The following is a 41,639-nucleotide window of genomic DNA, read 5'->3' on the forward strand; positions in this document are numbered from 1 at the left end:
TGAGACTTTAAGTCTCCTGAAGGAACGTTGAAGACGACGACGTTGATAGGCCGGGTGTGTAAGCGCAGCGATGCGTTGAGCTAACCGGTACTAATGAACCGTGAGGCTTAACCTTACAACGCCGAAGCTGTTTTGGCGATTTGAGAGAAGATTTTCAGCGTGATACAGATTAATCGATGCGTCCGCAGGACGTGTTGATAAAACAGAATTTGCCTGGCGGCGACAGCGCGGTGGTCCCACCTGACCCCATGCCGAACTCAGAAGTGAAACGCCGTAGCGCCGATGGTAGTGTGGGGTCTCCCCATGTGAGAGTAGGGAACTGCCAGGCATCAAATTTAGCGTGCTGATATGGCTCAGTTGGTAGAGCGCACCCTTGGTAAGGGTGAGGTCCCCAGTTCGACTCTGGGTATCAGCACCACTTTTTAGGTTAAAGTTCGGCACGTTGTAAAGAATTTGCCTGGCGACAATAGCGCGGCGGTCCCACCTGACCCCATGCCGAACTCAGAAGTGAAACGTCGTAGCGCCGATGGTAGTGTGGGGTCTCCCCATGTGAGAGTAGGGAATCGCCAGGCATCAAATAAAGCAAAAGGCCCAGTCGAGAGACTGGGCCTTTTGCTTTTGTTATATCTGTTGTTTGCCGATGAGCGCTCTCCGGAGTAGGGACAAATCCGCCGGGAGCGGATTTGAACGTTGCGCAGCAACGGCCCGGAGGGTAGCGGGCAGGACGCCCGCCATCATTCCCAGGCATCAAATAAAACGAAAGGCTCAGTCGGAAGACCGGGCTTTTTTGTTTTTTGCGGCCAGACGCGCCGCCAGCTCCCCCGGTGGCGCTGCGCTTACCGGGGCTACAGACCCCGTAGCCCGGAAAAGGTGCGTAGCACCGCCTCCGGGGAAAGCAGCGGTCATATCAACGTAAATGAAAGGCCCAGTCACACGACTGGGCCTTTTGTCTTTCTGGCGACTGAGCCGAAGGGAACGCCTCCAGGCTGAACATTTGTGGAGCGGAGTTGCTAACGAGTCAGCGCCACGATACCTAACGTGAGACCGGCAACCGCTGCTGCCCCACCAGCGATCGCGCCAGCCGTTTCCCAGTTATCCTGTGTTGTGCCTTTTACACAGGTATTGGTATGCACCAGTCGGCCCTGCGAGTCATAGACAGGCACGCACGGGGAATCATGGGCACAGCCAGCAAGCAACGTTGCTAACAATGTCACTAATATTAATTTATTCATGGTATTACCTCTAAATAACCGTTTGCTGTCAACGTTGTTGACACATAACGGAATAGCTTATTTTACCACCGCAATGACACAGGCCTGGAAGGGGAAATAATCTCAAATTATGAGCAGTGTAAATATCGTGAAGAGAAATGAGAAATAATGAAGAGAATATGCAGGAAGGGATTTTCCAATGCGTTAGTCGGGGATAAAAAATTAATATTTCTACTAACTTGTTGTTCTGATAGATATAAAAAAAGGCGCCGCGTGGCGCCTTGATAATTATAGTCGATTATTCAGCGTGCCGGGTAAAGCGTCGCCTAACGACCACGAAGAACACCGGAACAAAGAAGATCGCCAGCAGTGTCGCGGTAAGCATCCCGCCCATCACGCCGGTGCCCACTGCATTCTGAGCCCCGCTACCGGCACCATGGCTAATCACCAGCGGCATGACCCCGAGAATAAAGGCTAGTGAAGTCATTAATATAGGGCGTAGACGCATACGAGATGCTTCCAGGGTCGCCTCAATAATGCCTTTCCCTTCTTTATCCATAAGATCTTTAGCGAACTCGACAATAAGAATAGCGTTCTTCGCAGATAAACCAATAGTCGTTAACAGGCCAACCTGGAAATAAACGTCATTATTCAACCCTCTAAGCGAAGCTGCTAATAATGCGCCGATAACCCCTAATGGCACAACCAGCATAACTGAGAACGGAATCGACCAGCTCTCATACAGCGCCGCCAGGCACAGGAAGACGACGATCAGTGAGATGGCATAGAGCGCAGGCGCCTGGTTGCCGGAGAGGCGTTCCTGGTAAGACATTCCAGTCCAGTCGTAACCGATGCCGCTCGGCAGTTTACTGGCCAGTTGTTCCATCAGCGCCATGGCTTCCCCGGTACTTTTGCCTGGCGAGGCTTCACCGAGGATCTCCATGGATGGCAAACCGTTGTAACGCTCCAGGCGTGGCGAGCCATATATCCAGCGTGAAGTGACAAAGGCGGAAAACGGAACCATTTCGCCGTTGGCGCTACGAACATACATGTTGTTAATGTCGCTCGGCAGCATACGGAAATGGGCATCAGCCTGGACGTACACTTTTTTCACGCGGCCGCGGTCGATAAAGTCATTGACGTAGTACCCCCCCAGCGCCGCGGATATCGTTTCATTGATATCGGAGAGGGATACGCCCAGCGCCTGCGCTTTTTCCTGATCGACATCCAGTTTGAACTGCGGCGTATCTTCCAGCCCATTGGGCCGTACCCGGACCAGCTGATCCGGATGCTGTTTCACCATGCCGAGCAGTTGGTTTCGCGCCTGGGTCAGGGCGGTATGGCCAAGCCCACCCTGGTCGATCAGTTCAAAGTCGAAGCCGGTGGCGGTACCCAGCTCAATAATGGCCGGCATGTTGAACGGGAAAACCATGGCGTCTTTTATCTGGCTGAAGGCCACGGTGGCTCGTTTAATAATCGACTCAACGTTGTTTTCATCACCGCTACGCGCTTCCCAGGGTTTCAGGCTGACAAACGCCATGCCGGAGTTTTGCCCCTGGCCGCTGAAGCTGAAGCCGTTAACGGTAAAGACGCTTTCAACATTGGCCTTCTCGTTATGCAGATAGTAGTCGGTTACGGTATCCAGCACCTTCTGCGTGCGCTCCTGGGTAGCGCCGGAAGGCAGCTGGATCATGGTCAGGAAGACACCCTGATCCTCGTCGGGCAGAAAGGACGTGGGCAAACGCATGAACAACACGGCCATCCCCACGACTATCACCAGGTAGATCACCAGATAACGGCCTGTTCCACGCAGAATACCGCTAACGCTGTTGGTATAGTGATTGACGCTCTGGTCGAAGCGGGCGTTAAACCAGCCGAAAAATCCTTTTTTCTCATGGTGTTCGGCTGAGGCTGGCTTCAACAACGTGGCGCAGAGCGCCGGCGTCAGCACCAGCGCAACCAGCACGGAGAGCGCCATGGCGGAGACAATGGTGATCGAAAATTGACGATAAATTGCGCCAGTCGATCCGCCGAAAAAGGCCATCGGGACGAATACCGCAGAGAGCACCATGGCGATACCCACCAGCGCCCCCTGGATCTGCGACATCGACTTTTCTGTCGCTTCTTTTGGCGAGAGCTTCTCCTCAACCATTACACGTTCGACGTTTTCCACCACCACGATGGCGTCATCGACCAGCAGGCCTATCGCCAGCACCATGCCAAACATCGTCAGGGTGTTGATGGAGTAGCCAAACATCGACAGTACCGCAAAGGTACCCAATAGCACGACAGGAACGGCAATCGTCGGAATGAGCGTTGCGCGCATGTTCTGCAGGAACAGATACATGACAAGAAAGACGAGGATAATTGCCTCAAAAAGCGTTTTTACCACTTCATGGATGGAGATTTTGACGAAAGGGGTCGTATCGTATGGATAGACAACCTTCATACCCTGAGGGAAGTAGGGCTGCAGCTCGGCCAGCTTCGCTTTAATCGCGGTGGCAGTATCCAGCGCGTTGGCGCCGGTCGCGAGCTTAATACCCAGACCAGAGGCGGGTTTACCGTTAATTCTCGCGACGACGTTGTAGTTCTCTCCCCCCAGCTCAATGCGGGCGACGTCTTTCAGATGGACCACTGAGCCATCGGCATTGACCCGCAGTGTGACCTTGCCAAACTCCTGCGGATCTTTAAGCCGAGTCTGGGCAATGATCGACGCGTTCAGCTGCTGGCCTTTCAGCGCCGGCGTACCGCCCAGCTGACCGGCGGCGATCTGATCGTTCTGAACCTTTAGCGCATTGATGACGTCGACCGGCGTGAGGTTGTATTTATTTAGCAGATTGCCATCCAGCCAGACGCGCATGGCGTACTGTGCGCCGAACAGCTGCACATCGCCCACACCATTGAGGCGGCTGATAGGGTCTTTTACGTTGGAGGCAACATAGTCAGAAATATCGTCCTGATTGGTCGCCGGGTTATCAGAGATAAAGCCGGCAACCAGCAGGAAGCTGCTGCTGGATTTTTCGACGCTAATCCCTTGCTGCTGTACTTCCTGAGGCAGCAGCGGCGTAGCCAGCTGCAGTTTGTTTTGCACCTGCACCTGGGCGATATCCGGATCGGTGCCGGACTTAAAGGTGAGCGTAATGGTTACCGAGCCAGCGGAGTCGCTGGTCGACGACATATACATCAGGTTGTCGATACCGTTCATATTCTGTTCGATAACCTGAGTGACCGTATCCTGTACGGTTTGCGCGTCTGCACCAGGGTAGGTGGCGGAGATCGCCACCGCAGGGGGCGCAATCGTTGGATACTGCGCTATCGGTAGCTGCAGGATGGCCAGGCCGCCGGCAATCATCATAATGATGGCCAGCACCCAGGCGAAGACCGGTCGATGGATAAAAAACTTAGGCATGGCTGGGTATCCTTATTGTGCGGCCGGTGCCGCACGCTCCGCTTCCGCTTTGACGGTGACGCCAGGACGGACTTTCTGTAAGCCGCTGACAATCACTTTATCGCCCGGCTTCAGCCCGTTGGTGATGAGCCATTTATCGCCAACGGCCTGAGTCGCGACCACTTCCCGGGTTTCAACCTGGTTTTTGTCATTCACCAGCATCACGGAGGCATCGCCCCGCGGCGTGCGGGTCACTCCTTGCTGCGGCACCAGGATGGCCTGCGGATCGACACCTTCGTCTATGCGAGCGCGGACGAACATCCCCGGCAGCAGGGCATGCTGCGGGTTAGGGAAGATAGCGCGTAGCGTGATAGAGCCCGTGCTTTCATCGACAGTGACGTCAGAGAACTGCAGCGACCCTTTAAGCGGATAGGCCTGACCGTTCTCCATCACCAGCTCAACGCTTTTTGTATCACCGCCGCGCTGCAGGCTTTCCTGCTTAAGGCGCATAAAGTCATTGCTGGACTCCGTCACGTCAACATAGATGGGATCGAGCTGCTGGACGGTGGCCAGGGCATCCGATTGACCGTTGGTGACCAGCGCGCCCTCGGTGACGCTCGATTTGCCGATGCGCCCGCTTATGGGGGAGGTCACTTTGGTGTAGGCCAGGTTGATACGGGCGGTGTCTACGGCGGCTTTGGTGGCGATGACGTCGGCATCGGCCTGGCGGGCGGTGGCCACCGCCTGATCGTATTCCTGCTGGCTGATATATTTGGTCCCCAGCAGCGGAACATAGCGTTTCACCGTCAAATGGGCGATGGCGGCTGCGGCTTCGGCCTTGGCCTCATCGCCTTTCGCACTGTTCCAGGCAGCCTGATAGGTTGCCGGATCGATCTGATAGAGCGACTGACCTGCTTCGACATCACTTCCTTCAACAAAGTTACGCTTCAGGATGATACCGCTCACCTGGGGGCGGACTTCCGCCACGCGAAAAGCAGAGGTACGGCCTGGCAGTTCGGTGGTGACCGACAACGGTGCACTGTGCACGATATGGACCGTCACCTGCGGTGCCTGTGCATGGGGTTGCGGGTTGCCCGAATTATCGCAGCCGGTAAGCAATAAGGCCGAGATAATTAAACCGGATAAAAGTGTCACTCTGGCGTGAGTTGTCATTGCGGTTCCTTATAGATTACGTACCAAATTCGGCGGCGAATCTGTGAAAGAAAGAGGGAGTCAAAAAGCAGTTTGCCATCCTACAAATAAACGTCGCTGGATGTAAGGGATACTTATTTTTAAACGTTCAGCAAGGCACGCAAAAACAAAAAAATGGTCGTTCTGTTTTTGCTATTTATCTCAATTGTAAAACATAATAAACAGACATTATTTTAATGAATGAGTTGGCTATTAATATTCATTAAGATGATTCGTTAGTTTTCTACATCAGAATTAACTTGTCTGCATTTTTGCTAAATAATATTGTGCACCAAATGTTAGATTAAGGGATCTTCAGAAAAATCTATATTGCCTGTTAATCGGGAACTGAGATCTTATATGGCGAGAAAAACCAAAGAGGAGGCGCTGCGCACGCGGCAGCTCCTGATTGAATCCGCGATCCAGCAGTTCGCCCTGCGGGGGGTGGCCAACACGACCCTGACGGATATCGCTGATGCGGCGGGGGTGACTCGCGGCGCCGTGTACTGGCATTTTGCCAGTAAGACGGCGCTGTTTAATGAGATGTGGCAGCAACAGCCACCGCTCAGGGATTTGATTCAGCAAAGCCTGGCGACAATGAATGAGAAGGAGCCCTTAAATGATTTGCGGCAGCGATTTATTGCCGGGCTACGCTATATTGCTGAGAATCCTCGCCAGCGTGCCCTGATGCAAATTCTTTATCAACGCTGTGAGTTTGCCAGCGATATGTTATCGGAAAGCGAAATTCGCCAACGTATTGGATTTAACTATTCCGTTATTGGTGGGATTCTGCAGCACTGTGTACGTAACAATATATTGCCAGCCGAAACAAATGTCGACGTGATATTAATTGTTTTACATAGCGCCTTTTCCGGCTTGATTAAAAACTGGCTGCTCGATCCACAACGTTTCGATCTTTATCAGCAGGCACCTGCGCTGGTGGATAATATTATGGCGGTGGTCTGTGCTGCACGTTTATCGCAGGAGCCTGTACTGCGGGTGGTCAATCAGTAACGTGTCCTGCTGGCGCAGATAATAAAAAAGGCGCTTCCCCATGCCGAAGAGCGCCTTTTATATCAAGCAAGCAACTGACTAGTATCAGTTCATGCCGTATTTTTTCAGTTTTTTACGCAGTGTACCGCGGTTGATGCCCATCATCAGGGCTGCGCGGGTCTGGTTACCACGGGTGTATTGCATCACCATGTCCAACAGGGGCTGTTCAACTTCAGCCAGTACCAGCTCATACAGGTCATTCACATCCTGACCGTTCAGTTGAGCAAAATAGTTCTTCAGTGCCTGTTTAACCGAGTCACGCAGGGGTTTTTGAGTTACCTGATCCTGAGAGTTAACGGTAGAAACGGTCAGTACGTCAGAATTTACGCGTTGTTCGAACATAGTTCTGTCAGCTCTTTATTTCTATTACGCAAAATTTTCGAAGTATGCCTCCAACGCCTCCAGCTGTTCGCTGGCATCCTCAATGGCGTTGAATGTGCGCCGAAACTGGTCATCTGGAGCATGTTCCTGAAGATACCAGGAGACGTGTTTACGCGCGATTCGGTACCCTTTTGCCTGACCGTAAAAGTCATGCAATTCCCGAACGTGCGCACAAAGCAAGCGCTTAACCTCTGCCAGTGGCAGCGGGGGCAGCAGCTCTCCAGTGTCCAGATAATGCTGGATTTCCCGAAAGATCCAGGGTCTTCCCTGAGCTGCACGGCCTATCATCAGGGCATCAGCCCCTGTATAGTCGAGCACAGCTCTGGCTTTAAGCGGGTCAGTAATGTCACCATTCGCGATAATCGGAATGGAAACTTTCTGCTTAACTGCCCGAATACTGTCGTACTCAGCGTCTCCGTTAAACAAGCAGGCGCGGGTGCGTCCGTGAATAGTCAGAGCCTGAATGCCACACTCTTCGGCCAGTTGGGCAATCTCTACGCAGTTACGGTGTTCCGGTTCCCAACCGGTGCGAATCTTGAGTGTCACAGGAACGTCCACCGCGTTGACGACCGCCGTCAGGATTGACTTCACCTGCTCGGGGTACTGCAAGAGGGCTGAACCTGCAAGCTTGCGATTCACCTTTTTCGCCGGGCATCCCATATTGATATCTATAATCTGGGCACCACTTTCCACGTTAATCCGCGCGGCTGCAGCCATCTCTTCCGGTACGCTACCGGCGATTTGCACGGTACGAATACCGGGCTCATCGATATGCACCATCCGTAAACGGGACTTGTCACTCTCCCACACCTGTGGGTTAGAGGACATCATCTCAGAAACGGTTAAACCTGCTCCCATCTCGTAGCACAGCGTCCTGAATGGTCTGTCAGTAATGCCAGCCATGGGTGCTGCGATCAGGCGATTTCTGAGCTGGTGGTGTCCGATGCGCATGAGTTAAGAAATGACCATACTGTGACTGCAAGGCGGCGTATATTACGCATTTTTTGCACGAGATGAAAGGCCAAACTTTGAGCAATCCTCTGTTGCAGATCAATGAATCCGGGACTAGCGTAAAAGAGATGAATAAATACTTATATTAATCATTACTTTAATGGATGATGAGTAATTTGTGTCCATTTATAAAATCATAAAACTTCTCGATTTTTCTTAGATAAACTCGCTACCTGGCGGCATAAAACGCTGTTTTTGTAGTCAAAAAAGTACGCTGTAGTGCGATCTGCCTCTCATTTCCAGGCATTATTTGGTGGCTACTGGAAACAAAAATGCGGCCCGCGGGCCGCATGGTGCTTAGTTTTTCCGGCCGGTAATCCGGCACCACTCCTCTTTCTCCACCACCGGGTCGAGGGTGAAGAGCGGGGCGTAGGCATCGCAGACGCTTTCCGCCTGGCTTGCCAGAATGCCGGAAAGACCCAGCAGACCGCCTGTAACCGGCAGCACGCTGATTAACGGGGCCAGCTCACGTAACGGGCCGGCCAGGATGTTGGCGACCACCACATCGGCTTTCATGGCTTCTGGCTGATCCTGCGGCAGATAAAGTTCAAGGCGCTCTGAGACGCCATTACGCTGGGCGTTATCACGGCTGGCCTGGATGGCCTGAGGGTCGATATCAATTCCGATAGCTTTAGCGGCGCCCAGTTTCAGGGCGGCAATCGCCAGGATGCCGGAACCGCAGCCAAAATCGATAACGGTTTTGCCCTGCAGGTCAAGACCGTCGAGCCACTGCAGACACATGGCGGTAGTCGGATGGGTGCCGGTACCAAAGGCCAGTCCCGGATCAAGCATCACGTTGACCGCGTTCTCATCGGGGACATCGCGCCAGCTCGGACAAATCCACAGGCGCTCACCGAAACGCATCGGGTGGAAGTTATCCATCCACTCGCGCTCCCAGTCTTTATCTTCCAGTTGCTCGATCTTATGCGCAAAGCCGGCGCCGAGGAGCGGATGCTGTTCAAGGATGGCAACCGCTTCGTTCATGTCGCTTTCTGCATCGAACAGGCCGATAACATCGGTATCGCCCCATAAACGGGTTTCACCCGGCAGCGGCTCGAATACCGGCGTGTCGTGAGTGTCCTGGAAAGTGATGGAGACCGCTCCGGCCTCCATCAGCGCATCGCTCAGCGCTTCAGCGTTCGCGCCGGTGGTATTCAGTTTTAGTTGGATCCAAGGCATAGCAAAACTCTTTATTTATCAGTAGTCATAACAGGGGCTGGCGGGACGGGCTGGCCGAAACGGTTCCCGACGACAAAAGCCAACAAACTTAGCAGCAGCGAGGGCACGATAGGATGGAAGCCCAGGTACTGAATATGAAACGTCGCGAGCACGGCATACAGCACGCCGCCCACCAACATCGCGCTGAGCGCCCCGGCAGCGTTTGCCCGCTCCCAGTAGAGGCCCAGCACCAGCGGCCATAAGAACACCGCTTCCAGGCCGCCAAAGGCCAGCAGATTGAGCCAGATAATCATTTCCGGCGGCCGCCAGGCGGCCAGCATCATTAATATACCCAGCACTAAGGTGGCGATCGTTGAGATCCGCTTGAGCTTCTGCTCATTGCGTTTTTTTGTCGGCTGCGCGCTGAGCCACAGATCTTTAATGATCGTAGCCGATGCCTGCAGTAAATGGGCGTTCACGTTCGACATAATCGCCGCCATCGGCGCGGCTAAAAACAGTCCTGCAGCCCACGGCGGCAGCACCTGGACCATCAAGGTGGGGATCACCTGATCGGGAACGGTCAGATCCGGCAGAACGGCACGGCCAAGAGCGCCGGCGAGATGCATGCCGAACATCAGAATCGCCACGACGATCGTGCCAATCACAATCCCGCGGTGCACGGCTTTGCTGTCTTTATAGGAGATACAGCGCACGGCGGTATGCGGCAGGCCGATAACGCCGAAGCAAACCAGCACCCAGAATGAGGTCATAAAGGTGGGGGTCAGGATATCATCCGCGCCGTGCGGCGATACCAGCTGTGGGTCGATCCGCTGCAGCGTATCTACCGCCTGATGCAGGCCACCGGCGGCATGTACCACGCCGACCAGCAGGACGATCGTGCCGATCAACATCACCATCCCCTGCATCGTATCGTTAAGTACGCTGGCGCGGAAACCACCGAAAGCGGTATACAGTGCGATGGTGATCCCAAAGATCAGCAGCCCGGTTTCGTACTTGATCCCGGCGGCAGTCTCCAGCAGGCGCGCGCCGCCGATAAACTGTACGGCGATGGCGCCGACAAAAGCGACCAGCAGGCTGACGCTGGCAATCCACACCACCGCGCGGTTTTGGTAGCGAGCTTGCAGCATGTCGTTCAGGGTGATCGCATTATAGCGGCGTGCCAGGATCGCGAATTTTTTACCGAGGATCCCAAGAGAAAGCCAGATCGTCGGTACCTGGATCATCGCTAACAGTACCCAACCCAGCCCATATTTATAGGCGGCGCCGGGGCCGCCTATAAATGAGCTGGCGCTAATATAGGTGGCGGTGAGGGTCATGGCTAAGACAAACCCCCCCATCGATCGACTGCCGAGGAAATACTCGCTAAGGAAGTTCCCGGTACTGCGTTTACGCATCGCGTAAATCGACAGTCCGAAGACGACAAACAGGTAAGCGATCAGCACCACGATAATCTCAAGCTGCATCGTTATCCTCCAGAGAGATATCACGGAAGATAAAACGCACCATCGCCCAGCACAGCAGAATAAACAGCAGCGGCACCAGCAGGCAGGCCATTTCAAACCAATGCGGCAGGCCGGTAAAACCGATACCGACGCCCGGCAGATAGGCCGCCGCCAGCCAGGCGGCAAGATAGAGAAGGGTCAGCCACAGCGCCCAGCGCGCTTCTTTATGGGCCTGAACAAAACGTTTGTCCATTTTTTGTCCCTTGAGGATGAAGAAAGCGGGGATTGTACCGCATGGAAAAGTCGAGGGGAGAGAAAAAGAAAAAAGGCCGGATTAACCGGCCTTTTGCAGCGAATACAGGATTATTTTTCCTGCAGTCCGAGCTTTTTCTCCAGATAGTGGATGTTAGTACCACCATGCTGGAAGTTCTCGTCGCTCATAATGCGCATCTGCAGATCAACGTTGGTTTTGATGCCATCGATGATCAGCTCCTGCAGCGCATTCTTCATGCGGGCAATCGCCACGTCACGGCTTTCGCCGTAGCAGATCAGCTTACCGATCATGGAGTCATAGTACGGCGGTACGGTGTAACCGGCGTAGATATGAGACTCCCAGCGCACACCAAAACCGCCCGGCGCGTGGAAGCGGGTAATTTTACCCGGGCTCGGCAGGAAGGTGTTCGGGTCTTCGGCGTTGATACGGCATTCCACCGCATGGCCTCTGACGACCACTTCATCCTGCTTGATGGACAGCGGCTGGCCGGCTGCAATACGCAGCTGCTCTTTGATCAGGTCAACGCCAGTGATCATTTCGGTAACCGGGTGTTCTACCTGAATACGGGTGTTCATTTCAATGAAGTAGAACTCGCCGTTTTCGAACAGGAACTCGAACGTACCCGCCCCGCGGTAGCCGATATCCACACAGGCTTTCGAGCAACGCTCGCCGATGTAGCGACGCAGTTCCGGGGTGATGCCCGGCGCCGGCGCTTCTTCGACCACTTTCTGGTGACGACGCTGCATGGAGCAGTCACGCTCTGCCAGATAGATAGCGTTACCCTGACCGTCCGCCAGTACCTGGATCTCGATGTGGCGAGGATTTTCCAGGTATTTCTCCATGTAGACCATGTCGTTATTGAAAGCCGCTTTCGCTTCCGCTTTGGTCATGGAGATAGACTGCGCCAGTTCAGCGTCGCTACGCACAACGCGCATACCGCGACCACCGCCGCCGCCGGAGGCTTTGATGATCACCGGATAACCAATGCGTTTGGCATGGGCGCGGTTAGCGTCCATATCGTCGGTCAGCGGGCCGTCAGAACCAGGAACGGTCGGGACGCCGGCTTTCTTCATCGCAGTGATCGCGGACACCTTGTCGCCCATCAGGCGGATAGTGTCGGCTTTCGGACCGATGAAGATAAAGCCGGAGCGCTCAACCTGCTCGGCAAAGTTGGCGTTCTCGGAGAGGAAACCATAACCCGGGTGAATCGCTATCGCGCCGGTGATTTCCGCCGCGCTGATGATAGCCGGGATGTTGAGATAGCTTTTTACGGACGGAGCCGGGCCAATACAGACCGTCTCATCCGCTAACAATACGTGTTTTAGATCGCGATCCGCGGTGGAGTGCACAGCGACGGTCTTGATGCCCAGTTCTTTACAGGCACGCAGGATGCGCAATGCGATCTCGCCACGGTTAGCGATGACAATTTTATCCAGCATGTTCGCCTCGTTACTCGATAACTACCAGCGGCTCGTCGAATTCTACCGGTTGGCCGCTTTCGATCAGAATGGCTTTCACCACGCCGGCTTTGTCGGCTTCGATCTGGTTCATCATTTTCATCGCTTCGACGATGCACAGGGTGTCGCCCACGTTAACTTTCTGGCCAACTTCCACAAACGCTTTCGCGTCCGGGCTTGGCGTACGATAGAAAGTACCAACCATCGGGGAACGTACGATGTGACCACTGATTTCCGCTTTTGCCGGCGCTTCAACTGCGGCAGCAGGTGCAGCAGCGGCTGGCGCCTGAGGCTGCATCATCGGCGCAGCATAAGCCTGCTGCATAACCGGATAGCTTGCGACCGGTGCAGAGCGGCTGATGCGAACAGACTCTTCGCCTTCAGAAATTTCCAGTTCGGAGATACCTGATTCTTCAACCAGCTCGATCAGTTTTTTAATCTTACGAATATCCATGAGTGGGTTCCGTACTCTTTGTTTAGTGTGATTGTGACAGGCGTTTTACCGCCGTCTGTAAAGCGTATGAATAGCCGTCCGCCCCCAGTCCGCAAATGACGCCAGCGGCGACATCAGACAGATATGAGTGCTGGCGGAAGGGTTCGCGTGCATGCACGTTGCTCAGGTGAATCTCGATAAACGGGATGTTCACGGCAAGCAAAGCGTCACGGATTGCTACGCTGGTATGCGCGAACGCGGCCGGATTAATCAGGATATAGTCCACGTTGTCTTTAGCCTGATGAATTCGGTCGATTAACGCATATTCCGCGTTGGACTGCAGGTGATCCAGGCTCACATTCAGCGCCGCTGCCTCAGATGTCAAACGGTTAACAATTTCAGCCAGTGAAAGGATGCCATACTTCTCAGGCTCGCGGGTTCCGAGCATGTTAATGTTTGGACCATTCAAAAGCAAAATGTGAAAATTGTCAGCCATCGTGTGGCGATCTCCTGCCATCTTCGGGTAAAAAACAACATATACCTTCAATGCGCCATTGTCACCTTTTCAGGGCCAGAAAACCCCGTCAGGAAAACCAAAGTCGCACATTATAACGATTTCGTAGCAATTGGCAGCTAAATACTGGTCTTATCAGGGAAGATTATCAACCGCTATCGTAAAAAGAGTCGCGGTTGATAAAAGATCTGCGGGAAACTGCACATTACCGGATTCAGCGCCACCACTGGCGGAACTTCTTATAACGCCATGCCAAAAGCACCACCGCCAGCAGGGCATAAATGATGGGCTGCGGCGAGACGATCTTCACTGACCACAGGTAGTGAATCGGCGCGAGGATCGCCACCAGATAGACGAAGTTGTGCAAAAGTTGCCAACGACGGCCCAATTTTCGCTGCATTGCCTGCGTCGAGGTCACCGCCAGTGCCAGCAGGATCACCCAGCAGACCATGCCTAACGTCAGATAGGGGCGATTGATAATCTCCGAGCCCAGCAGCGTCAGATTGTTAATGCCCAGCTCCAGCAAGGTATAGCTGGTCAGGTGCAGCGTCGCCCAGGCAAAACACCATAGACCTAACAGGCGGCGAATGCGAATCAATAATGGCTGTTTCGCGTAGCGCGCCAGCGGGGATACCAGCAGCGTTGCCAGCAGGAACTTAAGCGCCATCCTGCCGGTAAAGTGCTGGATATCCTTGGCCGGGTCGGCGCTAAAGTAGCCCTGATGTCCGGCCCAGAACAACCAGACCAGCGGCAAAAACCCCGCCAGGTGGAGTAAGACTTTCAACCAGGCGATCTGTTTGACGGTGAAACGCACTAGAAGTTCTCCCGCAAGTTCATACCACGATACAGTGAGGCCACTTCGTCGGCATAGCCGTTAAATAACAATGTCGGCTGACGCTTCACGTCGAGCACACCACCTGAGCCGATGAACCGCTCGCTGGCCTGCGACCAGCGGGGATGATCGACATGGGGATTAACGTTGGCAAAGAAGCCGTATTCGTCCGGTGCCGCCAGATTCCAGGTGGTCGGCGGCTGCTCGCGCGTCAGCTCAATGCTGACGATGGATTTAATGCCTTTAAAACCGTACTTCCACGGCACGGTCAGGCGGACCGGCGCGCCGTTTTGCGGCGGCAGCGCTTTGCCATACACCCCGACAGTGAGCAGCGTCAGCGGGTGCATGGCTTCGTCAAGCCGCAACCCTTCCACGTAAGGGTAAGCGAGCCCCCCGCCGATAAAACGATCTTTCTGCCCGGGCATTTGCTCCGGGGCATACAGGGTTTTGAAGGCGACATAACGCGCGTTGCTAGTGGGCTCCACCAGCGCCAACAATTTATGCAGCGGGAAGCCGACCCAGGGAACCACCATCGACCAGGCTTCCACGCAGCGCATACGATAAATGCGCTCCTCCAGCGGGAAGCGTTTGGTCAGATCGTCATGGTCGAGGGTCAGCGGCTTCGCCACTTCACCGCCAATGGTCAGCGTCCAGGGATCGGTGCGCAGACTACCCGCGTTCGCCGCCGGATCGGCTTTATCGAGGCCGAATTCATAAAAGTTATTGTAACCGGCGACCTTATCTTCCGGGGTGAGCGTCAGATTGGCCTGCCACTCGGCGGGTTTAGCAAAGTCCAGGGCCTTGCCTGCCGGGGCTGGCGGGCGATCATTGCCTTTAAACCAGTCCAGCAGATCGGCCTGCGCGGTAGCGGGAAGCGAGAGGGCAGTCGCGCTGATGCCCAGCATTTTCAGTACCTGGCGCCGCTTGAGCATAAAAACGGATTCGGCCGTGACGTCGGCTTCCGTCAGTTTTTTTCTTTTCATGGTGTCCTCCGTCATGCGTTTCCCTAAGCATGACGGAGACGACGATTTATCGCGAATATGTCACGAAAAATTGCAGATTAGGATCTTCTGTTGTCGTCTGGGCTGGCGCGCGCTATTCCAGGAATCATCGGAAAGTGGCGCAAGACGTTTCCTTTACCGCGCTTGACCCGGCATCTTTATCAGGGCAAAGAGGGTGGAAAGCGAGTCTGCAGGTAAAAGCCGTAATAATTTGCGCCGCTGGCGCCGGTTTGTCATCCTGCGTCTAAAATTAAAGCGCTTCTGGCGCAGGCCGCAGGTGGGCAATGATTGGCAAATTTTTTCTGCCGACTATACTCGCTATCGGCATACTTTCGCCGATAATACGCATTCCATTGCCAGACTCGCCATCTTTGATAGTATGCGTCGCGCTTTAAAAGGTTAATGCTAGCGGCAAGGCGCGCGCCGGCACGGGAGCCTGATGGTTCATCGGGCAGTCATTCACTCGCGGAGTTAACACAGGGATGCGATTAACGACGAAGTTCTCAGCCTTTATCACGCTGCTAACTAGCCTGACCATCTTTGTCACGCTGATTGGCGCTTCGCTGAGTTTTTATAATGGCATTGAGAACAAGGTCGAAAACCGGGTTCAGGCGGTGGCGACCATGCTGGATAACCGGCTCATCACCACCTCTTTTGATAAGCTTGAGCCACAGCTGGATGAGCTGATGACGCCGATCGAGATCGTGCATATCGATTTCATGCTTAACGGCAAACCACTCTACAGCCACTCCCGAACCGACAGTTATCGCCCGTTGGGCAGCCATGAGCAATTCCGTGAGATCACGGTCCCGTCACTGAAACACCCTGGTATCACTCTGCATCTGGTCTACATCGACCCGATGGTGAACTATTTCCGCTCGCTGTCGATCACGGCCCCGCTGTCGATCTCCATCGGCTTCATGGTGGTGATTATTTTCTTCGCCGTCCGCTGGATCCGCCGCCAGCTGGCTGGCCAGGAGCTGCTTGAGCTGCGTTCCACGCGCATCCTGAGCGGCGAGCGCGGGCCGCAGGTGCGCGGATCGGTCTATGAATGGCCGGCCAGCACCAGCAGCGCGCTGGATATGCTGCTGTCGGAGCTGCAGTTTGCCAGCGATCAGCGCAGCCGTATGGATACGCTGATTCGCTCCTATGCGGCACAGGATTCTAAAACGGGTCTGAATAACCGCCTGTTCTTTGATAATCAGCTGGCCACGCTGCTGGAAGACCAGGAGAAAGTGGGCGCCTACGGCATCGTCATGATGATCCGTCTGCCGGAGTTCGATCTGCTGCGGGACAACTGGGGACGAGCGGCGGCTGAAGAGCATTACTTCACGCTTATCAACCTGCTCTCTACCTTTATTATGCGTTATCCCGGCGCGCTACTGGCGCGTTATCACCGTAGTGACTTCGCCGTACTGCTGCCGCACCGCACGTTAAAAGAGGCGGATAGCATCGCCGGGCTGTTGCTGAAAGCCATGGACGCGCTGCCGCCAACGCGCATTCTCGATCGTGACGATATGATGCACATCGGTATCTGTGCTTTCCGCAGCGGGCAATCGACAGCGCAGGTGATGGAACATGCGGAAGCGGCAACGCGCAACGCGGTGCTGCAGGGCAGCAACAGTTGGTCGGTTTATGATGACACCCTTCCGGAGAAAGGCCGCGGCAACGTGCGCTGGCGGACGCTGATCGAACAGATGCTGAGCCGCGGGGGACCGCGGCTGTACCAAAAACCTGCCGTTACCCGAGATGGGCGGGTGCATCACCGAGAACTGATGTCCCGGATGTACGACGGTAAAGAAGAGGTGATTGCGGCCGAGTACATGCCGATGGTGCTGCAGTTTGGTCTGGCGGAGGAGTATGACCGCCTGCAGGTAACGCGCCTGCTGCCATTTTTAGGCTTCTGGCCTGAAGAAAACCTGGCGTTACAACTGTCGGTGGAGTCGCTGATCCGTCCTCGTTTCCAGCGCTGGCTGCGCGATGCCCTGATGCAGTGTGAAAAATCGCAGCGTCAGCGGATTATTTTTGAACTTGCAGAGGCAGATGTTTGTCAATATATCGGCCGTCTACAGCCGGTTATGCGATTAGTTAACGCTCTGGGTGTTCGGGTGGCGGTCGTTCAGGCGGGGTTAACCCTGGTGGGAACCAGCTGGATCAAGCAGTTGGATGCGGAGTTGATCAAACTGCATCCTGGGCTGGCGCGCAACATTGAAAAGCGCAGCGAGAACCAGCTACTGGTGCAAAGTCTGGTGGAAGCCTGCAAAGGCATGCCTATGCAAGTTTTTGCGACTGGCGTACGTAGCCGCAGCGAGTGGTTGGTGCTGTCCCAATGCGGTGTCACAGGCGGTCAGGGGGAATTTTTTGCGGCCTCACAGCTACTTGACACAAATGTGAAAAAATATTCGCAAAGATACTCGGTTTGATCTGCCGTTTAGCGTGATTTCACGTAGAATAACGCGCGCCATCGTGAAGGGGGTGTGCTTGTCTACCCGCCGGATCATCGCAATGTAAATGCCAGTGACCCTCCTTTGACAGGTTACAAATTCAGGCGTGGAGCGCTGCTGAAGATTTCAGCAATGAACGGAGTCGGAAAAATTTGTAACAAAGGAAATGAACTGCACTAATTTTCACCGCAGCAGGTGATTTTTGCGCCTTGTCGCTGCTGCGTGTGGTTGGTAAAGTAAGCGGATTTTGTTTTCCGCCCCAGCTTTCAGGATTATCCCTTAGTATGTTAAAAAAATTTCGTGGCATGTTTTCCAATGACCTGTCCATTGACCTGGGTACCGCGAATACCCTTATTTACGTAAAAGGACAAGGCATCGTATTGAATGAGCCTTCCGTGGTGGCCATTCGTCAGGATCGTGCCGGATCGCCGAAAAGCGTCGCCGCCGTAGGTCATGAAGCGAAGCAGATGCTCGGCCGTACCCCGGGTAATATCGCGGCGATTCGCCCGATGAAGGACGGCGTCATCGCTGACTTCTTCGTGACGGAAAAGATGCTGCAGCACTTTATCAAACAAGTGCACAGCAACAGCTTTATGCGCCCGAGCCCGCGCGTGCTGGTGTGCGTACCGGTTGGCGCCACCCAGGTTGAGCGTCGTGCGATCCGTGAATCCGCGCAGGGCGCTGGCGCTCGTGAAGTCTTCCTGATCGAAGAGCCGATGGCGGCAGCGATTGGCGCAGGCTTACCGGTTTCTGAAGCGACCGGTTCTATGGTTGTCGATATCGGCGGCGGTACTACTGAAGTCGCGGTTATCTCCCTGAACGGCGTGGTTTACTCTTCTTCCGTGCGTATCGGCGGTGACCGTTTCGACGAAGCCGTGATTAATTATGTGCGTCGTAACTACGGTTCCCTGATCGGTGAAGCGACCGCTGAGCGTATCAAACACGAAATCGGTTCGGCTTATCCGGGCGATGAAGTGCGTGAAATCGAAGTTCGCGGCCGTAACCTGGCGGAAGGCGTTCCACGCGGCTTCACCCTGAACTCAAACGAAATTCTTGAAGCGCTGCAGGAGCCACTGACCGGCATCGTGAGTGCGGTTATGGTTGCCCTTGAGCAGTGCCCGCCGGAACTGGCTTCTGATATCTCCGAACGCGGGATGGTTCTCACCGGCGGTGGTGCGCTGCTGCGTAACCTGGACCGTCTGTTAATGGAAGAAACCGGTATTCCAGTCGTGGTTGCTGAAGATCCGCTGACCTGCGTAGCGCGTGGCGGCGGCAAGGCGCTGGAAATGATCGACATGCACGGCGGCGACCTGTTTAGCGAAGAGTAGTCAGCCTGAAGGTCTGGGGTGGCTTAACGGCTGCCCCTGGTCTTTACTGACACGAGAATACGCATAGCCTATGAAGCCAATTTTTAGCCGTGGCCCCTCGCTACAGATTCGCCTTATTCTGGCGGTGCTGGTGGCGCTTGGCGTAATTATCGCCGACAGCCGCCTGGGTACGTTCAGTCAGATCAGAACGTACATGGATACAGCCGTCAGCCCTTTCTACTTTGTCTCTAATGGTCCCCGGGAACTGCTCGACAGCGTATCGCAAACGCTGGCGACCCGCGATCAGCTCGAACTGGAAAATCGCGCGCTGCGTCAGGAGCTGTTGCTGAAAAACAGCGATCTGCTGATGCTGGGCCAGTACAAGCAGGAGAACGCGCGTCTGCGGGAACTGCTTGGCTCGCCGCTGCGCCAGGACGAACAAAAAATGGTGACGCAGGTCATCTCAACGGTTAACGATCCCTACAGCGATCAGGTCGTTATCGATAAGGGCAGCGTTAACGGCGTTTACGAAGGCCAGCCGGTTATCAGCGATAAAGGCGTGGTGGGGCAGGTGGTAGCGGTGGCGAAAATGACCAGCCGGGTGCTGCTGATCTGTGATGCCACCCATGCGCTGCCGATCCAGGTCCTGCGTAACGACATTCGCGTGATTGCCGCCGGTAACGGCTGTACCGACGATCTCCAGCTTGAACATCTGCCGGCGAATACCGATATTCGCGTCGGTGATGTGCTGGTGACCTCTGGTCTCGGCGGCCGCTTCCCGGAAGGGTATCCGGTTGGCGTGGTCTCCTCAGTGAAGCTGGACACTCAGCGTGCCTACACCGTGATTCAGGCACGTCCGACGGCCGGTCTGCAACGCTTGCGTTATCTGCTGTTGCTGTGGGGCGCCGATCGCAATGGCGCCAACCCGATGACCCCGGAAGAGGTCCATCGTGTGGCTAACGAACGCCTGATGCAGATGATGCCGCAGGTACTGCCTGCGCCGGATGCGATGGGGCCGCAGATGCCAGCGCCAGCCACCGGGCTGACGCCATCGCAGCCGTCTCTGCCTGCAGGGGGGCAATAGTGGCAAGTTACCGTAGCCAGGGACGCTGGGTTATCTGGCTCTCGTTTCTTATCGCGCTATTGCTGCAAATTATGCCCTGGCCGGCGGACATCAGCGTTTTCCGGCCCAACTGGGTATTATTGATCCTGCTGTACTGGATCCTCGCCCTGCCGCATCGGGTGAACGTAGGGACGGGCTTCGTGATGGGGGCTATTCTTGATCTCATTAGCGGCTCGACGCTGGGCGTTCGCGCCCTGTCCTTAAGCATCATCGCCTATCTGGTCGCGCTGAAGTATCAGCTGTTCCGTAACCTGGCGCTGTGGCAACAGGCGCTGGTGGTGATGCTGTTATCCCTGGCCGTGGATATCATTGTTTTCTGGGCAGAGTTTTTAGTGATCAACGTCTCTTTCCGTCCGGAAGTATTCTGGAGTAGTGTAGTAAATGGTGTCCTCTGGCCATGGCTCTTCCTGCTGATGCGCAAAGTGCGTCAGCAATTTGCAGTGCAATAAGGTTGATATGACAACTCTGTATCTTGCTTCTGGTTCCCCGCGTCGGCAGGAACTGCTGACTCAGCTTGGTCTCACTTTCGAACGTCTGGTTCCTGGTATCGAGGAACAACGCCAGCCGCAGGAGAGCGCCGAGCATTATGTTGTCCGCCTGGCGCGCGAAAAAGCGCAGGCCGGAGTGGCGATGGCATCGCGCGATTTACCGGTGCTGGGAGCGGATACGATAGTCATTCTTAACGGCGAAGTGCTGGAAAAACCGCGCGACGCTGAACACGCTGCCGCGATGCTGCGTCTGCTTTCCGGCCAAACGCATCAGGTCATGACGGCGGTGGCGCTGGCAGACACGCAGCAGACGCTGGACTGCCTGGTGGTCACGGAAGTGACTTTCCGGCTGCTCAGCGAGCAGGATATCGCCGATTATGTGGCCAGCGGCGAGCCTTTAGATAAAGCAGGTGCATACGGTATTCAAGGGTTGGGTGGTTGCTTCGTCAGGAAGATTAATGGCAGCTATCACGCCGTAGTCGGCTTACCGCTGGTGGAAACGTATGAGTTGCTCAGTAACTTTAACTCACTGCGTAAAGAAAAGGGATAAAGATGACGGCTGAATTATTAGTTAACGTAACGCCATCCGAAACGCGCGTCGCGTATATCGATGGCGGTATTCTGCAGGAAATCCATATTGAGCGTGAAGCGCGACGCGGAATAGTAGGCAATATCTACAAAGGTCGTGTTAGCCGAGTGCTGCCGGGGATGCAGGCGGCTTTTGTAGATATTGGTCTCGATAAGGCGGCGTTCCTCCACGCCTCCGATATCATGCCGCATACCGAATGTGTCGCCGGTGAGGAGCAAAAGCAGTTTACCGTACGCGATATTTCGGAGCTGGTGCGCCAGGGCCAGGACCTGATGGTCCAGGTGGTCAAAGATCCGCTGGGCACCAAAGGCGCGCGTCTGACCACAGATATCACCCTGCCTTCCCGTTATCTGGTGTTTATGCCAGGCGCCTCCCACGTGGGAGTATCCCAACGGATTGAAAGCGAAGCCGAGCGTGAGCGGTTGAAAAAGGTCGTCGCAGATTACTGTGATGAGCAGGGCGGGTTTATCATTCGCACCGCTGCGGAAGGGGTTCACGAGCAGGAAATGGCCGCCGATGCCGCCTATCTGAAGCGCGTATGGACTAAGGTAATGGAGCGCAAAAAGCGCAACCAGACCCGTTATCAGCTGTACGGTGAGCTGGCCCTGGCTCAGCGCGTGCTGCGTGATTTTGCCGATGCGCATCTCGACCGTATTCGCGTCGACTCTCGCCTGACCTATGAGGCGTTGCTTGAGTTCACCGCTGAATATATCCCGGAAATGACCAGCAAGCTGGAACACTACAGCGGCCGCCAGCCGATTTTCGATCTCTTTGATGTGGAGAACGAAATTCAGCGCGCGCTGGAGCGTAAGGTTGAGCTGAAGTCCGGGGGCTACCTGATCATCGACCAGACCGAGGCGATGACCACCATTGATATCAATACCGGGGCGTTTGTCGGGCACCGGAATCTTGACGATACTATCTTCAATACCAATATCGAAGCCACCCAGGCGATAGCCCGCCAGCTGCGTTTGCGTAACCTTGGCGGCATTATCATCATTGATTTCATCGACATGAACAATGAAGACCATCGTCGACGGGTACTGCACTCCTTAGAGCAGGCGCTGAGTAAAGATCGGGTGAAAACCAGCATCAATGGCTTCTCGCAACTGGGACTGGTGGAGATGACCCGCAAGCGCACGCGTGAAAGCGTGGAGCATGTGCTGTGCAACGAGTGCCCGACCTGCCACGGACGCGGAACGGTAAAGTCGGTTGAAACGGTATGCTATGAGATTATGCGTGAGATCGTCCGCGTGCATCATGCTTATGATTCCGATCGCTTCCTGGTCTATGCTTCCCCTGCGGTGGCGGAAACCCTGAAAGGGGAAGAGTCGCACGCGCTGGCGGAAGTGGAAATCTTTGTCGGCAAGCAGGTCAAGGTACAAATTGAGCCGCTCTATAATCAAGAGCAGTTCGATGTGGTTATGATGTAAGACACCGCGTCATTGTGCGGCTGACAAGGAGAGAGGCGTGAGGCGACTGCCCGGGATTTTATTGCTCACCGTGGCAACATTGATTGTTATCGTCGCGCTGCTGGTGAGTGGCTTGCGTCTCGTGTTGCCGCAGCTTGACGCCTGGCGTCCGCAGCTGCTGGAGAAGATTTCCACACTTACCGGCACGCCGGTGGATGCCTCGCAGATCACGGCCAGCTGGCAAAATTTTGGTCCGACGTTAGATGTCCGTGATATTCAGGTCGGTCTGAAAGACGGCGGCAAAATGGCGGTGAAGCGCGTGACCCTGGCGCTGGACGTCTGGCAGAGTTTGCTGCATATGCGCTGGCAGTTCCGCGATCTCACCTTCTGGCAGCTGCAGGTTCATACCAACACCCCTATTCAGACCAATGACGGCGGCGAAAGCCTGAAAACCGACCGCATCAGCGATCTCTTTTTACGTCAGTTCGACCACTTTACCCTGCGCGACAGCCATCTGAGCTTCCTGACCATTTCCGGTCAGCGGGCGGAGCTGGCAGTCCCGCAGCTGACCTGGCTTAACGGCAGGAACCGTCACCGCGCCGAGGGGCAGCTTAGCCTCTCCAGTCTCACCGGCCAGCATGGCGTGATGCAGGTGCGGATGGATCTCCGCGATGAGGATGGGCTGCTGAATAAAGGGCGAGTCTGGTTGCAGGCGGATGATATTGACGTCAAACCGTGGCTCGGCCGCTGGATGCAGGACAATATCGCTCTGAAGAGCGCCCGCTTCAGCCTTGAAGGTTGGATGACCATTGAAAAAGGCGATGTGGCCAGCGGTGATGTATGGCTGAAAAAAGGGGGCGCCAGCTGGCAGGGGGATGACGAAGTTCATCACCTGTCAGTGGATAACCTGACGGCGCATCTCTCCCACGACAAGCAGAGCTGGGGCTTCTACATTCCCGATACGCGGATCGCTATCGACGATAAACCCTGGCCAAGCGGCGCGCTGGCGATGGCCTGGATCCCGGCGCAGGACGTCGGTGGCGACGACCATCAGCGTAGCGATGAATTACGCATTCGTGCCAGCAACTTAACCCTCAGCGGCCTCAGCGGATTACAGCCCTTCGCCGATAAGCTGGCGCCTTCTCTGAGCGAGCTCTGGCGCACCACGCAGCCCAGCGGCAAAATCAACCTGCTGGCGCTCGATATTCCCCTGCAGGCGACGGAGAAAACGCGCTTTCAGGCGCAGTGGAGCGATCTGGCATGGAAGCAGTGGAAACTCCTGCCGGGAGCGGAACACTTTTCCGGCAGTCTGAATGGCAGCGTTGAGCACGGGGAACTGCGCGCCCGCATGACGCAGGCGCTGATGCCTTATACCGGTGTTTTCCGCGCCCCGCTGGAGATCGCCGCTGGCGAAGCCACCCTCAGCTGGGTGAAAAACGACAAAGGGTTTATGCTTGATGGCCGCGATATTGACGTGCAGGCGACGGGTGTCCGCGCCCGCGGCGGCTTCCGCTATCTGCAACCGCAGGGAGATGATCCCTGGCTGGGCATTCTGGCGGGCATCAGCACCAATGACGGCGGCCAGGCATGGCGCTACTTCCCGGAAAACCTGATGGGCAAGGCTCTGGTGGACTATCTCAGCGGCGCGATTAAAGCCGGACAGGCTCGCGATGCGACGCTGGTGTATGGCGGCAATCCGCATCTTTTCCCTTACCCGCACAATGAAGGGCAGTTCCAGGTTTATGTCCCGCTGAAGAATGCTACTTTTGCTTTCCAGCCGGACTGGCCGGCGCTGACCGGGCTGAACATCGATCTCAACTTTATCAATAACGGGCTGTGGATGCGGGCGGATAAAGCGATGCTCGGCAATGTCACCGCCAGCAATCTCGATGCCGCGATCCCGGACTATGCCGCTGAAAAGCTGCTGATTGATGCCGATATCAAAGGTCCGGGCAAAGAAGTGGGACCTTATTTCAACACCACGCCGCTGAAAGAGACCCTGGGAGCGGCGCTGGATTCCCTGCAGCTGGACGGGGATGTGAGCGCTCGCTTACATCTCAATATCCCTTTAGATGGCGAAATGACCACCGCGAAAGGCGAAGTGCGTCTGCAGAATAACAATCTGTTTATCAAGCCGTTAGACACCACTCTGCAAAACCTGAGCGGGAATTTCAGCTTCGTGAATGGCGATCTCAATAGCGAAACGTTAAGCGCGACCTGGTTTCATCAGCCGCTGAATCTCAATTTTTCCACCCGGGAAGGCGAAAAAGCGTTTCTGGTGGACGTCGGGATGAACGCCAACTGGCAGCCATCGCATACCGGGCTGCTGCCAAAAGCCGTCAACGAGGCGCTGAGCGGCAGCGTACCGTGGGAGGGCAAGGTCGCTATCGAACTGCCGTACCATGGCAATGCGAACTATAAGGTTGACATCAACGGCGATCTGAAAAATGTGAGCAGTCACTTACCTTCGCCGGTCAATAAGCCCGCTGGTGAGCCGATGCCGGTCAAAATTAACGTCGCGGGCGGTTTGAGCAGCTTTGACCTGACCGGCTCCGTCGGCGCGAAGAATCATATCAACAGCCGCTGGTTGCTGAACCGTAAGCTGACGCTGGATCGGGCGATCCTTACTTCGGACAGCAAAGGTCTCTCTCCGCTGCCTGACCAGCCCGGCGTCGAGCTCAATCTGCCACCGATGGATGGCGCTCAATGGTTGGCGCTCTTTCAAAACGGGGCGGCGAATGAAGTCAGCAGCACCATACTCTTTCCCCAGCGCATTGTGCTGCGTACGCCGTCGCTGGCGCTTGCCGGTCAACAGTGGAACAACGTCAGTCTGATGTCGCAGCCGGTCGCCGGCGGCTCGCAGGTCGAGGCGCAGGGGCGTGAAATCAACGCCACCCTGACGATGCGCGACAATGCGCCCTGGCTGGCGAATGTACGTTATCTCTATTTCAACCCGACCAGCGCCAACAGTCAGACCGGTGCAGAGAACGCTGCCCCGCAGGCAGAGACGCGGCTGGATTTCCATGGCTGGCCCGATCTGCAGCTGCGCTGTGCGGAATGCTGGCTGTGGGGGCAAAAATATGGCCGTATCGACGGAGATGTGGCGATTAAGGGCGATACCTTAACACTCTCCAATGGTCTGGTGGATACCGGGTTTGGCCGACTGACGACCGATGGCGTCTGGGTCAGCGCGCCGACCGGTGTACGCACGTCGCTGAAAGGCAAACTGCATGGCAATAAAACGGATGAGTTTGCCAGTTTCTTCGGCGTTTCCACGCCGGTGAAGGATTCGCCGTTTGACATCGACTATGATCTGCACTGGCGCGCGCCGCCCTGGTCGCCCGATGTCGCATCGCTCAATGGGATCATTAAAAGCCACCTCGGCAAGGGACAGTTTACCGACCTGAGTACTGGACACGCTGGCCAGCTGCTGCGTTTGCTGAGCGTCGACGCCCTGCTGCGTAAGCTGCGCTTCGACTTTAGCGATACCTTCAGCGAGGGTTTTTACTTCGACTCGATTAACAGTACGGCGTGGATCAAGGATGGTGTGCTGCATACCGACGATACGCTGGTGGATGGCCTGGAAGCGGATATTGCCATGAAAGGTTCGGTCGATTTGGTGCGTCGCCGGCTGGATCTGCAGGCGGTGGTGGCGCCGGAGATCTCTGCGACCGTCGGCGTGGCGGCGGCTTTTGCCGTCAACCCTATCGTCGGCGCGGCGGTGTTTGCCGCCAGCAAGGTGCTGGGCCCGTTGTGGAACAAAGTCTCGATTCTGCGCTATCGCATTACCGGCCCAATTGACCAGCCGCAGATCAATGAAGTGCTGCGCCAGGCGCGTAGCAACAAAAAGCAATGATTTGACGATTGCCGGGAATTGCCGCAATCTCAATAGATCGCCTTCTGTATTTCCGCCTGTCAGGCGGCAACAAACGAGTAGCATAACGATGAGTCTGAACCTGGTAAGTGAACAATTACTGTCGGCAAATGGCCTGAATCATCAGGATCTGTTTGCCATTCTTGGTCAACTGACCGAGCGCCGCCTCGATTACGGCGATCTCTATTTTCAGTCGAGCTATCACGAATCCTGGGTTCTGGAAGACAGCATCATTAAAGATGGGTCGTACAACATTGACCAGGGCGTAGGCGTGCGCGCCGTCAGCGGCGAAAAAACGGGCTTTGCCTACGCGGACCAGATTAGCAAGCTGGCGCTGGAGCAGAGTGCTCAGGCAGCGCGGACGATTGTGCGTGATACCGGCAATGGCAAAGTACAGACCCTGGGAGCCGTTGAGTACAGCCCTTTGTACACCAGCATCGACCCGCTGCAGAGCATGAGTCGGGAAGAGAAGCTGGATATTCTGCGCCGGGTGGACAAAGTCGCCCGGGCGGCGGACAAGCGCGTGCAGGAAGTTTCGGCCAGCCTGAGCGGCGTTTATGAGCTGATTCTGGTGGCAGCGACCGACGGCACCCTCGCCGCGGACGTTCGCCCGCTGGTGCGCCTTTCGGTCAGCGTGCTGGTGGAAGAGGATGGCAAGCGTGAGCGCGGCAGCAGCGGCGGCGGTGGACGCTTTGGCTATGACTATTTCCTCGCCTCCCAGGAGGGCGACGTGCGGGCTGATGCCTGGGCGAAAGAAGCCGTGCGCATGGCGCTGGTGAACCTTTCGGCAGTCGCCGCCCCGGCGGGGATGCTGCCGGTGGTGCTCGGCGCCGGCTGGCCTGGCGTCCTGCTGCACGAAGCGGTCGGCCATGGGCTGGAAGGTGATTTCAACCGTCGCGGCACCTCGGTCTTTAGCGGCCATATAGGGGAATTAGTTGCCTCTGAGCTGTGCACCGTGGTGGATGACGGCACCATCGTCGATCGTCGTGGGTCGGTCGCCATCGATGACGAAGGCACGCCGGGGCAATATAACGTGCTGATCGAAAACGGCATCCTGAAAGGCTATATGCAGGATAAGCTCAATGCGCGTCTGATGGGCGTCGCGCCGACCGGTAACGGCCGTCGCGAGTCGTATGCCCATCTGCCGATGCCGCGTATGACCAACACCTATATGCTGGCGGGCCAGTCGACGCCGCAGGAGATTATCGAGTCGGTCGACTACGGTATCTTCGCGCCTAACTTTGGCGGCGGGCAGGTGGATATCACCTCCGGTAAGTTTGTCTTCTCTACCTCCGAGGCCTATCTGATCGAAAAAGGGAAGGTCACGAAGGCGGTGAAAGGGGCCACGCTGATCGGCTCCGGGATTGAAACCATGCAGCAGATTTCGATGGTAGGGAATGACCTGCGGCTGGATAACGGCGTTGGCGTTTGCGGCAAAGAAGGCCAGAGCGTGCCGGTGGGCGTCGGCCAGCCGACCCTGAAGGTCGATAATCTTACCGTCGGCGGTACCGCCTGATCCTGACCTGGTTCCCGGCGCCGCCGGGAACCGCTTCACCGGGCGATCCCGCGCCCGTGCATGCCTTGATAGATCTTCGCCACGTCGACAAAATATTCCGTCAGATAGTTGATACAGACCTGCACTTTCAGCGGCAGTTTATCCTTTTCCGTATACAGCGCGTAGACCGGTCGCGGATCGGATTGATAGCTGGGCAGCAGGATCTCAAGCTCGCCGCGGTTGATCTCTTCGATCGCCCACATCAACGGTACATAAGCGATACCTACTCCGGCTGTCAGCCAACGCACCAGCGTCATGGGGTCGTTGGTCACAAAGCGACCCTGCGGGATCAGGCGGGTTGAGATCCCTTCCGGGGCGATAATTTCAAATTCGTTATCCGGACGTACGCTATATTCCAGCCATGAATGGCTGGCGAGGTCGGCCGGTTTCTCCGGATTGCCTGCCTGTGCCAGATAGCTTTTGGCGGCGCATAATACCATCGGCATTGAGCCCAGGCGGCGGGAAAAAAGGCTGGAATCCTGCAGGGCGCCCACACGGATCACCACGTCAAGGCCGTCGGCGATCAGGTCAGGGGCTGGTATGCCGGTGACCAGATTGACGGAGAGTCCGGGGTATTCTTTCAGCATTTCCGCCGTTATGCGCGCCAGAACATTTTGTGCCATAGTTGAAGAGCAACCGATGCGCAGCGTCCCGATAGGGGTGTTATTAAATGCGTATAATTGCTCATGGACATCCTGCGCTTCAAATAGCATCCTACGGCAGCCCTGAAAATAGATTTTCCCGGCTTCGGTTAAGCCCAGGCTGCGGGTGCTGCGGTTAAGCAGCTTCACCTGCAGTTCGTCTTCCAGTTTGGCGACGGTCTGACTGATCGAGGAAACGCTCATCTGAAGCTGGCGGGCCGCCGCGGTGAAGGAACCTAATTCGACCACTTTGGCGAAAACGGACATACGCTTTAATCGTTCCATTATTCACTCTGGCTTAAAAGTGATTTAGATCACACATTATAGATAATGCAGCAATTGTTACGTTAATATATTGTTAGCTACATAATAAACGCATCTGCTCACTACCTGTACGCTTCTTATTCAAGGTCATCATGAGTCTGTTTCCTGTCATCGTGATTTTCGGCTTATCGTTTCCGCCGATCTTCTTCGAGTTGCTTTTGTCGCTGGCCATCTTTTGGCTGGTGCACCGACTGCTGGTTCCGACCGGCATTTACGATTTTGTCTGGCACCCTGCACTGTTTAATACGGCGCTATATTGCTGCCTTTTTTATTTGATATCGCGCTTGTTCGTTTGAGGTTGATGTGAAAACACTAACAAGAAATATCCTCCGTACCGCTATTACCGTGATACTGGTCATTTTGGCCTTCGTGGCGATTTTCCGCGCCTGGGTCTATTACACCGCTTCGCCGTGGACGCGGGATGCGCGCTTTAGCGCTGACATTGTGGCGATTGCCCCTGACGTCTCCGGGCTGATTTCCCAGGTCAACGTCAAGGATAACCAACTGGTTAAGAAAGACCAGGTATTGTTCGTTATTGACCAACCTCGTTACCAAAAAGCGCTGGCGGAGGCGGAAGCCGATGTTGCCTACTACCAGACCTTAGCGCAGGAGAAGCGCGTTGAAGCGGGTCGGCGTAATAAGTTGGGCGTACAGGCGATGTCGCGGGAAGAGATAGATCAGGCGAACAACGTGCTGCAAACCGTTGAGCATCAGCTGGCGAAAGCAGTTGCCAGCCGCGATCTGGCCAGGCTGGACCTTGAGCGCACAGAAATTCGCGCCCCCGCGGATGGCTGGGTGACCAACCTTAACGTCTATACCGGGGAATTTATTACCCGTGGCTCCACGGCCGTGGCGCTGGTGAAAGAGAATACGTTTTACGTCATGGCCTATCTGGAAGAGACCAAGCTGGAAGGCGTCCGCCCTGGCTACCGTGCGGAAATTACTCCACTCGGCAGCAGCAAAACGATTAAAGGGACGGTGGACAGTATCGCTGCAGGGGTGACCAACGCCAGCAGCAGTAGCGACGCGAAAGGGATGGCCTCGGTCGACTCCAACCTTGAATGGGTGCGTCTGGCGCAGCGTGTGCCGGTGCGTATTCACCTCGACCAGCAGCAGGGGAATCTGTGGCCATCGGGCACGACCGCGACGGTGGTGATCACCGGTAAAGAAGACCGCGATACCAGCCGGGCCAACTTCTTCCAGAAACTGGCTATGCGCCTGCGCGAATTCGGTTAATCGCTATGGGGACATATACCATTGCTCCCCGGCATCTCCGCTTTGCCATTAAGCTTGCATGCGCGGTGGTGCTGGCGCTGTTTGTCGGTTTCCATTTTCAGCTCGAAACGCCGCGCTGGGCGGTACTGACGGCAGCGATCGTCGCCGCCGGGCCGGCTTTTGCTGCCGGCGGCGAACCTTACTCTGGCGCGATCCGCTATCGCGGGATGTTGCGCATTGCCGGGACCTTTATTGGCTGTATTGCGGCGCTGGTTATCATCATCCTGATGATCCGCGCGCCTCTGCTGATGATGCTGGTCTGCTGCCTGTGGGCCGGGTTTTGTACCTGGATTTCGTCGCTGGTTAAGGTCGAAAACTCTTATGCCTGGGGACTGGCCGGGTACACCGCGCTGATTATCATTATTACCATCCATACCAATCCGATGCTGGCGCCACAGTTTGCTGTCGAACGCTGTAGCGAAATTGTCATCGGTATTGTCAGCGCTATCGTCGCCGACCTGTTGTTCTCTCCACGTTCGATTAAAAAAGAGATCGACCTTGAGCTGGATAACCTGCTGATTGCGCAATATAAGCTGATGCAGTTATGCGTCGCCCACGGTGAAAAAGAGGAAGTGGATCAGGCGTGGGGCGCGCTGGTGCGTCGCACCACGGCGCTGGAAGGTATGCGCAGTAATCTGATCATGGAATCCTCTCGCTGGGCGAAGGCGAATCAGCGTCTGAAGGCGATCAATACCCTCTCGTTAACGCTTATCACCCAGGCGTGCGAAACCTACCTGATTCAAAACTCGCGCCCGGAAATGGTGACGGATGACTACCGTGAGCTGTTTGCTGAGCCGGTTGAGACAGTGCAGGATGTCCACCAGCAGCTGAAGCGTATGCGCCGTTTCCTGACCTGGAAAGGCGAGCATAATACGCCCGTCACCATCTACAGCTGGGTGGGCGCAGCCACGCGTTACTTATTGCTCAAGCGCGGCGTGGTGGGCAACACCAAAATCAGTCGCATTGAAGATGGTGTGCTGCGCGGCGAAGCGGTGGTCAAAGTGGAGTCTGCCGAGCGTCACCATGCGATGGTGAACTTTTGGCGCACCTCTGTCTCCTGTATCCTCGGGACGTTGTTCTGGTTGTGGACGGGCTGGACCTCTGGCAGCGGCGCGATGGTGATGATTGCCGTCGTTACCGCGCTGGCGATGCGCCTGCCTAACCCCCGAATGGTGGCGATGGACTTCCTTTATGGCACCCTGGCGGCGTTACCGTTGGGTACCTTGTACTTCCTGGTGATCATGCCGGCGACGCAGCAGAGTATGCTGCTGCTCTGTATCAGCCTGGCGGCGATGGCGTTCTTTATCGGTATCGAAGTGCAGAAAAGGCGTCTCGGATCGCTGGGGGCGCTGGCGAGCACCATCAACATTCTGGTGCTGGATAACCCGATGCAGTTTCAGTTCAGTCAGTTCCTCGACAGTGCGCTGGGGCAGATCGTCGGCTGTTTCCTTGCCCTGATGGTGATTCTGCTCGTCAGAGATAACTCACGGGCCAGAACCGGTCGGGTGCTGTTGAACCAGTTTGTCTCTGCGGCGGTCTCCTCACTGACAACGAACTCGGCGCGTCGCAAAGAGAATCATCTTCCCGCGCTCTATCAGCAGTTGTTTTTATTGCTCAACAAGTTCCCCGGCGATGTCGCCCGCTTCCGTCTGGCGTTGACGTTGATTATTGCCCATCAGCGCCTGCGCGATGCGCCCGTGCCGGTGAACGACGATCTGTCGGCCTTCCATCGACAGCTGCGACGTACCGCAGATCATGTGATCTCCGCCGGGAGTGATGACAAGCGTCGGCGCTACTTTACCCAGCTGCTGGCTGAGCTTGATGTCTATCAGGAGAAGTTGCGGGTCTGGGAAGCTTCGCCGCAGGTGACCGAGCCCGTGCGGCGGCTGGTTGAGATGTTGCACAAGTACCAGCATGTTTTGACCAGTAGTTAACCCCTAAACCGACGCCCAGGCGTCGGTTTTTTTATCGCTATACTTAACGGCGACAGGAAGAGAAGCGGGAGGGGCTGCCATGACCACCTATACGTTTGATTTTGACGAAATCGCCGAACAACAGGATTTCTACCGGGAGTTTTCCCGAACCTTTGAGCTGGCTCAGGATAAGGTCAACAACCTGGATTCACTGTGGGACGCGGTGACTGGTGGGCTGCTGCCATTGCCGCTGGATATTGAGTTTATTCATTTAAATGACATGCAGCGTCGGCGCTTCGGCGCACTGATTTTATTATTTGATGAAGCAGAGGAAGAGCTGGAGGGGGAGTTGCGCTTTAACGCCCGGCATGGCTAACGTTCATCTTTTAAACCGGGAAACACGGCTTTGATTTTCAGGATGACGTCATCGGTATCTTGCCGGCCACTAACATTGTGCTGTCGTTCGTGACCAGTGTTGAGCGATAAATGGCTGTTTTCATCAAAAAAGTAGATGAATTTAATACAAAAAGCGCATTATTCATGGTGATTTTTCGGGGATACACTGCCTGAAACGCCATCGCATTTTGTATTTGACCTGCTTTTGGCAGGTATTATCCAGGACCGAATACCATGAAAACCCTTCCTTTGTTATTCACCAGCAGCCTGATGCTGGGCACCATGTCGGTGACAGCCTATTCTGCTGAACTCCCAGGTTACGCAGATGGTGCGCAGGTTATTCACGTGGACCAGACTCGTGGCCGTATCGACACATTCAATGGCGTGGTTTACAGCCAGGTTAAAAACGCAGTCTCCGTGCGTCAGATGCACATGTCTTTGCTGGTGCCGCGCAATCACGATTTAAAGCCCGCCATTGTCTACTTCCCTGGTGGCGGCTTTACCAGCGCGGCATGGGATAAATTTATCGAAATGCGCATGGCGCTGGCGGAGGCCGGATTTGTTGTCGCCGCGGCGGAATATCGCACGGTGCCAGACACGTTTCCGGCGCCGGTTGTCGATGGTAAAGCGGCTATCCGCTACTTGCGCGCCCACGCGGCGGAATATGGCATTGACCCTAAACGTATCGGCGTGCTGGGCGATTCTGCCGGCGGCTATATGGCGCAGATGATGGCGCTGACGCACGGCGAGAAAGTCTGGGAGCAGGGTGATTTTCTCGACCAGCCCTCCGATGTCCAGGCCGCAGTGACGTTGTATGGCATCTCTAATCTATTGAATATTGGTGAAGGCTTCCCACCTGAGGTTCAGCACGTGCACGCCTCGCCGGCCGTGACGGAGGCGCTCCTGGTCCATGGAAGCGCCTTTCGCGACTGGCCTGGCGCTGCTATCGGCAGTGACCGGCAAAAAGCGCTCAATGCCAGCCCGATGGGGCATATCTCTCGTAATGAACCGCCAATGCTAATTATGCATGGCAGTGCCGACACCCTGGTTTCACCTGTTCAAAGCGCTCAGTTATATAAGGCATTAAAAGCGGAAGGTAATAAGGCAGACTATGTACTGGTCGAAGGCGCGGAACATGGCGACGATAGCTGGTATCAGAAGCCGGTTATCGATCGCGTGGTCAACTGGTTTAAAGCGACGCTCGGCGCGCCGGTTCACACTGCCAGCGGGACGAAAGATAAGGACGCCAATCTGTAAATCGCTGTTCCGCTGTGGAAGCGGAACGCATTGTTCGGACGGGCCCGGCGATGAACCAAAAAAAAGCCCCCGGCAGGCGGGGGCAAGTCGTCGAAATAAGACGACGAGGGTTTATTTGTACAGCTCAGCGGTGGCGTGCCAGCTATCGCCGGTACGTGCTTCAATAATACGGTAGCTGCTGGCGCCTTCTTTCTCGGCTTTAGCGGCCAGTTCATGACGCATGTCCATTGGCGCACTGCCAACCTGGGATACTGAGATGGTGCCCATGGACTGCAAATTTTGTGCTTGCTCAGCGTTGACTTGCTGAACGGCCGCGCTTGCGCCGAAAGAGAGAACGGAAGCCAGGCCAAGGGATGCGATGATCATTGCGCGTTTCATAATCTTTACTCCAGTCTTTGTTTTGCCGCGGCGGGGGATGTATGCACCCGGGCCGCGGTAGAGAATCTGTGTCGGGTTAGTCGTAGACGATCTAAAACTTATTTATAAAGCTCTGCGGTGGCGTGCCAGTGGTCGCCAGTGCGGGCTTCGATAATGCGATAAGAAGAAGCCCCTTCTTCCTGCGCTTTCTTGTTCAGCAGTTCATGCATATCCATCGGGGAAGAGGCTACCGCGCCGACGGAAACTGTGCCGATGGCCTCGCGGCCCTGGGCTTGCTCGCTGTTGATAACGTCAGCGGCAAAAGCGCCAAACGACACGAAGGACAGGATGCTGAGTGCTGCTACAGTGGTTTTGATTTTCATGATGTTCACCTCGTCGAATCTTTTTGTTGAGGGTCTTTGTTTCGTGACCCTCATCACAAAACCAAGTATACACTAATCACCAAAAATATTAATACCATGCTAATTGTTTTGCGCGTTAATAGTTACAATGAATTGCGCTTTTTATAACCGATAAGAATTAAAAATGACAACTTATCTGCAATGATAAGATTTATTTCTAATAAAATCATAAAGGTATACGAATTTGATCTTTCGTGCGTTTTAGGCGTTTCCCTTAAGTAAAAGAACGTATAGACGCGTTAAATCACACGAAATGTTAAATAATTGTTGGATTGAAGGGGCGTGAGAGAGAGAAAGAAAGGGAAGTCGCCCTCTGACGATTGCCAGAGGGGAATACTCAGAGTTCCTGTTCGAACAGGACCAGGATGGCGTCGTGCAGATCTTTCACCGTAAAGCCGCGCGCAGGGGTGGTAAAGATAGTGTCATCCCCGGCGATGCTGCCGAGAATACCTTCCGCCTTGCCCAGCGAGTCGAGAAGGCGGGCAATCAACTGCGCCGCGCCGGGGCTGGTGTGAATCACCACGACGGCATCGTTATAGTCGATATCCAGCACCAGATTTTTCAGCGGGCTGGAGGTGGTCGGCACGCCAAGCTCAGCAGGGAGGCAATAGACCATTTCCATTTTGGCGTTACGGGTACGAACCGCGCCAAATTTGGTGAGCATGCGGGAGACCTTCGATTGGTTGATATTCTCGAAGCCTTCTTCCTGCAGCGCCTGGACAATCTCTCCCTGCGAGCTGAATTTCTCTTCTTTAAGCAGCGCTTTAAACGCTTTAACCAGTTCTTCTTGTTTTGCCGAACTTCGCATAAGTCACCCAGATTATGGTGGTAAAAACAATATCATTATGCATAATCGTGAATTTTTATGCAAATAATCCGCAATGGGATAGGTCAATAATGTTATGAAGGGGGCATATTTTAGCAAAAAAACCATATAAGGAACATGTTCACATCACAACGCTTAAAGCCATGTAAAAGTAAATGAAATGTTATTGAGTTGGTGTTGTTTTGCGCAACTGGCTGGGTGTATTGTAACCAACAGTCGATCCGGTACTTCGCTTTGCTGGATGGTCAGTCAGGAAGCATAAAGTGCGCCGCTGTTCTATTGCTACGCACAATAATGCATTCTTCAGCCATAATCATTGTAATTGTTCATCTTGTGAATTAAGGTCCAGGCGACGGAATAACGAAAGACTAAATTAACCATAATAAGGAGTTTAGGATGAAAGTTGCAGTCCTTGGCGCCGCCGGTGGTATCGGCCAGGCGCTTGCCCTACTACTTAAGACCCAACTGCCTTCAGGTTCAGAGCTCTCGTTGTACGACATCGCTCCGGTTACGCCGGGCGTGGCGGTAGATCTAAGTCATATCCCCACAGATGTAAAAATTAAAGGATTTTCCGGTGAAGATGCTACCCCGGCGCTGGAAGGCGCTGATGTGGTGCTGATCTCCGCGGGCGTAGCGCGTAAGCCCGGCATGGATCGTTCCGACCTGTTTAATGTGAATGCAGGCATCGTTAAGAACCTGGTGCAGCAGATTGCCAAAACCTGCCCGCAGGCCTGCATCGGTGTTATCACCAACCCGGTGAACACCACCGTGGCTATCGCCGCCGAAGTGCTGAAAAAAGCCGGCGTGTACGATAAAAACAAGCTGTTCGGCGTCACCACGCTGGACATTATCCGCTCCAATACCTTTGTCGCTGAGCTGAAAGGTAAATCGGCAACTGAGGTGGAAGTTCCGGTCATTGGTGGTCACTCCGGCGTCACCATTCTGCCATTATTGTCGCAGATCCCGGGCGTCAGCTTCAGCGAGCAGGAAGTGGCCGATCTGACTAAACGCATTCAAAACGCCGGTACCGAAGTCGTGGAAGCGAAAGCGGGCGGCGGGTCGGCGACATTGTCGATGGGTCAGGCGGCTGCGCGCTTTGGTCTCTCTCTGGTTCGCGCGATGCAGGGCGAAAAAGGTGTGGTGGAGTGCGCTTACGTGGAAGGCGACGGCCACTATGCGCGTTTCTTCTCCCAGCCGTTGCTGCTGGGGAAAAACGGCGTGGAAGAGCGTCAGTCTATCGGCAAACTCAGCGCCTTTGAGCAGCAGGCGCTGGAAGGCATGCTGGACACCCTGAAGAAAGATATCGCGCTCGGCGAAGACTTCGTCAACAAGTAACCTCGCACGTGCAAAAAAGCCGGAACCGTTGTTCCGGCTTTTTATTGCCTCACTTTTCGCCCCAATGCGCCAGCGGTCGGGCAAATCTGCTAAAATCCCCCGCGTTTTAAGCCACCAGCCATGAGGACAGCGTGAAAAAGATCGAAAGAAAACAGACCCGGGACCAAATCGCGCAGATGATTCGTTATCAGATCCTCTCCGGCGCTATGAAACCCGGGGAGGAACTGACCCAGGAGAACATCGCGGAACAGTTGGGACTTTCACGTATGCCGGTTAGGGAAGCGCTACAGTCCCTTGAACAGGAAGGGTTTCTGGTGCGCTTGCCTAACCGACATATGCAGGTCTCCACGCTGGCCGTCGAGGATGTGAGCCATATTTTTCGCGTCATCGCGGTGATGGCTGCGGAACTGTTTGCCCTCGTGCCGGCAAATCAGGGGGAATTACTTCGCGCACGCGCGCAGGAGCTGGCGCGTGCTGGCGATAATGCCGGTGAACTGGCGTTTCATCAGTTGCTGATTTCCTATCTTGATAACCGCTATCTGGCAAAGGCGTATCAGCAATTTTTGGACGGTTATATTTCCTATGTCATTCTGTACCTGAAAGAGGATGGCCAGGAGTCGGCGCAGATCCTGAACGAACTGGCGAGCGCCATTGGCCATGGCGAAGGCGAAAAAATTGCTCAGGCAACACAGCGTTATTTCCTTATGCTTGCGGAGATAATGCGTCAACATATGAAGGATTGGGAAAGTGCAGAAGCCTAAATTAGGGAAAATTAAGCTTCTTTCCGCGAAGGAGCAGGTGGCGGCGGTTTTGCGTAAAGCGATCCTTTCGCGGGATTTAGTGGAAGGGCAGGAAATTACCCTTGAAGGGATTGCCAAAATGGTTGGCGTTTCCAGCATGCCGGTACGTGAAGCGTTTCAGATTTTAGCCGCCGATGGTCTGATTCAAGTGCGGCCGAATAAAGGTGCGGTGGTGCTGGGGATTAATGAGCAGACTATCCGCGAGCATTACGAAATTCGCGCCGTATTGGAAAGTGAAGCGGTGGCGAAAGCTTCTCGTCCAGGGACCGATATTTCACGCATCGCTCAGGTTCACTATGCCGCAGAGAAGGCGCTGGCAGACAATAATTCTGCTGAATATTCCGACCTGAATCAGGCCTTCCACATGGAGATCTGGAACGCGGCGGGAAATGAAAAAATGAAGATGCTGCTCTGCAACATGTGGAACGGACTGTCGATGGGGCACAAGGTGACTGAAGAAGAGTACGCCGTCATTTCCATCCGTGAACATAAAGCGATCTTACAAGCGCTTGAGCAGCATAACGAAGCGCTGGCCCGCCAGCGAATGCATGAACATATTATCCGCTCAATGGAGAATATGCTCACCCGATACCTGCCCGATCCTGCTCCCTGACCGGATCGATCGCCAGCGAGTGGCTGGCGTTTATTATATTTATCAACGTTATTAATTCCTTCACGTGACGATCTGCGCAGGATCTTGATGCAGATCTCATTGCGCGATCATTCCACAAAAACGCATTGACTTACTTTTTACATGGGCATAATTTCTCCCTCGTCAATATTGGATACAATATCATATATCATTGATAGGAAAAATTATAAGTATGGAACCGATTACCATCACCCTATGTTTGCTGGTGTTCGCTATCGTCATGTTCGTGTGGGAGAAGGTGCCGCTGGCAGTGACTTCCATGGTGGTTTGCGTGGCGTTAGTGGTTACTGGCGTATTGGATCTGAAGCAGGCCTTTGCCGGTTTTATCGACAGCAACGTCATTCTTTTCGTCGCCATGTTTATCGTTGGCGGGGCGTTATTTGAGACCGGGATGGCCAATAAAGTCGGTGGGGTGATCACTCACTTCGCCAAAACGGAGAAGCAGCTGATCTTCACCATTATGGTAGTCGTCGGCGTAATGTCAGGTTTTCTCTCCAATACCGGTACGGCAGCCGTATTAATCCCGGTCGTTATCGGTGTCGCGGCGAAATCGGGGTTTTCCCGCTCGCGTCTGCTGATGCCGCTGGTGTTTGCTGCCGCGCTGGGCGGCAACCTGTCGCTGATTGGCGCCCCGGGCAACCTGATCGCGCAATCGGCCCTGCAGAATATCGGTAGCGGCTTCGGTTTCTTTGAGTATGCGAAAGTGGGCCTACCGATGCTGGTCTGCGGCATCCTCTATTTCCTGACCATCGGCTATAAGTTTCTGCCCAATAATCCAAACAGCGGTGAAGTGGGCAGCGTCGGCGAACAGCGGGATTACAGCCACATTCCACGCTGGAAGCAGATCCTGTCCCTGGTGGTGCTGATCGCCACGATCCTCGGCATGATTTTCGAAAAACAGACCGGCATTAGCCTGGCGGTGGCCGGCTGTATCGGTGCCCTGGTGCTGGTGGTTACCGGGGTGCTGACGGAAAAGCAAGCTTACAAGGCCATTGATTCACAGACTATTTTTATCTTTGGCGGCACCTTGGCGCTGGCAAAGGCGCTGGAAATGACCGGGGCGGGCAAGCTGGTGGCTGACCAGGTTATCGGTCTGCTGGGCAACAACTCCTCACCGTTTATGCTGCTGGTGGTGGTCTTTGCTCTCTCCGTGGTGATGACCAACTTTATGTCCAATACCGCCACCGTCGCGCTGTTGGTGCCGGTGAGCCTGTCGATTGCCGCCGGTATGGGCGCCGATCCGCGTGCGGTGCTGATGGCGACCGTTATTGGCAGCTCCTGCGCCTATGCGACACCGATCGGTATGCCCGCCAATATGATGGTGCTGTCGGCCGGGGGCTATAAGTTCGTCGATTACGCCAAATCCGGCATCCCTCTGATTATCGTTTCCACCATTGTCAGCCTGATCCTGCTGCCAATCCTTTTCCCTTTTCATCCGTAATTTACGGACGCTGTTCTGACTAAGGAGCCTTTATGAGCAAAAGTGAACAGATATCCCGCATGACCGACATCATGGCCAGATTTGTGGGATATACCGGCAAAGTATTGCCTGATGACGTCACAGCAAAACTAAAAGAGTTGCATAAGAAAGAGACCAGCCAGCTGGCGGATGTCATCTTCACCACCATGATTGAAAACCAGCGTCTGGCGAAAGAGCTGGATCGTCCCTCCTGCCAGGATACCGGCGTGATCCAGTTTCTGGTGGAGTGCGGCGCCAACTTTCCGCTGATCGGTGAACTGGAAGCGCTGTTGCGCGAATCGGTGATCAAAGCCACCGTCGACTCCCCGCTGCGCCATAACAGCGTCGAGACCTTTGATGAATACAACACCGGTAAAAACGTCGGCAAAGGGACGCCCACCGTTTTTTGGGAGATCGTCCCGGATTCCGACCAGTGCAGCATCTACACCTATATGGCGGGCGGCGGCTGCTCGCTGCCGGGTAAAGCGATGGTGCTGATGCCGGGCGCTGGTTACGAAGGCGTAACCCGTTTCGTGCTGGATGTGATGACCAGCTATGGCCTGAACGCCTGTCCGCCATTGCTGGTTGGCGTTGGGGTGGCAACGTCGGTGGAAACCGCGGCGCTGCTGTCGAAGAAAGCGCTGATGCGCCCGATTGGCTCGCACAATGATAACGAACGCGCGGCATCGCTGGAAAAAATGCTCGAAGACGGCATCAACAAAATCGGCCTTGGCCCGCAGGGGATGTCCGGCAATACCTCCGTGATGGGCGTCAATATCGAAAATACCGCACGCCATCCTTCCACCATTGGCGTGGCGGTCAACGTCGGCTGCTGGTCGCACCGCAAAGGACATATCGTTTTCGATAAAGACCTGAACTACACCATTACGTCTCACACAGGAGTGGCTTTCTGATGACTAAAAAAATACTCACTACGCCCATTAAAGATGAAGATTTAGCCGATATTAAAGCGGGCGATATTATTTATCTCAATGGCCATATTGTGACCTGTCGCGATGTTGCCCATCGCCGTTTAATTGAGGGCGGTCGTGAATTACCGGTCAACGTTGCCGGCGGCGCGATATTACACGCCGGGCCGATCGTTCGGCCAATTAAAGGTTCGGAAGATAAATTCGAAATGGTCTCCGTTGGGCCGACGACCAGTATGCGCATGGAGAAGTTTGAAAAAGAGTTTATTGCTAAAACCGGGGTGAAATTAATTGTCGGCAAAGGCGGTATGGGTAAGGGGACCGAAGAGGGCTGCGCCGAGCATAAAGCCTTGCACTGCGTGTTTCCGGCCGGCTGCGCGGTTGTCGCCGCGGTCTGCGTGGAAGAAATCGAAGATGCGCAGTGGCGTGATTTAGGGATGCCGGAAACTTTATGGGTCTGTCGGGTGAAAGAGTTCGGGCCGTTAATTGTCTCAATCGATACCCACGGCAATAACCTGTTTGAGCAGAATAAAGTGATCTTTAATCAGCGCAAAGACATTGTCGCCGATGAAATCTGCAAACATGTGAGCTTCATTAAATAACCCCGATTGAATATATAGCGCAGTAATGGCAGCGGTAGCTGACCGTTAAACAGAGGCTTCTGACCAGGTGGTCCGGGGAAATCCACTCTGCTAACGCGGTCTGCCGTTAGCCATTATTGCGCCCCTCCCAAAGGCTATTTTATGACTGACAATGCCGTCCTCTTGGGCGAAGGCTTCACCCTGATGTTTCTCGGCATGGGCTTTGTGCTGGTGTTCCTGCTGCTGCTCATCTTTGCCATTCAGGGAATGTCCCTCGCCGTGAACCGTCTGTTCCCTGAGCCGCCTGCCGCCC

39 protein-coding genes, 1 tRNA gene and 3 rRNA genes are annotated in these 41,639 nt (G+C 54.9%); 26 read left to right on the forward strand and 17 right to left on the reverse strand.

Features of this window, described 5'->3' with window-relative positions; all coding sequences use genetic code 11:
* The 4 genes from CWM58_RS26795 to rrf (CWM58_RS26810) form a co-directional block, all read left to right on the forward strand.
* Positions 1 to 115: ribosomal RNA gene (locus tag CWM58_RS26795) — 23S ribosomal RNA — on the forward strand; the annotation flags it as partial.
* Between the two features lie 97 nt (positions 116 to 212).
* Positions 213 to 328: ribosomal RNA gene (gene rrf, locus CWM58_RS26800) — 5S ribosomal RNA — on the forward strand.
* Between the two features lie 14 nt (positions 329 to 342).
* Positions 343 to 418 (forward strand) — tRNA-Thr (locus CWM58_RS26805).
* A 38-nt stretch (positions 419 to 456) separates the two neighbouring features.
* Positions 457 to 572, forward strand: a 5S ribosomal RNA gene (gene rrf, locus CWM58_RS26810).
* A gap of 438 nt (positions 573 to 1,010) precedes the next feature.
* On the opposite strand, the gene CWM58_RS26815 is transcribed toward rrf (CWM58_RS26810), so the two are convergent.
* From CWM58_RS26815 to CWM58_RS26825, 3 genes are all read right to left on the reverse strand, one after another.
* Positions 1,011 to 1,232, reverse strand: coding sequence for a hypothetical protein (locus CWM58_RS26815; RefSeq protein WP_023298285.1), 222 nt, complete (start codon positions 1,230 to 1,232; stop codon positions 1,011 to 1,013).
* Between the two features lie 277 nt (positions 1,233 to 1,509).
* Positions 1,510 to 4,620 carry an efflux RND transporter permease subunit gene (locus CWM58_RS26820; RefSeq protein ID WP_100682174.1) on the reverse strand — a complete coding sequence of 1,037 codons (3,111 nt, stop codon included), beginning with the start codon at positions 4,618 to 4,620 and terminating at the stop codon, positions 1,510 to 1,512.
* A gap of 12 nt (positions 4,621 to 4,632) precedes the next feature.
* Positions 4,633 to 5,772 carry an efflux RND transporter periplasmic adaptor subunit gene (locus CWM58_RS26825; RefSeq protein ID WP_100682175.1) on the reverse strand — a complete coding sequence of 380 codons (1,140 nt, stop codon included), beginning with the start codon at positions 5,770 to 5,772 and terminating at the stop codon, positions 4,633 to 4,635.
* A gap of 378 nt (positions 5,773 to 6,150) precedes the next feature.
* On the opposite strand from CWM58_RS26825, the gene envR reads away from it, so the two are divergent.
* A complete protein-coding gene (gene envR, locus CWM58_RS26830) occupies positions 6,151 to 6,804 on the forward strand; it encodes an acrEF/envCD operon transcriptional regulator (protein ID WP_100682176.1) in 654 nt (217 codons plus the stop codon).
* Between the two features lie 84 nt (positions 6,805 to 6,888).
* On the opposite strand, the gene fis is transcribed toward envR, so the two are convergent.
* The 10 genes from fis to msrP all read right to left on the reverse strand — a co-directional run bounded on the left by fis (position 6,889) and on the right by msrP (position 15,349).
* Positions 6,889 to 7,185: a DNA-binding transcriptional regulator Fis gene (fis, locus tag CWM58_RS26835; RefSeq protein ID WP_000462905.1), complete on the reverse strand. Its 297-nt coding sequence runs from the start codon at positions 7,183 to 7,185 to the stop codon at positions 6,889 to 6,891.
* 24 nt (positions 7,186 to 7,209) lie between these two features.
* Positions 7,210 to 8,175, reverse strand: coding sequence for a tRNA dihydrouridine synthase DusB (gene dusB / locus CWM58_RS26840; protein ID WP_008806700.1), 966 nt, complete (start codon positions 8,173 to 8,175; stop codon positions 7,210 to 7,212).
* 357 nt (positions 8,176 to 8,532) lie between these two features.
* Positions 8,533 to 9,414, reverse strand: coding sequence for a 50S ribosomal protein L11 methyltransferase (prmA, locus tag CWM58_RS26845; RefSeq protein ID WP_061153150.1), 882 nt, complete (start codon positions 9,412 to 9,414; stop codon positions 8,533 to 8,535).
* Between the two features lie 11 nt (positions 9,415 to 9,425).
* The gene (panF, locus tag CWM58_RS26850; protein WP_061153151.1) at positions 9,426 to 10,877 is read right to left on the reverse strand and encodes a sodium/pantothenate symporter; all 1,452 of its coding nucleotides are present in this window, start codon (positions 10,875 to 10,877) and stop codon (positions 9,426 to 9,428) included.
* Positions 10,867 to 11,109, reverse strand: coding sequence for a YhdT family protein (locus CWM58_RS26855; protein WP_061153152.1), 243 nt, complete (start codon positions 11,107 to 11,109; stop codon positions 10,867 to 10,869). The genes panF and CWM58_RS26855 overlap by 11 nt, the downstream gene beginning before the upstream one ends.
* A gap of 110 nt (positions 11,110 to 11,219) precedes the next feature.
* Positions 11,220 to 12,569: an acetyl-CoA carboxylase biotin carboxylase subunit gene (accC, locus tag CWM58_RS26860; RefSeq protein ID WP_061153153.1), complete on the reverse strand. Its 1,350-nt coding sequence runs from the start codon at positions 12,567 to 12,569 to the stop codon at positions 11,220 to 11,222.
* 10 nt (positions 12,570 to 12,579) lie between these two features.
* A complete protein-coding gene (gene accB, locus CWM58_RS26865; RefSeq protein WP_061153154.1) occupies positions 12,580 to 13,041 on the reverse strand; it encodes an acetyl-CoA carboxylase biotin carboxyl carrier protein in 462 nt (153 codons plus the stop codon).
* A 22-nt stretch (positions 13,042 to 13,063) separates the two neighbouring features.
* Positions 13,064 to 13,516, reverse strand: a complete 453-nt coding sequence (aroQ, locus tag CWM58_RS26875; RefSeq protein ID WP_061153155.1) for a type II 3-dehydroquinate dehydratase — start codon at positions 13,514 to 13,516, stop codon at positions 13,064 to 13,066.
* 232 nt (positions 13,517 to 13,748) lie between these two features.
* Positions 13,749 to 14,348: a protein-methionine-sulfoxide reductase heme-binding subunit MsrQ gene (msrQ, locus tag CWM58_RS26880; protein WP_061153156.1), complete on the reverse strand. Its 600-nt coding sequence runs from the start codon at positions 14,346 to 14,348 to the stop codon at positions 13,749 to 13,751.
* Entirely contained in the window at positions 14,348 to 15,349 is a 1,002-nt protein-coding gene (gene msrP, locus CWM58_RS26885) for a protein-methionine-sulfoxide reductase catalytic subunit MsrP (protein ID WP_100682177.1), read from the reverse strand. The genes msrQ and msrP overlap by 1 nt, the downstream gene beginning before the upstream one ends.
* 229 nt (positions 15,350 to 15,578) lie before the next feature.
* Here msrP and CWM58_RS26890 point away from each other — a divergent pair, with 229 nt between their 5' ends.
* The 9 genes from CWM58_RS26890 (at position 15,579) to tldD (ending at position 28,120) form a co-directional block, all read left to right on the forward strand.
* Positions 15,579 to 15,770, forward strand: a complete 192-nt coding sequence (locus CWM58_RS26890; protein WP_074387437.1) for a hypothetical protein — start codon at positions 15,579 to 15,581, stop codon at positions 15,768 to 15,770.
* Between the two features lie 79 nt (positions 15,771 to 15,849).
* Positions 15,850 to 17,790, forward strand: a complete 1,941-nt coding sequence (gene csrD / locus CWM58_RS26895) for an RNase E specificity factor CsrD (protein ID WP_061153158.1) — start codon at positions 15,850 to 15,852, stop codon at positions 17,788 to 17,790.
* Positions 17,791 to 18,095: 305 nt separating this feature from the next.
* Entirely contained in the window at positions 18,096 to 19,139 is a 1,044-nt protein-coding gene (gene mreB, locus CWM58_RS26905; protein ID WP_002918653.1) for a rod shape-determining protein MreB, read from the forward strand.
* A gap of 70 nt (positions 19,140 to 19,209) precedes the next feature.
* Positions 19,210 to 20,202 carry a rod shape-determining protein MreC gene (mreC, locus tag CWM58_RS26910; protein WP_008806690.1) on the forward strand — a complete coding sequence of 331 codons (993 nt, stop codon included), beginning with the start codon at positions 19,210 to 19,212 and terminating at the stop codon, positions 20,200 to 20,202.
* Positions 20,202 to 20,690 (forward strand): rod shape-determining protein MreD, encoded by a 489-nt coding sequence (gene mreD, locus CWM58_RS26915; protein ID WP_008806689.1) that lies wholly within the window; start codon positions 20,202 to 20,204, stop codon positions 20,688 to 20,690. Before mreC ends, mreD begins: the two co-directional genes overlap by 1 nt.
* Positions 20,691 to 20,697: 7 nt before the next feature.
* Positions 20,698 to 21,279: a Maf family protein gene (locus CWM58_RS26920; RefSeq protein ID WP_071839031.1), complete on the forward strand. Its 582-nt coding sequence runs from the start codon at positions 20,698 to 20,700 to the stop codon at positions 21,277 to 21,279.
* A gap of 2 nt (positions 21,280 to 21,281) precedes the next feature.
* Entirely contained in the window at positions 21,282 to 22,751 is a 1,470-nt protein-coding gene (gene rng / locus CWM58_RS26925; RefSeq protein WP_008806687.1) for a ribonuclease G, read from the forward strand.
* A gap of 37 nt (positions 22,752 to 22,788) precedes the next feature.
* A complete protein-coding gene (gene yhdP, locus CWM58_RS26930) occupies positions 22,789 to 26,586 on the forward strand; it encodes an AsmA2 domain-containing protein YhdP (protein WP_100682178.1) in 3,798 nt (1,265 codons plus the stop codon).
* An 88-nt stretch (positions 26,587 to 26,674) separates the two neighbouring features.
* A complete protein-coding gene (gene tldD / locus CWM58_RS26935) occupies positions 26,675 to 28,120 on the forward strand; it encodes a metalloprotease TldD (protein ID WP_100682179.1) in 1,446 nt (481 codons plus the stop codon).
* Positions 28,121 to 28,155: 35 nt separating this feature from the next.
* On the opposite strand, the gene aaeR is transcribed toward tldD, so the two are convergent.
* Entirely contained in the window at positions 28,156 to 29,085 is a 930-nt protein-coding gene (aaeR, locus tag CWM58_RS26940) for an HTH-type transcriptional activator AaeR (RefSeq protein WP_061153161.1), read from the reverse strand.
* A gap of 131 nt (positions 29,086 to 29,216) precedes the next feature.
* Between aaeR and aaeX the strand changes: the two genes are divergently transcribed.
* The 5 genes from aaeX (at position 29,217) to CWM58_RS26965 (ending at position 33,965) form a co-directional block, all read left to right on the forward strand.
* Positions 29,217 to 29,420 (forward strand): p-hydroxybenzoic acid efflux pump operon protein AaeX, encoded by a 204-nt coding sequence (gene aaeX / locus CWM58_RS26945; RefSeq protein ID WP_002918640.1) that lies wholly within the window; start codon positions 29,217 to 29,219, stop codon positions 29,418 to 29,420.
* 7 nt (positions 29,421 to 29,427) lie between these two features.
* The gene (aaeA, locus tag CWM58_RS26950; protein WP_100682180.1) at positions 29,428 to 30,360 is read left to right on the forward strand and encodes a p-hydroxybenzoic acid efflux pump subunit AaeA; all 933 of its coding nucleotides are present in this window, start codon (positions 29,428 to 29,430) and stop codon (positions 30,358 to 30,360) included.
* A gap of 5 nt (positions 30,361 to 30,365) precedes the next feature.
* Positions 30,366 to 32,333: a p-hydroxybenzoic acid efflux pump subunit AaeB gene (aaeB, locus tag CWM58_RS26955; RefSeq protein WP_061153163.1), complete on the forward strand. Its 1,968-nt coding sequence runs from the start codon at positions 30,366 to 30,368 to the stop codon at positions 32,331 to 32,333.
* A 79-nt stretch (positions 32,334 to 32,412) separates the two neighbouring features.
* Positions 32,413 to 32,688, forward strand: coding sequence for a barstar family protein (locus CWM58_RS26960; RefSeq protein ID WP_061153164.1), 276 nt, complete (start codon positions 32,413 to 32,415; stop codon positions 32,686 to 32,688).
* Between the two features lie 254 nt (positions 32,689 to 32,942).
* The gene (locus tag CWM58_RS26965) at positions 32,943 to 33,965 is read left to right on the forward strand and encodes an alpha/beta hydrolase (RefSeq protein ID WP_100682181.1); all 1,023 of its coding nucleotides are present in this window, start codon (positions 32,943 to 32,945) and stop codon (positions 33,963 to 33,965) included.
* Positions 33,966 to 34,076: 111 nt separating this feature from the next.
* Here CWM58_RS26965 and yhcN-B read toward each other — a convergent pair whose 3' ends face one another.
* From yhcN-B to argR, 3 genes are all read right to left on the reverse strand, one after another.
* Complete coding sequence (yhcN-B, locus tag CWM58_RS26970) at positions 34,077 to 34,343, reverse strand: DUF1471 family stress response protein YhcN-B (protein ID WP_061153165.1); 267 nt, start codon at positions 34,341 to 34,343, stop codon at positions 34,077 to 34,079.
* Positions 34,344 to 34,441: 98 nt separating this feature from the next.
* On the reverse strand, positions 34,442 to 34,705 hold the full coding sequence (yhcN, locus tag CWM58_RS26975) for a peroxide/acid stress response protein YhcN (RefSeq protein WP_061153166.1): 264 nt from the start codon (positions 34,703 to 34,705) through the stop codon (positions 34,442 to 34,444).
* 376 nt (positions 34,706 to 35,081) lie between these two features.
* The gene (gene argR, locus CWM58_RS26980) at positions 35,082 to 35,552 is read right to left on the reverse strand and encodes a transcriptional regulator ArgR (RefSeq protein ID WP_002918625.1); all 471 of its coding nucleotides are present in this window, start codon (positions 35,550 to 35,552) and stop codon (positions 35,082 to 35,084) included.
* Between the two features lie 414 nt (positions 35,553 to 35,966).
* On the opposite strand from argR, the gene mdh reads away from it, so the two are divergent.
* The 7 genes from mdh to CWM58_RS27015 all read left to right on the forward strand — a co-directional run.
* Complete coding sequence (gene mdh, locus CWM58_RS26985; RefSeq protein WP_061153167.1) at positions 35,967 to 36,905, forward strand: malate dehydrogenase; 939 nt, start codon at positions 35,967 to 35,969, stop codon at positions 36,903 to 36,905.
* Between the two features lie 131 nt (positions 36,906 to 37,036).
* The gene (locus CWM58_RS26990) at positions 37,037 to 37,666 is read left to right on the forward strand and encodes a GntR family transcriptional regulator (protein ID WP_008806677.1); all 630 of its coding nucleotides are present in this window, start codon (positions 37,037 to 37,039) and stop codon (positions 37,664 to 37,666) included.
* Positions 37,653 to 38,318 (forward strand): GntR family transcriptional regulator, encoded by a 666-nt coding sequence (locus tag CWM58_RS26995; RefSeq protein ID WP_100682182.1) that lies wholly within the window; start codon positions 37,653 to 37,655, stop codon positions 38,316 to 38,318. Before CWM58_RS26990 ends, CWM58_RS26995 begins: the two co-directional genes overlap by 14 nt.
* A gap of 211 nt (positions 38,319 to 38,529) precedes the next feature.
* Positions 38,530 to 39,798 (forward strand): SLC13 family permease, encoded by a 1,269-nt coding sequence (locus tag CWM58_RS27000; RefSeq protein WP_061153170.1) that lies wholly within the window; start codon positions 38,530 to 38,532, stop codon positions 39,796 to 39,798.
* 32 nt (positions 39,799 to 39,830) lie between these two features.
* The gene (ttdA, locus tag CWM58_RS27005) at positions 39,831 to 40,730 is read left to right on the forward strand and encodes a L(+)-tartrate dehydratase subunit alpha (protein WP_012540456.1); all 900 of its coding nucleotides are present in this window, start codon (positions 39,831 to 39,833) and stop codon (positions 40,728 to 40,730) included.
* On the forward strand, positions 40,730 to 41,347 hold the full coding sequence (ttdB, locus tag CWM58_RS27010; protein WP_100682183.1) for a L(+)-tartrate dehydratase subunit beta: 618 nt from the start codon (positions 40,730 to 40,732) through the stop codon (positions 41,345 to 41,347). Before ttdA ends, ttdB begins: the two co-directional genes overlap by 1 nt.
* A gap of 141 nt (positions 41,348 to 41,488) precedes the next feature.
* A partial coding sequence (locus tag CWM58_RS27015) for an OadG family transporter subunit (RefSeq protein WP_206056647.1) occupies positions 41,489 to 41,639 on the forward strand: 151 nt, incomplete at its 3' end.

Source organism: Klebsiella sp. H-Nf2, from assembly GCF_002806645.1.
GTDB classification, from domain to species: domain Bacteria; phylum Pseudomonadota; class Gammaproteobacteria; order Enterobacterales; family Enterobacteriaceae; genus Klebsiella; species Klebsiella variicola.

Bases quoted from the DNA above. Each gene is read 5' to 3' on its own strand.
- csrD (WP_061153158.1), top strand. From the start codon at position 15,850: ATGCGATTAACGACGAAGTTCTCAGCCTTTATCACGCTGCTAACTAGC.
- panF (WP_061153151.1), bottom strand. From the start codon at position 10,877: ATGCAGCTTGAGATTATCGTGGTGCTGATCGCTTACCTGTTTGTCGTC.
- aroQ (WP_061153155.1), bottom strand. From the start codon at position 13,516: ATGGCTGACAATTTTCACATTTTGCTTTTGAATGGTCCAAACATTAAC.
- mdh (WP_061153167.1), top strand. From the start codon at position 35,967: ATGAAAGTTGCAGTCCTTGGCGCCGCCGGTGGTATCGGCCAGGCGCTT.
- CWM58_RS27000 (WP_061153170.1), top strand. From the start codon at position 38,530: ATGGAACCGATTACCATCACCCTATGTTTGCTGGTGTTCGCTATCGTC.
- msrP (WP_100682177.1), bottom strand. From the start codon at position 15,349: ATGAAAAGAAAAAAACTGACGGAAGCCGACGTCACGGCCGAATCCGTT.
- mreB (WP_002918653.1), top strand. From the start codon at position 18,096: ATGTTAAAAAAATTTCGTGGCATGTTTTCCAATGACCTGTCCATTGAC.
- yhcN (WP_061153166.1), bottom strand. From the start codon at position 34,705: ATGAAAATCAAAACCACTGTAGCAGCACTCAGCATCCTGTCCTTCGTG.
- CWM58_RS26855 (WP_061153152.1), bottom strand. From the start codon at position 11,109: ATGGACAAACGTTTTGTTCAGGCCCATAAAGAAGCGCGCTGGGCGCTG.
- mreC (WP_008806690.1), top strand. From the start codon at position 19,210: ATGAAGCCAATTTTTAGCCGTGGCCCCTCGCTACAGATTCGCCTTATT.
- argR (WP_002918625.1), bottom strand. From the start codon at position 35,552: ATGCGAAGTTCGGCAAAACAAGAAGAACTGGTTAAAGCGTTTAAAGCG.
- CWM58_RS26820 (WP_100682174.1), bottom strand. From the start codon at position 4,620: ATGCCTAAGTTTTTTATCCATCGACCGGTCTTCGCCTGGGTGCTGGCC.
- dusB (WP_008806700.1), bottom strand. From the start codon at position 8,175: ATGCGCATCGGACACCACCAGCTCAGAAATCGCCTGATCGCAGCACCC.
- ttdA (WP_012540456.1), top strand. From the start codon at position 39,831: ATGAGCAAAAGTGAACAGATATCCCGCATGACCGACATCATGGCCAGA.
- accC (WP_061153153.1), bottom strand. From the start codon at position 12,569: ATGCTGGATAAAATTGTCATCGCTAACCGTGGCGAGATCGCATTGCGC.
- CWM58_RS26960 (WP_061153164.1), top strand. From the start codon at position 32,413: ATGACCACCTATACGTTTGATTTTGACGAAATCGCCGAACAACAGGAT.
- CWM58_RS26920 (WP_071839031.1), top strand. From the start codon at position 20,698: ATGACAACTCTGTATCTTGCTTCTGGTTCCCCGCGTCGGCAGGAACTG.
- ttdB (WP_100682183.1), top strand. From the start codon at position 40,730: ATGACTAAAAAAATACTCACTACGCCCATTAAAGATGAAGATTTAGCC.
- prmA (WP_061153150.1), bottom strand. From the start codon at position 9,414: ATGCCTTGGATCCAACTAAAACTGAATACCACCGGCGCGAACGCTGAA.
- envR (WP_100682176.1), top strand. From the start codon at position 6,151: ATGGCGAGAAAAACCAAAGAGGAGGCGCTGCGCACGCGGCAGCTCCTG.
- aaeX (WP_002918640.1), top strand. From the start codon at position 29,217: ATGAGTCTGTTTCCTGTCATCGTGATTTTCGGCTTATCGTTTCCGCCG.
- yhcN-B (WP_061153165.1), bottom strand. From the start codon at position 34,343: ATGAAACGCGCAATGATCATCGCATCCCTTGGCCTGGCTTCCGTTCTC.
- rng (WP_008806687.1), top strand. From the start codon at position 21,282: ATGACGGCTGAATTATTAGTTAACGTAACGCCATCCGAAACGCGCGTC.
- tldD (WP_100682179.1), top strand. From the start codon at position 26,675: ATGAGTCTGAACCTGGTAAGTGAACAATTACTGTCGGCAAATGGCCTG.
- aaeB (WP_061153163.1), top strand. From the start codon at position 30,366: ATGGGGACATATACCATTGCTCCCCGGCATCTCCGCTTTGCCATTAAG.
- CWM58_RS26965 (WP_100682181.1), top strand. From the start codon at position 32,943: ATGAAAACCCTTCCTTTGTTATTCACCAGCAGCCTGATGCTGGGCACC.
- CWM58_RS26825 (WP_100682175.1), bottom strand. From the start codon at position 5,772: ATGACAACTCACGCCAGAGTGACACTTTTATCCGGTTTAATTATCTCG.
- aaeR (WP_061153161.1), bottom strand. From the start codon at position 29,085: ATGGAACGATTAAAGCGTATGTCCGTTTTCGCCAAAGTGGTCGAATTA.
- CWM58_RS26815 (WP_023298285.1), bottom strand. From the start codon at position 1,232: ATGAATAAATTAATATTAGTGACATTGTTAGCAACGTTGCTTGCTGGC.
- fis (WP_000462905.1), bottom strand. From the start codon at position 7,185: ATGTTCGAACAACGCGTAAATTCTGACGTACTGACCGTTTCTACCGTT.
- accB (WP_061153154.1), bottom strand. From the start codon at position 13,041: ATGGATATTCGTAAGATTAAAAAACTGATCGAGCTGGTTGAAGAATCA.